The organism is Streptomyces sp. NPDC057486 (assembly GCF_042802415.1).
Lineage (GTDB): Bacteria > Actinomycetota > Actinomycetes > Streptomycetales > Streptomycetaceae > Streptomyces > Streptomyces yanii.
This window is the reverse complement of the sequence record NZ_JBHVEE010000022.1, coordinates 55863-96720: the sequence shown is the minus strand read 5'-3', so window position 1 is coordinate 96720 and position 40858 is coordinate 55863. Positions and strand designations below refer to the sequence as shown.

The 40858-nt window shown below is 70.6% G+C and carries 39 protein-coding genes and 1 pseudogene (1 of these 40 running past the window's edge); 23 read left to right on the top strand and 17 right to left on the bottom strand.

The window, feature by feature from the left end:
• The 5 genes and pseudogenes from ACFU6I_RS13680 to ACFU6I_RS13660 form a co-directional block, all read left to right on the top strand.
• A pseudogene (locus ACFU6I_RS13680) lies at positions 1-264 on the top strand (ABC transporter); the annotation flags it as partial.
• A complete protein-coding gene (locus tag ACFU6I_RS13675; protein WP_384365033.1) occupies positions 261-1052 on the top strand; it encodes an ABC transporter permease in 792 nt (263 codons plus the stop codon). The pseudogene ACFU6I_RS13680 and the gene ACFU6I_RS13675, both read left to right, overlap by 4 nt.
• 713 nt (positions 1053-1765) lie before the next feature.
• Positions 1766-2713: an ABC transporter ATP-binding protein gene (locus ACFU6I_RS13670; protein ID WP_384365030.1), complete on the top strand. Its 948-nt coding sequence runs from the start codon at positions 1766-1768 to the stop codon at positions 2711-2713.
• Positions 2710-3693: an ABC transporter permease gene (locus tag ACFU6I_RS13665; protein WP_384365027.1), complete on the top strand. Its 984-nt coding sequence runs from the start codon at positions 2710-2712 to the stop codon at positions 3691-3693. The genes ACFU6I_RS13670 and ACFU6I_RS13665 overlap by 4 nt, the downstream gene beginning before the upstream one ends.
• 168 nt (positions 3694-3861) lie before the next feature.
• Positions 3862-4248, top strand: coding sequence for a GntR family transcriptional regulator (locus ACFU6I_RS13660; protein WP_384365039.1), 387 nt, complete (start codon positions 3862-3864; stop codon positions 4246-4248).
• A 117-nt stretch (positions 4249-4365) separates the two neighbouring features.
• Here ACFU6I_RS13660 and ACFU6I_RS13655 read toward each other — a convergent pair whose 3' ends face one another.
• Both ACFU6I_RS13655 and ACFU6I_RS13650 read right to left on the bottom strand, forming a co-directional pair.
• Positions 4366-5046 carry a phosphotransferase gene (locus ACFU6I_RS13655; RefSeq protein WP_384365024.1) on the bottom strand — a complete coding sequence of 227 codons (681 nt, stop codon included), beginning with the start codon at positions 5044-5046 and terminating at the stop codon, positions 4366-4368.
• Between the two features lie 37 nt (positions 5047-5083).
• Positions 5084-6151: a DUF2804 domain-containing protein gene (locus tag ACFU6I_RS13650; protein ID WP_384365021.1), complete on the bottom strand. Its 1068-nt coding sequence runs from the start codon at positions 6149-6151 to the stop codon at positions 5084-5086.
• A gap of 508 nt (positions 6152-6659) precedes the next feature.
• On the opposite strand from ACFU6I_RS13650, the gene ACFU6I_RS13645 reads away from it, so the two are divergent.
• Positions 6660-6938, top strand: coding sequence for a hypothetical protein (locus tag ACFU6I_RS13645; RefSeq protein ID WP_384365018.1), 279 nt, complete (start codon positions 6660-6662; stop codon positions 6936-6938).
• A gap of 6 nt (positions 6939-6944) precedes the next feature.
• On the opposite strand, the gene ACFU6I_RS13640 is transcribed toward ACFU6I_RS13645, so the two are convergent.
• The 3 genes from ACFU6I_RS13640 to ACFU6I_RS13630 form a co-directional block, all read right to left on the bottom strand.
• Entirely contained in the window at positions 6945-8639 is a 1695-nt protein-coding gene (locus tag ACFU6I_RS13640) for a bifunctional 3'-5' exonuclease/DNA polymerase (protein WP_384365015.1), read from the bottom strand.
• 483 nt (positions 8640-9122) lie between these two features.
• Entirely contained in the window at positions 9123-11255 is a 2133-nt protein-coding gene (locus ACFU6I_RS13635; RefSeq protein ID WP_384365012.1) for an FtsX-like permease family protein, read from the bottom strand.
• Positions 11249-12031: an ABC transporter ATP-binding protein gene (locus ACFU6I_RS13630; protein WP_384365009.1), complete on the bottom strand. Its 783-nt coding sequence runs from the start codon at positions 12029-12031 to the stop codon at positions 11249-11251. Before ACFU6I_RS13630 ends, ACFU6I_RS13635 begins: the two co-directional genes overlap by 7 nt.
• A 106-nt stretch (positions 12032-12137) precedes the next feature.
• Between ACFU6I_RS13630 and ACFU6I_RS13625 the strand changes: the two genes are divergently transcribed.
• Positions 12138-13304, top strand: coding sequence for a DUF2786 domain-containing protein (locus tag ACFU6I_RS13625; RefSeq protein ID WP_384365006.1), 1167 nt, complete (start codon positions 12138-12140; stop codon positions 13302-13304).
• A 165-nt stretch (positions 13305-13469) separates the two neighbouring features.
• On the top strand, positions 13470-15602 hold the full coding sequence (locus ACFU6I_RS13620; protein ID WP_384365003.1) for an FUSC family protein: 2133 nt from the start codon (positions 13470-13472) through the stop codon (positions 15600-15602).
• Positions 15603-15624: 22 nt separating this feature from the next.
• On the opposite strand, the gene ACFU6I_RS13615 is transcribed toward ACFU6I_RS13620, so the two are convergent.
• Entirely contained in the window at positions 15625-16095 is a 471-nt protein-coding gene (locus ACFU6I_RS13615) for a hypothetical protein (RefSeq protein ID WP_384365000.1), read from the bottom strand.
• A 259-nt stretch (positions 16096-16354) separates the two neighbouring features.
• Here ACFU6I_RS13615 and ACFU6I_RS13610 point away from each other — a divergent pair, with 259 nt between their 5' ends.
• Positions 16355-16597, top strand: a complete 243-nt coding sequence (locus ACFU6I_RS13610) for a DUF397 domain-containing protein (RefSeq protein ID WP_384364997.1) — start codon at positions 16355-16357, stop codon at positions 16595-16597.
• Between the two features lie 60 nt (positions 16598-16657).
• On the opposite strand, the gene ACFU6I_RS13605 is transcribed toward ACFU6I_RS13610, so the two are convergent.
• A complete protein-coding gene (locus ACFU6I_RS13605) occupies positions 16658-17182 on the bottom strand; it encodes an ATP-binding protein (RefSeq protein ID WP_384364994.1) in 525 nt (174 codons plus the stop codon).
• Positions 17183-17488: 306 nt separating this feature from the next.
• Between ACFU6I_RS13605 and ACFU6I_RS13600 the strand changes: the two genes are divergently transcribed.
• The 6 genes from ACFU6I_RS13600 to ACFU6I_RS13575 all read left to right on the top strand — a co-directional run bounded on the left by ACFU6I_RS13600 (position 17489) and on the right by ACFU6I_RS13575 (position 23040).
• Positions 17489-18370, top strand: a complete 882-nt coding sequence (locus ACFU6I_RS13600) for a helix-turn-helix domain-containing protein (protein WP_384364991.1) — start codon at positions 17489-17491, stop codon at positions 18368-18370.
• Positions 18371-18424: 54 nt separating this feature from the next.
• The gene (locus ACFU6I_RS13595; protein WP_384364988.1) at positions 18425-19882 is read left to right on the top strand and encodes an aldehyde dehydrogenase family protein; all 1458 of its coding nucleotides are present in this window, start codon (positions 18425-18427) and stop codon (positions 19880-19882) included.
• Positions 19883-19985: 103 nt separating this feature from the next.
• Complete coding sequence (locus ACFU6I_RS13590) at positions 19986-20537, top strand: DinB family protein (protein ID WP_384364985.1); 552 nt, start codon at positions 19986-19988, stop codon at positions 20535-20537.
• A gap of 18 nt (positions 20538-20555) precedes the next feature.
• Complete coding sequence (locus ACFU6I_RS13585) at positions 20556-21197, top strand: PadR family transcriptional regulator (RefSeq protein WP_384364982.1); 642 nt, start codon at positions 20556-20558, stop codon at positions 21195-21197.
• A gap of 95 nt (positions 21198-21292) precedes the next feature.
• Positions 21293-22231 carry an ATP-binding cassette domain-containing protein gene (locus ACFU6I_RS13580; RefSeq protein WP_384364978.1) on the top strand — a complete coding sequence of 313 codons (939 nt, stop codon included), beginning with the start codon at positions 21293-21295 and terminating at the stop codon, positions 22229-22231.
• A complete protein-coding gene (locus ACFU6I_RS13575) occupies positions 22228-23040 on the top strand; it encodes an ABC transporter permease (protein ID WP_384364975.1) in 813 nt (270 codons plus the stop codon). Before ACFU6I_RS13580 ends, ACFU6I_RS13575 begins: the two co-directional genes overlap by 4 nt.
• 325 nt (positions 23041-23365) lie before the next feature.
• On the opposite strand, the gene ACFU6I_RS13570 is transcribed toward ACFU6I_RS13575, so the two are convergent.
• Both ACFU6I_RS13570 and ACFU6I_RS13565 read right to left on the bottom strand, forming a co-directional pair.
• Positions 23366-24790, bottom strand: coding sequence for a glutamate decarboxylase (locus ACFU6I_RS13570; RefSeq protein ID WP_384364972.1), 1425 nt, complete (start codon positions 24788-24790; stop codon positions 23366-23368).
• A 178-nt stretch (positions 24791-24968) separates the two neighbouring features.
• Positions 24969-26246: an ion channel protein gene (locus tag ACFU6I_RS13565; protein ID WP_384364969.1), complete on the bottom strand. Its 1278-nt coding sequence runs from the start codon at positions 26244-26246 to the stop codon at positions 24969-24971.
• A 157-nt stretch (positions 26247-26403) separates the two neighbouring features.
• Here ACFU6I_RS13565 and ACFU6I_RS13560 point away from each other — a divergent pair, with 157 nt between their 5' ends.
• Complete coding sequence (locus ACFU6I_RS13560; RefSeq protein WP_384364966.1) at positions 26404-27162, top strand: MerR family transcriptional regulator; 759 nt, start codon at positions 26404-26406, stop codon at positions 27160-27162.
• A gap of 54 nt (positions 27163-27216) precedes the next feature.
• Here the strand turns inward: ACFU6I_RS13560 and ACFU6I_RS13555 are convergent, their stop codons facing one another.
• Positions 27217-27582: a YbjQ family protein gene (locus ACFU6I_RS13555; RefSeq protein ID WP_345517468.1), complete on the bottom strand. Its 366-nt coding sequence runs from the start codon at positions 27580-27582 to the stop codon at positions 27217-27219.
• Positions 27583-27728: 146 nt separating this feature from the next.
• Here ACFU6I_RS13555 and ACFU6I_RS13550 point away from each other — a divergent pair, with 146 nt between their 5' ends.
• Entirely contained in the window at positions 27729-28445 is a 717-nt protein-coding gene (locus ACFU6I_RS13550) for a DedA family protein (RefSeq protein WP_384364963.1), read from the top strand.
• A gap of 30 nt (positions 28446-28475) precedes the next feature.
• Here the strand turns inward: ACFU6I_RS13550 and ACFU6I_RS13545 are convergent, their stop codons facing one another.
• Positions 28476-30191, bottom strand: a complete 1716-nt coding sequence (locus tag ACFU6I_RS13545) for a threonine/serine exporter ThrE family protein (RefSeq protein WP_384364959.1) — start codon at positions 30189-30191, stop codon at positions 28476-28478.
• Between the two features lie 204 nt (positions 30192-30395).
• Positions 30396-30890: an inorganic diphosphatase gene (locus tag ACFU6I_RS13540; RefSeq protein WP_037691000.1), complete on the bottom strand. Its 495-nt coding sequence runs from the start codon at positions 30888-30890 to the stop codon at positions 30396-30398.
• Between the two features lie 86 nt (positions 30891-30976).
• On the opposite strand from ACFU6I_RS13540, the gene dacB reads away from it, so the two are divergent.
• The 6 genes from dacB (at position 30977) to folE (ending at position 38570) form a co-directional block, all read left to right on the top strand.
• Positions 30977-32482 (top strand): D-alanyl-D-alanine carboxypeptidase/D-alanyl-D-alanine-endopeptidase, encoded by a 1506-nt coding sequence (dacB, locus tag ACFU6I_RS13535; RefSeq protein WP_384364956.1) that lies wholly within the window; start codon positions 30977-30979, stop codon positions 32480-32482.
• A gap of 49 nt (positions 32483-32531) precedes the next feature.
• The gene (locus ACFU6I_RS13530; protein WP_384364953.1) at positions 32532-33665 is read left to right on the top strand and encodes a zinc-dependent metalloprotease; all 1134 of its coding nucleotides are present in this window, start codon (positions 32532-32534) and stop codon (positions 33663-33665) included.
• 198 nt (positions 33666-33863) lie between these two features.
• On the top strand, positions 33864-34946 hold the full coding sequence (gene tilS / locus ACFU6I_RS13525; RefSeq protein ID WP_384364950.1) for a tRNA lysidine(34) synthetase TilS: 1083 nt from the start codon (positions 33864-33866) through the stop codon (positions 34944-34946).
• 99 nt (positions 34947-35045) lie between these two features.
• Positions 35046-35585 carry a hypoxanthine phosphoribosyltransferase gene (hpt, locus tag ACFU6I_RS13520; protein ID WP_072487175.1) on the top strand — a complete coding sequence of 180 codons (540 nt, stop codon included), beginning with the start codon at positions 35046-35048 and terminating at the stop codon, positions 35583-35585.
• A 217-nt stretch (positions 35586-35802) separates the two neighbouring features.
• Positions 35803-37830 (top strand): ATP-dependent zinc metalloprotease FtsH, encoded by a 2028-nt coding sequence (gene ftsH / locus ACFU6I_RS13515; protein WP_384364947.1) that lies wholly within the window; start codon positions 35803-35805, stop codon positions 37828-37830.
• Between the two features lie 134 nt (positions 37831-37964).
• On the top strand, positions 37965-38570 hold the full coding sequence (folE, locus tag ACFU6I_RS13510) for a GTP cyclohydrolase I FolE (RefSeq protein ID WP_266984337.1): 606 nt from the start codon (positions 37965-37967) through the stop codon (positions 38568-38570).
• A 41-nt stretch (positions 38571-38611) separates the two neighbouring features.
• On the opposite strand, the gene ACFU6I_RS13505 is transcribed toward folE, so the two are convergent.
• From ACFU6I_RS13505 to folP, 5 genes are all read right to left on the bottom strand, one after another.
• Entirely contained in the window at positions 38612-39094 is a 483-nt protein-coding gene (locus ACFU6I_RS13505) for a DUF3180 domain-containing protein (protein WP_345517474.1), read from the bottom strand.
• 98 nt (positions 39095-39192) lie between these two features.
• Positions 39193-39804 carry a 2-amino-4-hydroxy-6-hydroxymethyldihydropteridine diphosphokinase gene (folK, locus tag ACFU6I_RS13500; RefSeq protein WP_345517475.1) on the bottom strand — a complete coding sequence of 204 codons (612 nt, stop codon included), beginning with the start codon at positions 39802-39804 and terminating at the stop codon, positions 39193-39195.
• Positions 39801-40160: a dihydroneopterin aldolase gene (gene folB / locus ACFU6I_RS13495; protein WP_266984344.1), complete on the bottom strand. Its 360-nt coding sequence runs from the start codon at positions 40158-40160 to the stop codon at positions 39801-39803. Before folB ends, folK begins: the two co-directional genes overlap by 4 nt.
• A gap of 217 nt (positions 40161-40377) precedes the next feature.
• Positions 40378-40851: a nuclear transport factor 2 family protein gene (locus ACFU6I_RS13490; protein WP_384364943.1), complete on the bottom strand. Its 474-nt coding sequence runs from the start codon at positions 40849-40851 to the stop codon at positions 40378-40380.
• Positions 40848-40858, bottom strand: the final stretch of a protein-coding gene (folP, locus tag ACFU6I_RS13485) for a dihydropteroate synthase (protein WP_384032964.1). Its footprint extends 787 nt past the window's final position; only the last 11 of its 798 coding nucleotides appear in the window; its start codon lies off the right edge, out of view — the gene reads right to left on this strand; it ends in the stop codon at positions 40848-40850. Before folP ends, ACFU6I_RS13490 begins: the two co-directional genes overlap by 4 nt.

Genomic DNA, 40858 nt, shown 5'->3' with positions numbered 1-40858 from the left:
GTGCGGCTGCGGTTCTCCGACCCGGCCGCGTACCAGTCGGCCGCCTCCGCGCTGCGCGAGGCCTCCCGGGACGACGAGGCGCTGTCGTTGCAGATCCCCAGCGACGGCAGTCAGCGCGAGCTGCGTTCCATCCTCGACTGGCTGGACTCCGCCGGCATCGAGGCCGACGAGCTGACCGTGCACACCCCCGACCTCGACGACGTCTTCTTCGCCCTGACCGGCGGAACCGACGTCCCCAACCAGCCCAAGGAGGACGTCCGATGAGCTCCCTCTCCCTCGCCGTACGCGACTCGTCCACGATGCTGCGCCGCAACCTGCTGCACGCACGGCGCTACCCGTCCATGACGCTGAACCTGCTGCTCACCCCGGTCATGCTGCTGCTGCTCTTCGTCTACATCTTCGGCGATGTGATGAGCGCGGGCATCGGCGACGGCGGTGCCGACCGGTCCGAGTACATCGCGTACCTCGTCCCGGGGATCCTGCTGATGACCATCGGCGGCACCACGATCGGCAGCGCGGTGTCCGTCGCCACGGATATGACCGAGGGCATCATCGCCCGATTCCGCACGATGGCGATCCACCGCGAGTCGGTGCTCATCGGGCACGTCGTCGGCAGCGTGCTGCAGTGCGTGATGAGCGTGGTCCTCGTCGGAGCCGTCGCCGTGGCGATCGGGTTCCGGGCCACGGATGCCACCGTCCTGGAGTGGGTCGCGGCGGTCGGCCTGCTCACACTGTTCGCCCTGGCGCTCACCTGGATCGCGGTCGGGATGGGTCTGTCCAGCCCGAACGCCGAGGCGGCCAGCAACAACGCCCTGCCGCTGATCTTCCTGCCGCTCATCTCCAGCGCGTTCGTGCCGGTCGACGCGATGCCGGGCTGGTTCCAGCCGATCGCCGAGTACCAGCCGTTCACCCCGGCCATCGAGACGCTGCGCGGGCTGCTGCTCGGCACCGAGATCGGCCACAACGGGTGGCTGGCCGTGGCCTGGTGCGTGGGGCTGGCCGTGCTCGGCCACGTCTGGTCCAAGTCGCTGTTCAATCGCGACCCGAAGTAGGGGTCGGCAGCTCACGGGCCGCGGCGCGCAGCTCGTCCCACTCCGGGGCGGCGTACTCCGACACCGCGTCGGCGTACGCCGCCCCATCCGTGGTGAATCTTTTTCGCTTCTGCTCTTGACTATGGACAAATAAGGAGGAAGCTAACTAATACACCAGACAACCGGTGAGAGCCACACCGCCGGTGGAGACGTCCATCGACCCGAGTGACACCCATCTCGGCAACTGGCTAGGCTCCCGGCAGAGCAACGTATCGACATCGGAGTCGTCAGCGACGACTGACGCTTGCGGGTCGATATGGGGCACCGGGAGCCACCGTATGTGCGCTCCGGGTCTGTGCGAGCAGCCGATGAAGCGCCGCACGACGTCCTGAACCGGCTGCTGGGGAACCTCTTGCACGTCTCCGATCCGGAGGCGACGGACCGGGCGTACTTCTCAGAGGCAGTGGCGACTGATCGCTGACGAACCCGTCATGCGGAGGGTCGCGGGTTCGAATCCCGGAGGCGGTTCGGGGAAACCCCAGGTCACTCAACGTGACCTGGGGTTCTTTCATGTCCGGACGAGGCCGGCACCCGCCTCGGGCGCCGGGGCCGAGACGTCCGTGGCCGTGGGCGCATGCGGAGTCGGGCGCGGGGTCCGGCCCGGCGGCGGTTGACAGTCGCGAACGGCCAAGACCATGATTCCACTAGTTGACTAGTTGAATCTGAGGGAGGGTGTGCCCGACATGACCACTCCGGACACCGCCGGGAGCCCGTGGGCCCTTGAGGCGCAGGGGCTGGGGAAGAAGTACCGGCGCGGATGGGCGCTTCAGGACTGCTCGTTCAGGCTGCCCGCCGGACGGATCTGTGGACTGGTGGGGCCCAATGGGGCGGGAAAGAGCACCTTGTTGGGCATTGCAACCCGGCTGGTGCAGGGCACGACGGGCGAACTGCGCATGTTCGGGGTGCCGGTGGACTCTCCCGGCGTCATGCCGCGATACGCCTTCCTCGGCCAGGAGAAGGCGCTGTTCAAGCGCTTCACCGTCGCCGAGACGCTCAGGACGGGGCAGGAACTCAACCCTCGCTGGGACCAGGCGGCGGCCGAGCGGATCGTGCGGGCCGGCGATGTTCCGCTGCATGCCCGGATCGGCACCCTGTCCGGCGGGCAGCGCACCCGGGTGGCGTTCGCGCTCGCCTTCGGCAAGCGGCCCGACCTGCTGCTGCTGGACGAGCCGATGGCCGATCTCGATCCGCTCGCCAGGGACGAGATGAGCGCGTTGCTGATGGCCGAGGCCGCCGAGCGCGGCACGAGCGTACTGATGTCGTCCCACATGCTCACCGAAGTTGAGGACATGTGCGACTACCTGCTGGTCGTCTCCGGCGGGCGGATCCGGATGGCCGGTGAGACGGACGAGCTGATGGCGCGCCACAAGCTGGTCACCGGAGCGGTGGGGGAGTCCGGGGAGCTTCCCGCCGGGCCGGCGCTCCACACCGTGGTCGAGACCCGTACGACGGGTCGCCAGTTCAACGCCCTGATACGGACCGAGGGTCCCGTGCGCGGCGACTGGCGGTCGATGGAACCAAGTCTGGAAGAGATCTTGCTCGCCTATCTCCGTTCGCCCGAAGCGCCGCCGTTGCTCACCCCCACCGCCCAGCCCGACCGGCGAGCGGAGCGTGCGGCATGAGCACTCTCACCCACACCCCGGCCGGTACCACCGGCAGCAGGAGGGGCCCGCTGCGGATGCGCGGACTTGCCTGGCTGATGTTCCGTCAGCATCGCGCCATGTTCCTGATGGTGGCGGCGCTCACCGTCCTGGGCGCCGTCTGGCTCGTCTACCAGCGTGCCGCCTCGCTGGACGCCGTGCGCGGCGCCGGCTGGCCGGGCAGGTCCGCCGACAAGGTCGACAGCGGCGTGGTCCTGGCGATCCACTCGAAGCTTGAGAAGACCGTGCCCATTCTGAGTGCGCTGCCCGTGGTCCTCGGGGTCTTCTGCGGCGCCCCGTTGATCGCCTCCGATCAGGAGCAGGGCACGGCGCAGCTGGCCACCACGCAGTCCGTGCCACGCAAGCGGTGGCTGAGCTACAAGCTGGGCACCGGTCTGATTCTGGTTCTGCTGCCCACGATCGTCCTCGGCTCCTTGTTCACGTGGTGGCGGGCGGTCCGTGTGTTCGGCGAGGGGGACTGGATGCAGGGCACGGTGTTCGACAGCACCGGGCCGATGCTCGCCGCGCTCACCCTGTTCACCGCCGTCGGCGGGATCGCGATCGGACTGATGGCACGCCGGGTCCTGGCCGCCATGGTCGGCACGTTCCTCTTCGCCGTCGTGACGCAGGTCGCCTGGTCGTTCGTCCGGCCCGAGCTGGCCACCCCGCGCCGGATCTCCTACCCGATCGACGCCGAGTTCCCGGCGACGCTCTCGGACGCGGTCCAGGTGGACAATTGGGTCAGCACCGCCTCCGGGGAGCTCTTCGGCTACGGCACCTGTGTCCAGGAGGAGAAGTACGAGGCGTGCCTCGCCGACAAGGGCATCGTCAACGCCACGGTCGAGTACTTCGGCTACGACCAGATGCCGGCCATGCAGTGGACCGGGGCCGGAATCCTGGGAGGCCTCAGCGCGCTGCTGATCGCCTTCATCGTGGTCCGGGTGGGCCGACGTCCGTTGTGAACCGCGAGGCAGAGAGCATGCCGGGCCTTCTCCCGGCACCGGTTCGCGGACCGTCGTCCGTACCCGGCGGCGGCATAGGCTGGAAGGGCGCTGCACGCGGAGGACGCCGTCCGCCGCGGTGCGGGAGGACAGGAACGGCAGGAAGGGGGGAGCGAAGTGAGCGAAGTGATGGCGTTCCGCATTGATCGCCGTTGCGGCGTCCCCACCTACCTGCAGATCGTTCGGCAGGTCGAACAGGCCTTGCGCATGGGCGTGTTGGCCGTGGGCGACCGCTTGCCCACCGCGGCACAGGTGGCCGCGGCCACCAAAGTGAACCCGAACACCACGCTGAAGGCGTACCGGGAACTGGAACGGGCCGGTCTCGTCGAGGTCCGCCAGGGCGCGGGAACGTTCATCACGCACTCCCTGGCCGAGCCCCGGACCGGCGCCGACTCCCCGTTGCGTGCCGGGCTCGCGGACTGGATGCGCCGGGCGCACGAGGAGGGGATGAGCGGTGAGGACGTCCGCAGTCTGATCACCGCGGTCTTCGAGGAGACATTCGCGCGACCGCTGTAGGACGAGGAGGGCCTGCTGCGGCCCTTGAGAGGGGCTCACCCGTGGCCTTGGGTACTCCGGCGTCCGGCACATCGAGACCGCCGTCCCCCTCGCGGCGACCGGTCGCCGGACCGATGCTCATCCGGCCCACGCGCTGATCAGGCCGGCCGCTTCGTCGATGAACTCCCGTTCGTCCTGCGTCAGGTTCGGGTCCGCCGCGCGGCGGCAGACCGCCTGGGCCAGCTGGGCGTCCGGGATGCCGCCCTGGTCGGCGAGGTGGGGAAGCAGTGCGGTGAGCAGGGAGCGGGCGCCCGTGGCCAGCGGGGAGGCGCGGTCGACCGCCACCTGGGCCAGGACCAGCGACGACATCGCCCGGTCGAGGGCGGGTGGCCCCTCCGTGGCGGTCCGCCAGTCGATCACCACCGGGCCGTCGGGCGTCAGCATCACGTTGTCCGGGTGCAGGTCCAGGTGGAGGATCCGGTCCTCGGGCTCCGAGGAGAGCCTGGCCGGGATCGTGTGAAGGTCGGTGAGGAGACCGGCGAGGATCGCTGCTCCCTCGTCCCCGGTGAGTGCGCCGGAGAGCAGGGACTCGAGCATGGTCGGGCCGGTCAGGCGTTGCAGTACGAGGTCGGAGGGGGTGGCGGCGGCCGGGCTCGGGCCGAGGCGGGGGACCGGGTAGCCGAAGGCCGAGAGGTACGACATCACGGCCAACTCCGGTCTGGCGTCACTGCTGTCGCGGTAGCGGCGCAGGACCCACGCCTCGTCCATCGCATACACATCGGCAGATCGTCCCGTGCCCAGCAGGTGGCCTATTCGCATGAGGGGAACCTACTGCCGTGGCCGGACGCCGGGGAGATCACCAGCGCATATGGACGTCCTCCGTCCAGCCGAGGAGCTGCTCGACGACGATGTCCTGGCCCCGGTCGTCCCTGATCCGGCCGTTGTAGTGGCCGAAGCACTGATCGGTGCGGTTGGCGAGCAGGCCGGCGTCGGTGCGGGTGGAGCGGTTGTGGAACGGGGTGAAGGCCAGGTCGACCTGGGAGCTCCCGGGGGTACGGAGCGTCCACGGGGCCAGGTGGTCCGTGGGGCTCCAGCGCCATTCCAGCTCCTCGCCGATCTTGCTGAGCCGGCCGTCCACGCAGAGCGCGTTCTCAGTGGAACCGGTGCCCTGTGTCCAGCGCCCGCCGAACTGGAGGCCGACGGTCCGGCCGTCCGTACGGCCCGAGGCGGCACCCCAGTTCCAGTCGACCGAGCGCGGCCAGCGGCCCCGGCCGTGGTCGAGGGTGGCCCAGGCGTCGCCGTCGGCGCCGAACTCCAGGACCCGCGTGCCGATCCGGACCGTGCCGGAGGCGGGGCGTGCGGTGTGCTTGGACGTGTACTGGAAGCGGCGCTCGCTCCAGGGCACGACGACGGAGAGCGTTTCGTGGCCGGTGGGCAGGGCGGCGAAGAGGTCGACCTCGACGGGTTCCTTCTGCCGGGTCAGGCAGCGCGCCCGGAGGCGGGTGCCGCCGGGTTCCTCGCGGATCTCGATCCTGACCGCGGCGCCGGTGGGGCGTTCCGGGCCGACCACGGTGTCCGTGGACCCTCCGCCGGTGGGTGCGGGAGCCCCGGCGATCGTCTGCGGGAGGTGGACGCCGCGGCCTCCCGGGACGATCGCGGTGCGTTCGGTCTCGCGGCCGCCCGCCCCGTACTCGAGCACGTACACCGTGTTCAGCGCCAGGAAGTCGAGATCGCTCACGGTCAGCGCGACGAGATGGGTGGGCGTGGTCACGCACCAGTACTCCCACCGCTTGGTCCGGCCCCAGCCGCGCAGATTCGCCCGGTGCAGGGGGCGCCGGGACCACCCGACGGCCGCCGGGTTCAGCCTCCCGTCGGGGCGGCAGAGGTCGACGGGCTCGGTGATCTCGCGCTCGGTCGTGGCCATGCGCGGAGCCTATCGCCGCCGGTCACAGGGGCCCATGACGCGAAGTGGAGGGGAGCGGGATCTCCGGAAGGCGGCATGTGCGCGGCCACGGTTTCGGCAATGGCCCCGCAGCCGAGGAGAGTTCCGCAGGCGAGCGAGAAGACGCGGACGTTCACCGATCCGCGGGGCGGCGACGCGTACCGCACGAGCGGCTCCGGGAGCTGCTTCATCGGCTTCCCCATCAGGCGCGGCAGCAGCCGGTCCGGGTTCGTCGGCGCCGGGCATCGCGGAACCCCCGGGGTCGGCACCAGCGACCACGACCGGAGCATCAGCCGTGCACCACCACTGCGCGGGCATGCCCCCGGTGCCCGGGCGATGCACCGGGACGCGGGGCGCGCCCCGGTCCGGGCCGGAAGGGAAACGTTCCTGGTCCGGGGCGTTTTCCCCGTTCGGTCGGCGCCCTGCGCAGGCGGCTCGCGGAGTAGCCTGAAGAAGTCTCGGCCTGCGCGCGCGAAGGGGGCCGTCTCTCATGGACACCTTGATCACCGTGGCGGTCGTCCTGGCGATGATCGCGCTGGCGGCGTACGTCATCCATCTGCTCAATGCCCGGCACCGGCATCAGCATCTGCGGGCCGTGCATTACGACCACGGGCTGGCCGGGTTCGGCGGGTTCGGCGGGCCGGGTGCGGGTACAGGGCGTGTCGTTCCGCCCGTGGAGACAGTGCAGCCCACGCAGCCGACGCGGCCCACGCACCCCTTGGGGAAGGGCGAGCCCGGGACGGACGAGGCCGAGCACCCCGACGGGTGAGCTCTGCTACTTGGCGTCGGAGTAGCGTTCCACGATCGCCGTCGTAAAAGGGAAGCGCACCGGCGTCCTGCCGAAGGCGGTCCGCCCCGCCAGGTCACCGGCGGCCCGGATCGCCTTCACGACTGCCTCGGCCTCCTCCTCGGGGCAGTGCACCATCACCTCGTCGTGCTGGAAGAAGACCAGTTCGGCCCGGAGACCGGCGGCGGCCAGGGACCGGCGCAGCGCGGCCAGGAACAACAGCGCCCAGTCGGCGGCGCTGCCCTGCACCACGAAGTTACGGGTGAAGCGGCCGCGCGCCCGGGCGTTCGTCGAGGCGTAGCCCGGCGTGAACTCGCCCTCCACGGAGGGCTGCTCGTCGCTCTCCTGCGGGATGCCGGCCTCGTCGTCGTCGCCGCTCCCGGCCGCCGGCGGACTGGTCCGGCCCAGCCAGGTCCGTACGAGACGGCCCTCCTCGCCCGCCTTCGCCGCGTCGTCGACATACGCCACGGCGAGCGGGAAGCGTCGTCGCAGCGCCGCGAGGTTCTTCAGGCCGTCGCCCGAGGTCTGGCCGTAGATCGCTCCCAGCAGCGCCAGCTTGGCGTGGTCGCGGTCGCCGTGGAAGGCGCGGTCCGACAGCGCCGTGTAGAGGTCGCCGTCATGGCCGGCGACCTCCATCAGGCCGGGATCGCGGGAGATCGCGGCCAGAACTCTCGGCTCCATCTGGTCGGCGTCGGCGACGACCAGCCGCCAGCCCTCGTCGGCGACGACCGCCTGCCGTATCACCTTGGGGATCTGCAGCGCCCCGCCGCCGTTGGTGGTCCAGCGGCCGCTGACGGTGCCGCCCGGCTGGTACTCGGGGCGGAACCTGCCGTCGCGCACCCAGTCCTGGAGCCAGCTCCAGCCGTGCGCCGTCCAGATCCGGTACAGCTTCTTGTACTCGATCAGCGGCTTCACCGCCGGGTGGTCCAGTTCCTGCAGCTCCCAGCGGCGGGTCGACTTCACCTTGATCCCGGCCTGCGCGAACGCCCTGACCACATCGGCGGGGAGGTCCGGGCGGACCCGACGGCCGAACGCCGTGGACACCTCTTCGGCCAGCTCGGCGAGCCGGCGGGGTTCGCCGCCACCGGCGTACCGCTCGCCCAGCAGGTCGTGCAGGACATCCCGGTGCACGTCGGCCCGCCAGGGCAGGCCGGCCCGGTTCATCTCGGCGGCGACCAGCATTCCGGCCGACTCGGCGGCCGTCAGCAGACGCATGCGGCCGGGGTGGGCGGTGGCGTCGTGGCGGCGGAGCTGCTCCGCGTACACCTGGAGGAGCGCATCGAAGGGGACGTCCGTGCCGGACTGCGGCTCGAAGAGGGAGGACTGCGAGCCGGGCTCCGCGGCGCGGGAGGGGGGATCGGGGGGTACGGGGGCGTTACGGAGGCGGGCGTGGGCGGCCGCGGCGGAGCGGGGTTCGCCGAGCCGGCCCTCGTGTGCGAGGAGGAGGGACTCGGCTGCCTCGATGTCGTAGCAGCGGTCGATCAGTACGCCCGCGTCGAGCAGGCGGGGATAGATCTCGGCGGTCGACCGCCAGACCCAGCGGATGACGTCCGGGCGGGAACGGACTGCCTCCACGAGGTCGGGTTCGGTCAGAACCGGGGCGGCGGGGAGGCCGCCGGCAGTCAGAGGGGTGAGGCGGGCGCCGCCGGTCTCTGTGGTGGCCAGAGCCCAGCGTTCGGTCATGTGCGTGAGTCTGGCAGGTGGGACTGACAGCGGGGCGGGGCCGGCTGGAGGGCGGTTCCGACGCCCGGGTTCGTTCACGGCGCCGCCGGGGCCGACCCGGTCGACCGCAGGCTCCGGTCGGCTGGACGGGACAGGTATTCCGGGCCCACGAGGTGAGCGAGGCGGGTCGCGTACGGGGATCTCGTGCTTCTGCCCTGAGCTGCCCGCGAACTCGCCCGGACACAGAGGCGGTTCGCAGGCCGGGGCGCTTCGGCAGCGCTGTTGATCAGTAGCCGCGACAGGCACGGCAGGGACACCGATTGCGACTGCGGGCCCGTCTCCGGCCACAGCAGGTGGGGCACCAGCAGGCGGGGGCACCAACCGCTGTGTACGGCCACCGCAACCCGGTCGGACCGGCGCTCACCGTGATCGTGCCGATCGTCGTGATCACCGCGATGGCCGTGATGTTCAGCAGTCACAGCCCGCGCCGACCCGCGCTCCGGTTCACCGGCGCCGTACGGCCCGCGGGAGCATCGCCACCGCCACCGCCACCACCGCGCACACCTCGGCCGCAGCTCCCACCACCGGCCACTCCACCGACACCGTCACCGGTGCGGACAGTGAGGCGAGTGCGGCGCCCAGTCCTGCCAGGTTGACCGCGGTCACGGCCATGCCGAGCGCCGCCCCCAGTGCCACCGCGAGCAGCGTCTCCCCGGCGACGATCCCGAGGACCCGCGTGCGGGTCGCCCCGGCCAGCCGCAGTGCGCCCAGCTCCGCGGACCGTACGGATCCCGCCATCAGCAGTGTGTTGGCGAGCGCGATCGCCGTGTAGACGAGGGCGATGCCCAGCACCACCAGCAGGCCGAGCCGCGTCTGTGGGCTCGAGCGCGGATGTGTGGCGGCCAGCCACTGCTGCGTCGACCGCACTGTGCCACCGGTGCCGTGCAGTGCGGCGGCGACCGCCGCCCTGTCCGCGCCGGGGGTGAGGCGTACGTCGATGCGGTCCACCGGAGCCGTCGGTGCGTTCACCGCCGTGACGTACGCGCCGTTGTTCCCCGTACCGATGGCCAGCACCGCCGCGATCCGCAGCGACACCGGGCGGCCGTCGCCGAGCCATACCCGTACCGTCGCGCCCACCGTGTGCTGTTCCCATTCCTCGTTCACGACGATCGAACGGTCGTCGAGGTCACGGACATCGCCCGCCACCACCGGCAGCCGCTCGACGGCCGCGAGCGTCTTCGCGTCGTCGACGGCCCGCGCCTCCGACTCGATGAGCGCGGTGTCCTCCTCCCGTACGAAGACCGCGGTCGACGCGGACGCGGACAGCAACGCCCCGGGGATCCGCCGCACCTCGAGGTCCGCGCCCGTCACGACCAGATCGGCCCGGGTGTGCTCGCGCGCCTCGGCGCCCCTCGCCCGGGCCACCGTCATCGCGGAACCCGGCACCGAGCCGGCCAGCGCCACCGCGATCAGTACCGGAGCGGCCACGGCGGCCGTACGGCGCAGGGACGCCGCCGCATTGGCCCGTACGAGCATTCCGGTCGCCCCGGGAAGCCGGAGCAGCCGGGTCACAGGGCGTACGAGCAGCGGCGCGAGCAGGGCGACACCGGTGATCAGCACCATCGGCTGTGTCATGTACGTTTTCCGCTTCAGCAGCCCGGACGGGTCTGTGACCAGCGACTTCGTCATCAGGAACCCGGCCCCCGCGAGCAGCGCGAAGCCCAGTAGCCGACGCACGGGTGGCAGCACGCCCGCATCGATGTCGGCCTCGCGCAGCGCCTCGGCCGGACCGGTCCTGCCTGCCCGTCGAGACGCCGCCCAGACGCCGGTCAGTGCCACGGTCAGGCCGGTCCAGAACGCCGCGTGGAGCGGCCACGCCGTGGGGCGGATGGTGAACCAGGAGGGCGCCATCCCGCCGTCCACCAGCAGCCGGGCGAGGTGCGGTGCGCCCCGGTCGCCCAGTGCGCATCCGGCCGCCGAGGCGAGGGTGCCGACCAGGGTCGCCTCCACCAGCAGCAGTCGCCGCAGCTGGCCGGGGGTGGCGCCCGCCGTGCGCAGCAGACCGAACTCACGTCGGCGCAGTGCCACCGCGAAGGCGAACGTCGACGCGACGACGAAGACCGAGACGAACGCGGCGACGGAGCCCGCCGTGCCGAGCAGGGCGTTCACGGCCGACAGGGCCTCGGCGTCCCGCGCGGTCACCGGGTCGGCGCGGCGGCGTTCGTCGCCGGTGAGGACCTCCGCTCGGTCGCCCACGACGCGGCGGACCTCGGCGACGGGGGCGTCCACGCCCACGGCGTCCGGGCCGCCGCCGACGTCCTGTCCGTCGCGGGCCACCGGTCCGAGCGCCGCCAGGTCGCGCAGGAGTTTGATATCCACAGGGTGTGGATGAGCGAGTCTCCTGGTGACGTGAGCGGTGGACGGTCCGCGTCGGACCCGCACGGTCAGCGTGTCGATGCCCTTCACCACCACCGGCGACGCGGCGAATCGCTGCGGCTTCCGGTCCGGCGCGTCGAAGGTCGAGGCGAGTCCCAGCCCCATGGTCGCGGTCAGCCCCGCGCCGAGCGCGAGCGCGACGAAGGTGCCGATGAGAGCGGTCCAGCGGGTCCGCAGCGCGGCCAGGGCGAGGGTCAGCACGATGCCGCCTCCGCGCGATCCCCGATCGCAGTGTCCGTACGGGCCGCGCTCGGGCGCGCTGCGGTCGTCCGGGCCGCGATCCGTTCCACGGAGAGTCCGGTCAGGTCGTCCGCGACATGTCCGTCGACCAGGAAGACCACCCGGTCCGCGTACGCCGCCGCCACCGGATCATGCGTGACCATCACGATCGTCTGTCCCTCCCGGTCCACCAGTTCCCGCAGCATCACCAGCACCTCCTGGCTCGTCGCGGTGTCCAGTGCGCCGGTCGGTTCGTCCCCGAAGAGCACCGCGGGCCGGGTGATCAGGGCCCGCGCCAGTGCCACCCGTTGCTGCTGGCCACCGGAGAGTTCGGTGGGCCGGTGGTCCGCCCGGTCGGCGAGTCCGACCCGCGCGAGTGAGGCGCGCACCTCGGTACGGGACGGCCGGCGTCCCGCGAGCCGCAGCGGCAGCGCCACGTTCTGGGCGGCGGTCAGCGAGGGGACCAGGTTGAACGACTGGAAGACGAAACCGATCCGGTCCCGGCGCAGCAGTGTCAGCCGGCGCTCACTGAGCCCGGTCAGCGCCGTCCCGCCTACCTCGACCGTGCCGGACGTCGGCCGGTCGAGCCCGGCCGCGCAGTGCAGGAGCGTCGACTTGCCGGAGCCGGAGGGCCCCATGACGGCGGTGAAGGTGCCGGGGCGGACGGTGAGGTCGACGCCGCCGAGGGCATCGAGGTTCCCGTACGAGCGTCGTACGGAGCGGAGCCGTACCGCGTCGGCGGCAGCAGTGGAGGTCATGTCTTCGATCGAACCGCGTGCGGAACCTCCGGACACGACCACCAGAACCCGTCTCCGGGGTAGGGCCAGGCCTACCCCGCCGCGCCGCCCTGCCTACCCTGACCTCATGGAACCGGTGATCGACCAGGCATTCGCGGCAGCCCTCTACTCGGACGGCGACGCCGGTCTCGACACCGGTGCCTCCCTCCTCGCCGCCGATCCGGCCGCCGACGCGGAACTGGTCCGGCGCGGAGAGGAATTCGTCCGCCGCGCCTGGGAGCGTGGCTGGCAGCCCGCCGATGTCGTACGGATCGTCCGCCGCGAACTCGACGAGACGGGGGCCGGGCTCGCCGCCGGGCTGATCACCGCGGAGACCGGCCGGTACGAGCAGCTGCCGCCCCGCTGGCGGTCCCAGCTGGCCGAGCTGCCCGCGCCGCCGCCGCGGAACCGGCCCGACCGGTTCTCGTACGCCTCCGCCCTCCTCGGTCTCTACCGGCTGTTCCTCCGGCTGCCCTCGATCGAGCCGGTCGGACCGCCGCCCGGCGCCCCGGGCCGCCTGCTCGATCTGCCGCCCGCGCACGACGAACCCCGCATGCTGACCCGGATCCGCGCGCTGCTCGCGAAGGCGGAGGCGACCGGGTTCCCGGAGGAGGCGGAGGCCCTCACCACCAAGGCACAGGAGCTGATGGCCCGGCACTCCATCGACGAGGCCCTCCTCGCCGCCCGTACGCACAGCAAGGAGGCGCCGGGCGCCTGCCGGATCGGGGTCGATGCCCCGTACGAGACGGCGAAGGCGATCCTGCTCGACGCCGTCGCCTCCGCGAACCGCTGCCGTGCCGTGTGGAACAGCGAGTTCGGCTTCTCGACGGTCGTCGGCTTCGAGCCGGACCTGGAGGCGGTGGAGCTGCTGTACACCTCCCTGCTGGTCCAGGGCACGGCGGCGATGGCGAAGGCGGAGGCGGGCCAGCGGGCCGGCGGACGCAAGCGGACCAAGACGTTCCGGCAGTCCTTCCTGATGGCGTACGTCCAGCGGCTGGGTGCGCGCCTGGCGTCCGACACCGCCCGGGTGACCGCGGCCTCGGTCTCGGAGGGAGTTGCCGACGACGACGATCTGCTGCCGGTCCTGGCGGCGCGGGATGTGGCGGTCACGGACGCCGCGGACCGGATGTTCCCTCGGACGACCAGTACCCGGGTGCGCGGAGTGACGGACGGCGAGGGCTGGGCGCACGGCACGGCCGCCGCCGACCGGGCCCGGATGGGCGAGCGGCGGCCGGGCATCGACGGTCCCCGCTAGGGCGTGTGTCGGCAGTCCCGCCTGCCCCGCGACGCCTGGCACGCACGCACCGGACGCCGCCGGGCCCACCCTTCGGGCGGACGGCGGGACTTCCGACACACGCCCCAGTGCTGCGACCGGATGGCCGGAAATCCCCATAAGGGGCATTCCGGCTAGGCTCGGTCCATGAGCTGGCTCCGGGCACTGAGAGAGACCGCCCGCTCGGGGCTGACGATCGAGCGGCGGCGCCTCGAACCGCTCATCGCGATCCGTGGTGCGGCCGGACTCGCCCTGGTCATCGGGGTCGGCCTCGCCTTCTTCGGGCCGGTGGTCGCCGCCAGTTCCGCGTTCGGCGCGTTCCAGGCGGCCATCGCCACCTTCCAGCGCAGCTGGCGCCCCCGGCCCGTCCTGGCCCTGGTCTCCGGTGCGAGTCTCGCGGTATCGACGTTCCTCGGCTATCTCACCGGCGCCCATCTTCCGCTGTTCCTGGCCCTGCTGGTCCTCTGGACGTTCCTGGCCGGGCTGACCTGGGCGGCCGGGCCGACGGGCGGCATCATCGCCGCGTCCAACGTCGGCATCATGCTGGTCACGATCACCCTCCCCACCTCCGTCGCCCAGGCGGCCGTACACGCCGTGATGATCGCGTTCGGCGGGGTCGTCCAGGCGGCGCTGATCGTCCTGTTTCCGGTACGCAGATGGGGCGCCCAGCGCGACGCCCTCGCCGACGCACTGGCGGCGGAGGCCGACTACGCGCGCAGGCTGCGCCACGACCCGGTCGCCGAGTTCGACCCGGTCCCGCTGATGACCGCCCGCAGCGCCGCCGCCGTCACCCCGCGCCAGGCCCGCCACCGCCCCGCCGAGCTGCACGGCTCCCGCGGCCTCGCCGAACGGATCAGGCCGGTGCTCGCCTCGCTCGCGGACCCGGCGGTGGGCGCAACCGTCGAAGGTCCGGAACGCGACCGGGTCCGGGAGCTTCTCGCCGCCGCAGCCTCCGTACTGGACGCCGCGGCCCGCGCCATCCGGCACGGCACCCCGATGCACCTCCCCGCCCCCGCCGTCGCCGCCTTGAGGACCCCCGACACCAGGACGATCCTCACCGGAGCCGCGCGCCGTGCCGCAAGCCGCCTCAGCGCGCTCCTCGCCGATGTCATCGAGACCGCCGAGGGCGACGGGACGAAGGAGGACCGGGCGGAGGCCGACGAAGCGGCCGACACGATCGCCCCGCACCGCCGCCGGCCCACCCTGCTGCGGCTGGTGCCCGTCGTCCTGCGGGCGATGCGCGCCGAACTGCGCCCCGGTTCGCCGATCCTGCGGCACGCCGTCCGGGTCACCGTCGTCGTCGCCGTCGGCTATCTCATCGGCGCCGCCCTGCCGTTCGGTCACGGCTACTGGGCGCCGATGGCCGCCGTCATGGTGATGCGGCCGGAGTTCTCCCAGACGTACGCCCGAGCCGCGGGCCGGTTCGGCGGCACGATCGTCGGGGTCTTCGTCGCCACCGCCATCGTCCAGGCCACCCACCCCGGTGCGGGTCCCGCCGCCGCGCTCGCCATCGTCTGCGCCCTGCTGATGTACCTCCTGATGCGCACCGGGTACGTGGTCGGCCAGGCGTGCGTCTCCGCGTACGTCGTCTTCCTGCTCGGCATGGCGGGCGAAGCCTGGTCGCAGACCGTGGGCGAACGCGTCGTCCTCACCCTGGTGGGCGGGCTCCTCGCGATGATCTCGTATGCCGTCTACCCGGCCTGGGAAACCCCTCGGCTGCGCAACCGGCTCGGCGACTGGCTGGCGGCCGACGGGCGGTACGCCGCCAGCGCCGTCGACCAGTACGCGGATCCGGCGGAGCGCGGCCCCGAGGACGTCCGCGCCGCGCTGCTCGTCTCCCGCGAAGCCCGTGTGGCCTGGCAGGAGGCGGTCGCGAGGGCCCAGCACGAACCCGTGCGCCACCGCGGCCTCTCCCGCACGGCCGCCGAGGACGCCCAGCACGCCCTCGCCCAGCTGGGCCGGGCCGCGATGCTGATGGAGGCGCATCTGCCGGAGGGTGATGCCACCCCCGTCCCCGCCGCCGCGCAGCTCGCCGACGCACTGCGCCGGGCCACCGAGCAGGGCGCGAAGGACGTGCGGGAGCGCCGCGCACCGCGCTGGGAGGCGGTCCGTGAGGCGCTGGAGCGGTGGGACGAGGAGGACGAGCGGCGCGGGCGAACATCCGATCCGGTCGTACGGAACGGAGCCGATCTGCTGCTGGAGTCCCTGGAGGAGTTCTCCCGGGCGCTGGACACCGGCGCGGGCGACCGGCCCGGGACGAGCGGTGCCGGACGGAGCTGACCGGCCCGGCACCGCTCCCGCGTCAGGGGGTGGGCAGGCCCGGCAGTCCCGTCGGCAGTGCACCCGGCTCCGTCTTGGCCAGCGTGTCCTTGCTGCCGGCGTCCCACTCCACGACGATCGTCCTGCCGTCGTTGGACGCGATGGTTCCCATGGTGCGGGCGGTGTCGCCGTCGGTGCACTTCAGTGCCAGCATCACCTTGCCCATGTCCTTCACCTCGCCCGAGCAGACGTGGGCGTCGGCGACGAGCGCGGCCTTGCCGGCGGTGACGGACAGGGCGACGGCCTTGCCGTCGGTCACCCCGGCCCACGTCCCGTCGAGCGCCGCGGCGTCTCCCGCGGAACCGCTGTCGCCGCCGGCGGCGGGTGCCGAGGTGGGCCCGTCGGCAGCGCCGGTGTCCGAGTCGCTCTTCCCGCTGTCACTGCCGCAACCCGTCAGTGCGACCGCGACGGCCAGACCCGCGACGACGGCGCCGGTTCGTACGAGTGGGTGCACCTGGAATTCCCCCTTGTTGATGAAAGACCGCCCAAAGTTACCAGGGTGTGCGGATCGATTTGCGGGGCAACTCCTGCTGCCGGGAGCCAAATAGACGCTCCGACCGTCTATCTCTCCGGAGAGCGGGCAGACGGGCGAAGGTAAAGCTGTAATCAAGAGAACACCCCGCGTGCACGTGCATCTGCTCATGCATCGGCATATGAACACAGCTATGATCCGAACCAGTTGACACTTGCACCTTGCAACTCGGGAGCGTCCTGTGCACCACGTGTACAACGGCATGGCCGCCACAGAGCTTCGCGGAGTCGTCTGGCAGAAGAGCAGGCACAGCAACTCCCAGGGATCCTGCGTGGAGTTCGCCAAGTTGCCCGACGGGGGTGTGGCGATGCGGAATTCACGCCACCCCGACGGGCCCGCCCTGGTCTATACGCCGGCCGAGATAGAGGCGCTGCTGCTCGGCGTGAAGGACGGGGAGTTCGATCACCTGATAGCGGGCGGCTGACCGCCGTACGGGCGGAAAACGCAGGCCTTGCGCGCGGAACGCCGCGCCGGGATTCGTGCGTCAGACGGTGTCGGAGAGCCGGAACAGAGCCCAGACCACCTTGCCGCGCAGGGCCTGCGAGCCCGCGGGCGGATGCTCCGGTCCCGGTGCGGGGGACGGGTGCCAGCCCCAGCCGTCACTGAACGACTCGACCAGGAACAGGCCGCGGCCCGACTCCGCCGAGTCCGGCGCCTCGGACGCCACCGGACTCGCCTGACTGGGGTCGCGCACCGCGCACACCAGGCGTGAGGACCAGCGCATCAAGTGCAGCTTCACCGGAGCCTCCTGAGGGTCCCTCGGGGCGTCCTCGGGCAGTGCGTGCCGCAGTGCGTTGGTGACGAGTTCGGAGACGACCAGGGCGACGTCGTCGAAACGGTCGCTCAGCTCCCACCGGGCCAGCGTCGCCTTGGTGAACTGGCGGGCCCCACCGACGGCTTCGTACCGGGCCGGCAGGGTGCAGGTGGCTGATCCGGAGGCGGCTGAGGGATCGATGGGGGGAAGCCCCTGCCGTAACGGCCCGAGCATCGTCGATCCATTCGTCCCCATGCGAGGCACTCCCGGGATTCGCGGCTGTAGCGGTACTGCGGTGGTACAGCGGCACAACACGAACGAACACGCACGTGCGCGGGGCCCATGGTTCCGAATGCGCTGAGCAGATGCAAGGGCAGATGCACGTGCACGCGCCGGACCTGTCCGACCCCGTGCCGGTTCTTGCTCATTTCTTCCTGCCGGTAGTTTCATGGCTTTCTGTAAGTCTTCTCATTTCTGTAATCGAATGAGTACGGGCTGAAGCGTTTTGATGGCAGAATCCGGCACTTGGGGTTCAGGGGGTGCCCCGATGCCCGGGAAGCGATGGGGAGGGTTGGATCAGTGGTGGCAGGCGAGTCGAGTGGATCCGTGGTGCGGCGCATCCTGCTGGGCTCTCAGCTCAGGCGGCTGCGCGACTCGCGCGGCATCACCCGCGAGGCGGCCGGCTACTCCATCCGCGCTTCCGAATCGAAGATCAGCCGCATGGAGTTGGGACGGGTGAGCTTCAAGGCCAGGGACGTCGAGGACCTGCTCACGCTCTACGGGGTCACGGACGAGGTGGAGCGCGACTCGCTCCTCGGCCTGGCGCGCGAGGCCAACGTGGCGGGCTGGTGGCACAGTTACGGAGACGTGCTGCCAGGATGGTTCCAGACATACATCGGTCTGGAGGGGGCGGCCTCGCTCATCCGGATCTACGAAGTCCAGTTCGTCCACGGCCTGTTGCAGACCGAGGCGTATGCGCACGCCGTCGTCTCCCGCGGCATGTCCGGCGCCCCCGCCGCCGAGATCGACCGCCGGGTCGCGCTCCGGCTCGAGCGACAGAAGGTCCTCGTCTCCGAACGTGCCCCGAGCTTCCATGCCGTACTGGACGAAGCGGCACTGCGCCGCCCGTACGGCGAACGCGAGGTGATGCGCGAGCAATTGAGGCATCTGATCGAGATGTCGGAACAGCCGAACATCACGCTTCAAGTGATGCCCTTCAGTTTTGGCGGGCATGCCGGAGAGAGCGGCTCCTTCACGATGCTGCGATTCCCGGAATCCGATCTGTCGGACATTGTCTATTTGGAGCAGCTGACAAGTGCGCTCTATCTGGACAAGGCCGAGGAAGTCGCCCAGTACGAAAAGGCGATGACGCGACTCCACCACGACAGTCCGGGTCCCGAGGAGAGTCGTGATCTGCTCCGCGGCCTTCTCCAACTCTCCTGATTCATCAGTACGATGACGTATCAACGGGAGTCTGCACCTGCAGTAAGGGATCGCATGTCCTTCTTCAACGAGCTGGCCAACCAGTACATCGACGGTGAGTGGCGGACCGGCACGGGCTCGTGGGACATCATCGATTTCAATCCGTTCAACGGGGAAAAGCTCGCCGCCATCACCGTCGCCACCGCGCAGGAGGTCGACGAGGCCTACCGAGCCGCCGAGCGCGCCCAGCGGGTCTGGGCCACCACCAACCCCTACGAACGCCGCCTCGTCCTCGAACGCGCCCTGCGTATAACCGAGGAGCGCACCGAGGACATCATCGGGGCGATCAACGACGAACTGGGCGGCACCCGGCTCAAGGCGGAGTTCGAGATCGGCTGCGCCAAGGACTTCCTGCGCGAGGCGATCCAGCAGGCGGTGCGCCCCGAGGGGCGGATCCTGCCGTCCCCGGTGGACGGCAAGGAGAACCGTGTCTACCGGCTGCCCGTCGGCGTCATAGGCGTGATCAGCCCGTTCAACTTTCCCTTCCTGGTGTCGATGAAGTCGGTCGCACCGGCCCTGGCGCTCGGCAACGCGGTCGTCATCAAGCCCAACCAGAACGCTCCCGTCGTCGGTGGCGGCCTGATCGCCAAGATCTTCGAGGACGCCGGGCTGCCCGCCGGACTCCTCAACGTCCTGGTCACCGACATCGCCGAGATCGGCGACGCGCTGATAGCGCACCCCGTGCCCAAGGTGATCTCCTTCGCCGGCTCGGACCGGGTCGGCCGCCATGTCGGTGCGACCGCGGGCGGACTCTTCAAGCGGACCATCCTCGAACTCAGCGGCAACAGCGCCCTGGTGGTGCTGGACGACGCGGACATCGACTACGCGGTCGACGCGGCCGTCTTCAGCCGCTTCGTCTACCAGGGGCAGGTCTGCATGGCCGCCAACCGCATCCTGGTGGACCGTTCCCTCGCGCCCGAGTTCACCGAGAAGTTCATCGCCAAGGTGGCGGCGCTCAGGACCGGCGACCCGCGCGACCCCGAAACCCAGATCGGCCCGGTCATCAACACCTTCCAGGCCGACGCGCTGACCGCGCTGGTCGACCAGGCGGTCGCCGAAGGTGCCACGGCGCTCGTTCGGGGCGGTACCCGCGGCAATCTCGTCGAGCCGACCGTCCTCGCGGGGCTCCCGGACGACTCGCCGCTGCTCGCCCAGGAGATCTTCGGTCCGGTGGCGCTGCTGATGACGTTCGACGGCGAGGAGGAGGCCGTACGGATCGCCAATGACACTCCGTACGGGCTGAGTGGCGCCGTGCACACCGGGAACGCCGAGCGCGGGGTGCGGTTCGCGCAGCGCATCGTCACCGGAATGTTCCACGTCAACGACTCCACGATCGCGGACGACCCGATGGTGGCGTTCGGCGGCGAGAAGTTCTCCGGGACCGGGCGGCTGAACGGCGACGCCACCGTGGAGGCGTTCACCACCCAGAAGTGGATCTCGATCCAGCACGGCCGGACGGAATTCTCTCTCTGACACCCGCCTGTTGAGGACGGAAGTTGTCCGCAAGGGTCCGTAGCTTGGTCGGTGTCAGGAAGACACCGAGCGCAGGCTCGAACGGCCCCGAAGGGCGGACATCATGGTCACTCACGTTCCCGCAGAGGCGCACGGCGACGAGCGCGGTGCGCTCCTCTCCTTCGTCGAGGCCCAGCGCGGCGCGATCCGGCGCTCGCTGCTCGGACTCACCGAGGAACAGGCGGCGAGCCGGCCCAGCGTCAGTGAACTCTCCCTCTCCGGGCTGCTCAAGCATGTCGCGGAGACCGAGCTGAACTGGCTGCGCCTCGCCCAGCAGCGCCCCAACGAGAAGGCCCGCACCGAGGAGACCTGGGCGGACAGCTTCCGGCTGGTCGGGGACGAGACGGTCCCGCAGTTGCTGGAGTTCTGGGCGAAGGTCGCGGCGGAGACCGAGGGGTTCATCCACTCGGTGGAGAGCATGAACGACACGTTCCCGCTGCCCGAGGCGCCCTGGTTCCCGAAGGGCCAGCGCTGCTCGATGCGCTGGCTGCTGATCCATCTCGTCGAGGAGATCGCCCGGCACTCCGGGCACGCGGACATCATCCGGGAGTCCCTGGACGGCCGGACCGCGTTCGAACTGGTCGCCGAGGAGGCGGGCTATTCTAGTCAAAGTTGAATAGGAAGGGTGGGTGGGATGTCCGCGATCCGGCTGCTGGTCCTCGGTGCCGTGCGCCAGCACGGCCGGGCGCACGGCTATCAGGTCCGCAACGACCTGGAGTACTGGGGCGCCCACGAGTGGTCCAACGCCAAGCCGGGGTCGGTCTACCACGCCCTGAAGCAGATGGCGAAGCAAGGGCTGCTGATCGCCCATGAGGTCGCCCCGAGCACCGCGGGCGGCCCGCCCCGTACCGAGTACGAGATCACCGAGAAGGGCGCCGAGGAGTACCTCGCCCTGCTGCGTGCGGCGCTGACCTCGTACGACCAGAAGATGGACGTGCTGTCGGCGGGAATCGGCTTCATCGTCGACCTGGAACGGTCCGAAGCGGTCGCGCTGCTCAAGGAGCGGGTGGCGGGGCTGGCGGCCTGGCGGGCCTCGGTCACCGAGTACTACACGCCCGAGGACGGGCCCGAGTCGCTCGGTCACATCGGCGAGATCATGAACATGTGGGTCCACTCGGCGGATGCGGGGGCCGAGTGGACCCGGGGGCTGATCGAGCGGATCGAGGGCGGCGCCTACACCTTCGCGGGGGAGGGTGATCCGTTCGTCGGGGTACTCGCCGAGGGTGAGGAGAACCCGTACGCGACCGGTGTCCCGGATCCCGGGGATCTCGACTGATTAAGTTTGACGAATGGGTTGGATCCAGTTACCTTTCCCCATCTAGTCAAGTTTGACTAGATGGCCTTCGGCGGAAACGAGAGGGTGTGGCGAGGGTGGCGGACGCGATCGTTCTCGACGATGTGCACAAGAGGTACAAGGGCAGACGCGCCCTGGACGGCCTCGATCTCACGGTCGGCCGAGGCACGGTGCACGCCGTGCTGGGGCCCAACGGTGCGGGCAAGACCACGGCCGTACGCATCCTGTCCACGCTGCTCCGCCCCGACAGGGGCCGGGCCGAGGTGGTCGGGTTCGACGTACGGAGCGAAGCCGGTGAGGTCCGGCGGCGGATCGGACTGCTCGGGCAGCACGCCGCCCTCGACGAGCAGCTCGACGGGCGGCAGAACCTGGAGATGTTCGGCCGGCTGTACCATCTGGGCGCACGCCGGGCGGGCATACGGGCCGACGGACTGCTGGCCCGCTTCGGGCTCGCGGACACCGGCCGCAAGCCGGTCGAGAAGTACAGCGGCGGTATGCGCCGACGGCTCGATCTGGCCGCGTCCCTCATCACCGACCCCGAGGTGCTCTTCCTGGACGAGCCGACGACCGGACTCGACCCGCGCGGCCGCGCCGAGGTGTGGTCGTCGGTGCGCTCCCTGGTCGGAGGGGGCACGACGGTCCTGTTGACGACGCAGTACCTGGAGGAGGCCGACCAACTGGCGGACCGGATCTCGCTGATCGACGGCGGCCGGGTGGTCGCGGACGGCACCGCCGACACATTGAAGGCGCGGGTGGGCGGGGACCGTATCGATGTCGTCGTCCGTGACGCATCCCAACTGGAGTCCGCTGCGGCGCTCCTGACGGACGGCGCGGTTCTCGACGCCGACCGGCGGCTGATCGGGGCGCCCGCCGGGGACCGGATGGCGACACTCACCCGTGCGGTGCGGGCGCTGCAGGAGGCGGGGATCGAGGCGGACGACATCGCGGTGCGCCGCCCCACTCTCGACGAGGTCTTCATGGCGCTCACGGGCGCGGACACGGAGGTTGCCGCATGAGTGCTATCGGTGCGCGCGCCGGCACGAGCGCGGCCGGCTGGGTGCTGGCCGATTCGTGGACGATGACCCGGCGCGAACTCGCCCACTGGGTGCGGCAGCCGGTGCGGATCGTCGTCGGTCTGGCCTTTCCCGTGATGCTGCTGCTGATGTTCACGTATCTGGTCGGCGGCGGCCGAGGCGTCGACGGTGACCACGCCGAGTTCCTCGTGCCCGGCATGCTCGCGCTGACCATGGCGTTCGGCCTGGAGGCGACCATGCTCGCGGTCACCCAGGACCTCACCAAGGGCGTCATCGACCGGTTCCGCGCCATGCCGATGTTCTCCGGCTCGGTGCTGGTCGGCAGGAGCGTCGCGGACATGCTCCAGTCGGTGGCGGCGCTCGCGGTGATGATCGGCGTCGGGTACGCGGTCGGCTGGCGCTGGCACAACGGGCTCACCGCGGCTCTGGGCGCGGTCGGGCTGCTCCTGCTGCTGCGGTTCGCGATGCTGTGGACCGGCATCCAGCTGGCGATGGTGGCGGGGAGGCCCGAGATGGTGCAGGCGGTGCAGATTCTGGTCTGGCCGATCGGCTTCCTCTCCAACGTCTTCGCGGTACCGGAGTCGATGCCGGGCGGGCTGGGCGCGGTCGTCGAGTGGAACCCGATGTCGGCGACGGCCACGGCGGTCCGCGGGCTGTTCGGCAACCCCGGCGGCTCCGGAGGTTCATGGGCGGCCGCCCATGCCGAACTTCTCGCGGTGGCCTGGCCGGTGGCGCTGATCGCGGTGTTCTTCCCGCTGGCGGTGCGGAGGTTCGCCCGACTCGGCGGCTAAGGGCTGTCCCGTAATCCCTGGCGGGCGCACGACGACAGTTACGGCACCTCGCTGCGTTGTCGGAACGCCCGAATACGCCCAGTATGAGGACGGCCCTCCGCCTTGCGATCGCACGCACCGGACGCTGCCGGGCCCACCCTTCGGGCGGACGGCGGGACTTCCGACACACGCCCCAGTGCTGCGACCGGAAAGGTTTGCCGGGAAGCTCGTTGCGTCCGGCACGGGAGACCCCATCCGAGGGCGTCCGGCCGCCGTGCGATCGCACGCACCGGACGATATGGGGCAGACATTGCCGGTCACGGCACCGGAACCGCCGGGCCCTGCCTCAGTGGTGGAACGCCGTCGGCACGTTCCGGTCGTGGCTCAGCGGATGCCGCTGGGAGCGGAGGTCGGGCAGCAGCAGGCGCAGGTCCTCCATGAGCAGTTCCGCGAGGTCCGAGGAGAAACCGTTGCGGCACACCACCCGGAGCACCGACAGGTCCTGTCGGTTGGCGGGGAAGGTGTATGCGGGCACCAGCCAGCCGTGCTCGCGCAGCCGGCGCGACACGTCGAAGACGTCGTACGCCCGCACATCGGGCGTGGTCGTCAGCGCGAAGACGGGCAACTCCTCGCCCCGGGTGAGGAGGTGGAAGTCGCCCAGCTTCTCGATCTGGGCGGCGAGTGTGCTCGCCACATCGCGGGACGCCTGCTGAACGGCCCGGTAGCCCTCCCGCCCCAGCCGCAGGAAGGTGTAGTACTGAGCCGCCACCTGGGCTCCGGGCCGGGAGAAGTTCAGTGCGAAGGTCGGCATGTCGCCGCCCAGGTAGTTGACCCGGAAGACGAGATCCTCGGGAAGTTCGGCGGGCGAGCGCCACAGCGCCCAGCCGACACCCGGATAGACCAGGCCGTACTTGTGCCCGGAGGTGTTGATGGACGACACCCGGGGAAGCCGGAAGTCCCACACCAGCTCCTCGTCCAGGAACGGCGCCACCATCGCCCCGGACGCACCGTCGACATGGACGGGGATGTCGAGCCCGGTGCGCTCCTGCAGCGCGTCCAGGGCGGCGCAGAGATCAGCGATGGGCTCGTACGAACCGTCGAAGGTGGAGCCCAGGATTCCGACGACACCGATGGTGTTCTCGTCGCAGAGTTCGGCGGCGGCCTGCGGGTCGAGATGGAAGCGGCCGCCCTCCATCGGGACCTGCCGGGCCTCGACCTCCCAGAAGTTGCAGAACTTGTCCCAGCAGACCTGCACATTGATGCCCATGACCAGATTGGGCCGGGCGGTCGCCGGGTAGCGGTCGGCGTTCCTGGCCGCCCAGCGTCGTTTGAGCGCCAGGCCGGCGAGCATGCAGGCCTCGCTGGATCCGGTGGTCGAACAGCCCACGGCCGTCGACGGGTCGGGGGCGTTCCACAGGTCGGCGAGCATCGCCACACAGCGCCGCTCCAGCTCGGCGGTGCGCGGGTACTCGTCCTTGTCGATCATGTTCTTGTCCCGGCACTCGCCCATCAGCACCCCGGCCTCGGGCTCCATCCAGGTGGTGACGAAAGTGGCGAGATTGAGCCGGGAGTTGCCGTCGAGCATCAGCTCGTCATGGACGAGTCCGTACGCGGTGGAGGGCGGCAGCGGACCGTCGGGCAGCTGGTGCCTGGGCGGCGCGGACGTCATGCCCGCGGTCGGGTCCGCCTCCCCGAAAAAGGGGTTGAGGGCGAGCCTGCGGCGCTCCGCGGACTGTTCCCTGCCGTGGTTCGAACCCTGATGGAGAGGCATCGGCGGACAGCCCTTCTCGGCTGGTGGTGGTTCCGGCGGGTGGTCTGCTCCGTGCCCGGGGTCGGTTCCCGGCCGCGAGGCCGTCGTCCGTGGGGCAAGCGAGGCATGACCATATGAATGCGACGATACGGACAACTGCTGTGACCGGCGCGTCGGACGGGGCCGGGAGGGGCCCGGCTCACCGCAGCGGTGTGCCGTCCGCGTGCAGCTGCATCTGTGGCCGTCCGGTCACCAGAAGCCAGGTCGGCAGTGAGGCGAAGGCGAGCAGCGGCATTACGGCCGAGTCGCTGACCAGCACCGCCGCCGTGAACAGGCTCAGCCAGCCCTGCCGGGTGACGGCCAGCAGGACCCCCAGCACCGCGCTCGGCACCGCGAGGGCCAACGGCACCGTGTCGACCAGTGCATGGGCGCACATGCCGAGAGCGACGCCCACGAAGACGGCCGGGAAGATCCGCCCGCCCCGGAAGCCGCAGGTCGCGGCGATCACCAGGGCGGCCGTCTTCACCGCGGCCATGGTGGCGAACTCCCCGGCCGACCAGCCGCTCGGATCGGCGCTGAGCTCCTTCACCTCGTCCAGCCCCTTGAAGAGGGTGAGATGGCCGCCGAGGGTGCCGAGCAGCCCGAGCAGCAGACCGCCGGCGGTCAGCATCAGGACCGGATGCCGCAGTGCGCGGAACGCCCGGTGCGTGTACGGCACCGCGTACACCGCCGCCAGACCGAGCGCCGCCCCCGCCGAGGCGATCACGGTCGACGCGAGCAGGTCGACCCAGTGGGCTCCCGGGTACGGCGGAAGCGAGAGGTCGAAGCTGGGATGGGCCAGCAGTGTCATGGTGAGCGCCCCCGCGACACCCGCCGCGAGCGGGGCGAAGAGCCGGTCCCAGAGCGCGCCCGGTTCGCGGCCGCCCGCGCTGAGCGACTCGGTGAGGATCAGGGCCGCGGCGACCGGGTTGCCGAAGAGGGCGCCGATCGTCCCGGCCGAGGCGAGCGTGATCCAGAGGTCGGCCCTACTGTCCGGGGCGGCCCGGCGGCCCAGCCAGAAGGCGAGCGCGACGTTGGCGGCGGTGATCGGGTTCTCGGGCCCCAGGCTGACCCCGCCCGCCAGCGCCAGCACCGTCACGACCAGCAGTCCGGGGAGGACGTCCGGAGGCAGAGGCGGGTCGACCAGCCCGGTGGTGGCCGGATCGGGGCCCGCGTGGCCGTGCACCGTGCGGACGACCAGCCCGACGGCGAGGCCGGTCGCGGTGAGCATCACGATCATCCACAGCGAGGAGTACCGGCCGATGGAGAGCGCGTCGGGAAGCGTCTTCCAGAGCACGTCCTGGAGTTGCTCGGCGAGCAGGCTGACGGCGAGCAGGATCAGGGCCGAGGCCGTCCCGACGACCAGGGCGGGCACGATGAGGGGCAGCAGCCGGCGCGCCGGGGTGGGCTGGGCGAGAGCGACGGAGTCGGAGGCCATCGGGTCACCATAACGATGCAAAAGCCGTATAACTCAGCCATTGCATCGGGGTGTGAGGGCCATTTCGTGCTTGCACCTCACGTCGCGTCAGGGCTCAGGCTCGGGTCCGTACAGAAGCACCGGCGTACGGAGCGGAAGCAGAAGGGAGTGGAGAGCCGTGGACTTTTCCGTGGGACAGGTCGCCGGGTTCGCCGGAGTCACGGTGCGCACCCTGCACCACTACGACGGGATCGGACTGCTCTCGCCCGGCGGGCGCAGCCACGCGGGCCACCGGCGTTACAGCGATGCCGACCTCGACCGGCTGCAGCAGATCCTGTTCTACCGGGAACTCGGCTTCCCGCTCGAAGAGATCGCGGTGCTGCTCGACGACCCGGACGCGGATCCGCAGGACCACCTGCGCCGCCAGCACGCGTTGCTGTCCGGCCGGATCGCCGAACTCCAGAAGATGGCCGCCGCCGTCGAAACAGCCATGGAGGCACGGAAGATGGGTATCAATCTCACGCCCGAGGAGAAGTTCGAGATCTTCGGGGCCAAGGACCCGGAGGAGCACGCGGAGGAGGCGGAGCGCCGTTGGGGCTCCACCGCCACGTACGCGGAGTCGCAGCGCCGGGTGGCCGGCTACACCAAGGACGACTGGAAGCGGATGCAGGCCGAGGTCGCCGAGTGGAGCGAGGCGTACACCGCGGTGATGGAGGCGGGCGAACCCGCCACGGGGGAGCGGGCGACGGAGCTCGCCGAGGCGCACCGGCTCCACATCTCCACGTGGTTCTACGAGTGCACCTACGAGATCCACCGCGGGCTCGGCGAGATGTACGTCAGCGATCCGCAGTTCCGCGCCTACTACGAGTCGATCGGACCCGGCCTGGCCGAACACCTGCGGGATGCGATCAACGCCAACGCGGAGCGCCGGGCGTAACGCCGGGTACGGGGGCCGAGAGCGCCTCGGCCCCCGTCGGTGCCCGTCGGGACGTCAGGCCTTCTCGACGACGGCCGCCGTGCCGTACGCGCAGACCTCCGTGCCGACGTCGGCCGCCTCCGTCACATCGAACCGCATCATCAGCACCGCGTTGGCGCCGCGCGCCTTCGCCTGCTCGACAAGCCGCTCCATGGCCTGATTGCGGGTCTGGACGAGGGTCTTGGTCAGCCCCTTCAGCTCGCCGCCGATCATCGACTTCAGCCCGGCGCCGATCTGGCTGCCGAGGTGACGCGAGCGCACGGTCAGGCCGAACACCTCACCGATCACCCGGGTCACCCGGTACCCGGGGACGTCGTTCGTGGTGACGATCAGGACATCGGACTGTGCCGTCTGCCCGCCGCCGTAATCCTCAATGCCCATCGTGTGGCACCTCCTGGGGACAGCTTTGTCCCGGTTCGCCCTGTGTGCATCCCCGCGCGGTGCACTGGAACCCGGAGCTGTCTTCCGGCGTTGATAGCTTTGGGCGGCCACGCAGCTGCCATCGACCGATCCTGGAGCCCGGACCCTTGAATACGCTTGCGCTCGGACCGAGCTGGCTGGACCCGGACTATCTCATCGGGCAGTTCGGACTGCTCGGTGTGCTGGTCATCGTCTTCGCCGAGTCCGGGCTGTTGATCGGCTTCTTCCTGCCCGGCGACTCCCTGCTGTTCACCACGGGTCTGCTGGTGACGACGGACAAGCTGCACACCCCGCTGTGGCTGGTCTGCGTCCTGGTGGCGCTGGCGGCGATCATCGGCGACCAGGTGGGCTATCTCTTCGGCCGCAAGGTCGGACCTTCGCTCTTCAAGCGCCCCGACTCCCGCCTCTTCAAGCAGGAGAACGTCGAGAAGGCCCACGAGTTCTTCGAGAAGTACGGGCCGAAGTCGCTGATCCTGGCCCGCTTCGTGCCCGTCGTGCGTACGTTCACGCCGATCATCGCCGGTGTGAGCCGGATGAACTACCGCTCGTTCATCACGTTCAACATCATCGGCGGTGTGCTCTGGGGCGTCGGGGTCACACTGCTCGGCGCCGCGCTCGGGCAGATCGAGTTCGTCCGCAAGAACATCGAGGCGATGCTCATCCTGATCGTGCTGATCTCGGTGGTGCCGATCGCGATCGAGTTCCTGCGCGCCCGCAGCAGGTCGAAGAAGGAAGCGGCCGCCGGGGGCGGCGATGACCGGGGCCCGATCGCCGGCGGTGGCGCCCCGTCCACGGGTCAGCGCGGCCGCCACGCCAGGCGCTGACCGCTGCTCGATACGGGGCCCGTACCCGGGTCAGAAGCCGCGCGTCCGCTTGGCCGCGCGGCGGTTCGCCCCGCCGACCGCCCCGGGCACCCGCATGAACAGCCGGGAGATCTCGCTTCCCAGATTCACCCCGATCGCGATGGCCAGCGCCGTCGCCACCGCGGTCGACAGCGAGGCGAGCCCGGCGTTCACATTGCCCTGTGCCATGCCCAGCAGACCGAAATACGTGGCCGAGCCGGGCAGCAGCGGGCCGATCGCCGCCGTGATGAACGGCAGCGACGACATGTACCGGTAGCGCGAGAGCAGCTGCCCGAACAGGCCCACCAGACCGGCCGCCGTCGCTGTCGCCGCCACCGGCGAGATGTTGCCGGTCCTGGCCATGGCGCCGTAGATCACCCAGGCCACGGCGCCGTTGAGGGTCACCGCCAGCACGGTGGACCGCTCCTGCTGGAGCAGGATCGCGAAGGCGAAACAGAGCGCCATCGATGCCAGGATCTGCACCACCGGACGGTCGTGGGCGACGAACCTGGCTTCGGGGTTCAGTTGGGCGCCCAGCTGAAGTCCCAGATACAGGACCAGCAGCACACCGACGACGATGCCGATGAACAGGTACATGACTTCGAGCAGGCGGGCGGCGGCGGTGATGTAGAAACCGGTCAGCCCGTCCTGCACACCCGCCACCAGGGCCCGTCCCGGCAGCAGAGCGAACAGCCCACCGGTGATGACGGCGGACGGCCGGATGTCCGTCGAGTGGGTCAGGGTCAGCGCGACCCCTATCGCGGCCGGGGGCATCGCCGCCACCACGAACTGGTAGAACTCCGGCAGACCGCGCCCGGCGCAGAGCCAGGCGAGCCGGTCGCCGAGCATCGCGCCGACCGCCGCCACCACGAAGACCAGTGCGTTGCCGCCGACCAGCACCGATGCCGCACCCGCCAGCCCGCCACCGGCCAGTGTCAGCACCCAGCCGGGGTAGGGATGCCGGTTGCGGCGGATCTCAGCGAGCCGCCGATAGGCCTCCTCCAGGGAGACCTCGACGTCCTCGTGGGTGATGTCGTCGATGAGCCGGAAGACGGCGGCCAGCCGCGTGTAGTCGGTGGCGCGGCGTCGTACGGTACGGCTCGCCGTCACCGGGTCGTCGACCAGTGACGGCTGGTGCGAGATCGACAGCAGGGTGAAGGTGACCGTCGGCTCGCACCGGTCGAGGCCGTAGGAGCGGGTCACCGCGAACATCGCGGCCTCGACGTCCTCCGCGCCCTCCCCACCCGCGAGCAGCAACTCCCCGATACGCAGCGTCAGGTCGAGCACGCGCGGCACCGCTGGGCCCGCTTCGTCGGGCTTCTGCATCGGCTCGGGCGCCGGCCGCTCGGCGACCGGCATCCGCAGCATCGTGCGCATCCGGTCCTGCCAAGGAGCTTCCTTGGTCAGCCGGATCATCGGGATGCCGTGCGCGGGAGTGAAGGCGGGCGGCGACTGGCTGGCGTTGTACGTGCGCGGCGGGGCGAAGGCCGATCCGATCGTGTCCGAACCCGAGCCGGAACCCGGTCCGGAAGCGGAACCCGATCCCGGGCCGGCTCCGGACCCCTGCGGCTCGGTCGTCAGACCGGCCGGGAGGGCGAACTCCGACGTGGGGTGGTCGTCCTCGGACGGCGCAGCGGGGCGCCCCACACCGGCCGGCGGGACAAAGGCGCTGCGCGCCTCGTCGGACTGGGGCTTCTGATCCTCGGGACCGCCCGGTTCCGCCACCACTGGACCTCGCTCCTTCTTGGCTGCGCGTCTTGGGTTGCGCTCCTGCCCAGTATGGGCACGGACATGGGCACACATGCGAAACGGGCGGCACACCGCTGAGGGATGTGCCGCCCGTTCCTTGCGCCGAACTCATTACGGAACCACAGCGGGAACCGTAAGCGGAACCGGGATCACGCCTGCGCGGCGGTCACGGACACCGCTGTGTCAGTGCTTGCCGCCCTGCGCCTCGAGGCGCTTGTAGGAGGCCTCGATCTCGGCCTCGGCCTCGGCGCGGCCGACCCAGTCGGCACCCTCGACGGACTTGCCGGGCTCCAGGTCCTTGTAGACCTCGAAGAAGTGCTGGATCTCCAGGCGGTCGAACTCCGACACGTGGTGGATGTCGCGCAGGTGCTCCACCCGCGGGTCGGAGGCCGGGACGCACAGCAGCTTGTCGTCGCCGCCGGCCTCGTCCGTCATGCGGAACATGCCGATGGCGCGACACTTGATGAGGCAGCCGGGGAAGGTCGGCTCGTCCAGGATGACCAGCGCGTCCAGCGGGTCGCCGTCCTCGCCGAGGGTGTTCTCGACGAAGCCGTAGTCCGCCGGGTAGCTGGTCGAGGTGAAGAGTCGACGGTCCAGGCGGATCCGACCGGTCTCGTGGTCCACCTCGTACTTGTTCCGCGAACCCTTCGGGATCTCGATGGTGACGTCGAACTCCACGGGTGGCTCCTCCATGATCAACACATACGACTGGTGATTAAGTGTCCCCCACGGAGATGTGTGCTCGCGAAAGGGGCTGGTCAACGGTGGCCGAGCCGGTGAAAAGACCGTCGATCAACCCGTTGAACGCGTTGCGCAGGCCGGCCGTGGCGGGTTGCCTGAACAAGGTGAACGGATGGAGCAACTGGCAGTTCACGGCAGGCTCCGCCGTCCTCGGCCTGGCGCTCGCAGCCGGCGCCGTCCTCGCCGCCGGTCCCTGGGACTCGGGTCAGCGTAAGGCCGAGCAGCAGTGGGCCGCCGCCCAGGACCGTACAGGTGGCGCACATCACGAACCCGCCGCGCCCGACGCACCGGCCCCCGCCCCGAGTGCCCCGGCCGTCCTCGCGGCCCTCGGCACCCGGGTCGACAAGGCCGCCCCCGACGAGCCGGACACTCCGGACGGAGCGGCGGCCGCCCTCCGCGCCACCCTCGACAAGCTGCTGGACTCCTCCGCGCTCGGCACCGTCCGTACCGCTGTCGTCATCGACACGGCCACCGGCAGGCGGCTGTACGGGAAGGGTGCCGACACCGCGATGACGCCCGCCTCCACCATCAAGATCGCCACTGCCGTCGCCGCACTCTCCGCCCTCGGCCCCGACCACCGCATCGCCACGACCGTCCGGGCATCCCCGGACTCCCGCACCCTCACCCTCGTGGGCGGCGGCGACCCCACCCTCGACAAGGCGGCGCTGCGCGAACTGGCCGCCGGCACCGTGCGAACCCTGCGCGACCGGGGCGTCGACACCGTCCGGCTCCGGTACGACACCTCCCGGTACTCCGGCCCCGCCCTGCACCCGATCGGCCCCAACGAGAACATCGCCCCGGTCAGCGCCCTGATGCTGGACGAGGGGCGGCTCGACCGGACGGACAGCGGACCCGCCCCGCGCAGCGGCGACCCGGCCCGTGACGCCGCCCGCACCTTCGCCGGACTCCTGAAGGACGCCGGTATCGGCACCGCGGCCGCGCCCACGCCGGGGCGCGCCGCCGCCACGTCCAGGCCGGTCGCCAAGCATCTCTCCGTCCCGCTGTCCGCGCTGGTCGAACGGACGCTGACCAACAGCGACAACGACATCGCCGAGGCGCTGGCCCGGCAGACCGCCCTGGCCGCCGGTGAACCGGCCGACTTCGACGGAGGCCGACGGGCCGTCACCGCCCGCCTGAAGAAGCTGCACCTGCCGCTGGCCGGCGCGAACTTCGCCGACGGCAGCGGACTGAATCGCAAGGACAAGGTCACCGCCGGGCTGCTGGCGGGCCTCCTCGCCCGCGCCGCGGAACCCGGCCACCCCGAGCTGCGCCCCGTCCTGACCGGCCTCCCGGTGGCCGGATTCACCGGCACGCTCAGCAACCGGTACACCCCGACCTCGCGCGGCACCGGACTGGTCCGTGCCAAGACCGGCACCCTCACCGGGGTGAACACCCTCGCCGGGACGGTCGTGGACGCACAGGGCCGGCTGCTCGCCTTCGCCTTCCTGGCGTCCGGCACGACGTCACCGGCCGAGGCCCAGTCCGCCCTCGACGCCCTCGCCACGAGCCTCGCCGTCCGTACCCGATGAGCGGGTCAACAGCACACCGCGGACGGACCCGAGCACGTACGGTTGACGCATGACGAGCATCGGTGGTGCCGAGATGGTCGACTGGAATCTCGCGGTCGCGACCGCGACCCGGCTCGTGCGGCCGGGACCCGACATCAGCCGCGAGGAGGCCCGAGAGGTCGTCGCGGAGCTCCGCAGGCATGCCAAGGCGTCGGAGGAGCACGTCCGTTCCTTCACCCGGATGATCCCGGAGGGGACCGAACCCGAGGACACCCCGGTCCTGGTCGTCGACCGGGCCGGCTGGATCAGGGCGAACGTCGCGGGCTTCCGCGAACTGCTCCGCCCACTCCTGACGAAAATGGAGAACCGGCGCTCCAGCAGCCCCGGCGGAGCCGTGCTCGGTGCGGTCGGCTCCAAGGTGACCGGCGTCGAGTTGGGCATGCTGCTGTCGTTCCTGGCCTCCCGGGTCCTCGGACAGTACGAGACGTTCGCCCCCGCGAGCCGTGAGCTCCCGGCCCCCCTCAGCGGCGGCGGCAGACTGCTGCTCGTCGCCCCGAACGTCGTTCACGTCGAGCGCGAACTCGACGTCGACCCGCACGACTTCCGGCTCTGGGTCGCGCTCCACGAGGAGACCCACCGCACCCAGTTCACCGGTGTCCCCTGGCTCCGCGACCATCTGCAGGGCGAAATCCAGTCGTTCCTCGACGAGACTGACGTCGACCCGATGACTGTGCTGGAACGGCTCCGTGAGGCCGCCCAGTCGCTCGCCGGCAGCACGCCCGAGGGCGAGGAGGGCGAGGACGGCGGCCGCAGCCTCGTCGAGATCGTCCAGACCCCCGCCCAGCGCGAGATCCTCGGCCGGCTCACCGCCGTGATGTCCCTGCTCGAAGGACACGCCGACTACGTGATGGACGGTGTCGGCCCCGAGGTCGTCTCCTCCGTCGGAGAGATCCGGGAGAAGTTCCAGCAGCGTCGGGCGCGCGGTGCCAGCCGCCTCGACCAGGCGTTGCGCAAGCTCCTCGGCCTCGACGCCAAGCTGCGTCAGTACCGGGACGGCGAGCGGTTCGTGCGTGCCGTCGTCGACGAGGTCGGCATGGACGGCTTCAACCGGGTCTGGACGTCCCCGAACACGCTGCCCACCAAGGCCGAGATCGCCAAGCCGGCGGACTGGATCGCGAGGGTGCACCGTAAGGCAGAGTCGTGATCATGGGGCGGTCGACGGGGAAAGCCGGAAGAAGTACGCCCCGGTAATCACCCATCCGAGGGACCGTAGGGGCATGGGAGGGCGTGCAATGCTCGATCAACGGCTTGACTCTGTCACCATCGACGCACTCTGGGTGACGGCACTCTTCCCGTCCCGACGCTCCGAGGTACCCCCAAAACTTCACGAAGGGCACCGGACATGGGTCCCCATCCTGCGGTCGCGGCGATACGCCTGGCGGTCCGCCGCGTACTCCACGACGTACTGAACGAATTCGCCGAACGCACCGAACGCTCCGAACGCGCCCCGCGCCCCGAGCTCGCCGAAGCCGGGCCGGGCAGGCGGCGCCCCGTGCTCCCCGAACGCCCCGACGCCCCGCTGGTGCTGGTGGCCTGCTCCGGCGGCGCCGACTCCATGGCGCTCGCCTCCGCCCTCGCCTTCGAGGCCCGCAAACTCGCCGTCCGGGCCGGCGGCATCACCGTCGACCACAACCTCCAGGACGGGTCCGACGTCCGCGCCGCCGAGGTCGTCGCCCGCCTCGCCGCCATGGACCTCGACCCGGTGGAGGCCGTCTCCGTGCACGTCGGCCGCGACGGCGGGCCCGAGGCTGCCGCCCGCGACGCCCGCTACGCCGCACTGGACGCCGCGGCCGAGCGCCACGGCGCCGCCGCCGTCCTGCTCGGTCACACCCGTGACGACCAGGCGGAGACCGTCCTGCTCGGCCTCGCCCGCGGCTCCGGCATCCGCTCGCTCTCCGGCATGGCCGCCGCCTCCGGCCCGGCCGGCCGCTACCGACGCCCCTTCCTGCAGCTCGACCGGCAGACCGCCCGCAAGGCGTGCCTGGTCCAGTCCCTGCCCGTCTGGGACGACCCGCACAACGTCGACCCCGCCTACACCCGCTCCCGGCTGCGCCACGAGGGCCTGCCCGCCCTGGAGAAGGCCCTCGGCAAAGGCGTGGTCGAAGCCCTGGCCCGTACCGCGCAGCTCTCCCGCGACGACGCCGACGCACTGGACACCTGGGCCGCCGAGGCCGACACCGCCGTACGGGACGACGCCGGGCAGCTGGACTGCGCCAAGCTGTACGCGCTGCCCCCCGCCGTGCGCCGTCGGGTGCTGCGCCGGGCGGCCGTGGAGGCAGGCGCTCCGGCCGGTTCCCTCTTCGCCCGCCACATCGAGGAAGTCGACCGTCTGATCACCGGCTGGCGCGGCCAGCAGGCCATCAACCTGCCCGGCCGCGTCGAAGCCCGGCGTCAGGGTGGCAGACTGGTGATTCGGCAGAGCTGAAGCACGAGCGGCTGACATGCAGGCGAGCGGCCGCGCACGGCCGGGGCACCACCCCGGACGGGGCAGGCAGAGAAAGAGACGCGGGTGAACGAGAAGGACATGGGCACCGACCTTCAGTCGGTGCTCCTCACCAAGGAAGAGATCGACGCGAAGCTCGTCGAGCTGGCCGCGAAGATCGACGCGGAGTACGCGGGCAAGGACCTGCTCATCGTCGGCGTCCTCAAGGGCGCCGTGATGGTGATGGCGGACCTGGCGCGCGCGCTGTCCACCCCCGTCACGATGGACTGGATGGCCGTCTCCTCGTACGGCGCGGGCACCCAGTCCTCCGGTGTCGTCCGGATCCTCAAGGACCTGGACACCGACATCAAGGGCAAGCACGTCCTGATCGTCGAGGACATCATCGACTCGGGCCTGACCCTGTCCTGGCTGATGTCGAACCTGGGCTCGCGTGAACCCGCCAGCCTGGAGATCTGCACCCTGCTGCGCAAGCCGGACGCGGCGAAGGTCGCGCTCGACTGCAAGTGGGTCGGGTTCGACATCCCCAACGAGTTCGTCGTCGGCTACGGGCTGGACTACGCGGAGAAGTACCGCAACCTGCCCTTCGTCGGCACGCTCGCCCCGCACGTCTACGGCGGCTGAGCGCCCCCGCAGCCCTCCTCCGGCCCGCGCACCCGACCCGGGTGCACCCTCGGGAACCACTGACGGGTCCCCGGCGTTGGAGCCTTTGAAGGCGGGTTTGACAGACGGCCCAGGCGGTCTCAGGCGACAATGCTGGGGTACCGTCCGAAGAACAGTCTTTTCTCACAGCAGCATTTACCTACGGGCAGGAGGGACGGGGCGACTTCGCTCCGTATGGATGGACGTGAAGCGATACTTCCGTGGGCCGGTCATGTGGATCGTGCTGGCCGTCCTCGCCGTGGTCGTGTTGATGCAGGTCGTCGGCTCGTCGGGCGGCTACAAGACGGTGGACACCGGCAAGGTGATCCAGGCGATCAGCAAGAACCAGGTGGAGCAGGCCAAGCTGACCACCGGCGACGAACAAATCCTCAAGATCGAGCTGAAGGACGGCCAGAAACTCTCGGGCGAGTCCGGCAGCAAGTTCCAGGCGAGCTACATCGGTGACCAGGGTGTCCAGCTCGCCGACACGCTGCAGAAGAAGTTCGAGAGCGGTGACATCGAGAAGGGTTACACCGTCTCGCCGTCGAAGCAGTCCCCGTTCCTCTCGATCCTTCTCTCGCTGCTGCCCTTCGTCCTGATCGTGGTCGTCTTCCTGTTCCTGATGAATCAGATGCAGGGCGGCGGCTCCAAGGTCATGCAGTTCGGCAAGTCCAAGGCCAAGCTGATCACCAAGGACACCCCGAAGACGACCTTCGCCGATGTGGCCGGGTCCGACGAGGCCGTCGAGGAACTCCACGAGATCAAGGAGTTCCTCCAGGAGCCGGCGAAGTTCCAGGCCGTCGGAGCGAAGATCCCCAAGGGCGTCCTGCTGTACGGGCCTCCCGGTACGGGCAAGACGCTGCTCGCACGCGCCGTCGCGGGCGAGGCCGGCGTCCCGTTCTACTCGATCTCCGGTTCCGACTTTGTCGAGATGTTCGTCGGTGTCGGTGCCTCGCGGGTCCGTGACCTGTTCGAGCAGGCCAAGGCGAACGCCCCGGCGATCGTCTTCGTCGACGAGATCGACGCCGTCGGCCGGCACCGTGGTGCGGGTCTCGGCGGTGGTCACGACGAGCGTGAGCAGACCCTGAACCAGCTGCTCGTCGAGATGGACGGCTTCGACGTGAAGGGCGGCGTCATCCTGATCGCCGCCACGAACCGGCCCGACATCCTCGACCCGGCGCTGCTGCGCCCGGGCCGTTTCGACCGGCAGATCGCGGTCGACCGGCCGGACATGCAGGGCCGTCTCGAAATCCTCAAGGTGCACCAGAAGGGCAAGCCGGTCGCCCCGGACGTCGATCTCGGCGCTGTGGCCCGTCGTACGCCCGGTTTCACCGGTGCCGACCTGTCGAACGTGCTGAACGAAGCGGCGCTCCTCACAGCGCGCAGCAACAAGAAGCTGATCGACAACGAGATGCTGGACGAGGCGATCGACCGCGTCGTGGCGGGCCCGCAGAAGCGGACCCGGATCATGTCCGACAAGGAGAAGAAGATCACCGCGTACCACGAGGGCGGACACGCCCTGGTTGCGGCGGCTTCCCCCAACTCGGACCCGGTGCACAAGATCACGATCCTCTCCCGCGGCCGCGCCCTCGGTTACACGATGGTGCTGCCGGAGGAGGACAAGTACTCCACGACGCGCAACGAGATGCTCGACCAGCTGGCCTACATGCTGGGCGGGCGCGCGGCCGAGGAGCTGGTCTTCCACGACCCGACCACCGGCGCTGCGAACGACATCGAGAAGGCCAGTGCCACGGCCCGCGCGATGGTCACGCAGTACGGCATGACGGAGCGGCTCGGCGCGATCAAGTTCGGCGGCGACAACACCGAGCCCTTCCTGGGCCGGGAGATGGGCCACCAGCGTGACTACTCGGAAGAGGTCGCGGCGCTCGTCGACGAAGAGGTCAAGAAGCTCATCGAGACCGCGCACAACGAGGCGTGGGAGATCCTCGTCGAGAACCGCGACGTTCTCGACAACCTGGTTCTCCAGCTGCTGGAGAAGGAGACCCTCGGCAAGGAGCAGATCGCCGAGATCTTCGCCGGAATCGTGAAGCGTCCGGCCCGCCCGGCGTGGACCGGCTCCGCACGGCGTACGCCGTCGACGCGGCCGCCGGTACTGTCGCCGAAGGAACTCGCCCTCACCAACGGGGTCACCACGGCCAACGGGTCGACCCCGACGGACACCGCCCCGGCCACCGAGGCGATCCCCGAGGACCGTCCCGAGAGCTAGTGCGGAGCCCGGTGTGGCCCCTGTCACGGGGCTCCACCGACCCGGAATGGATGCCGTGCCCCCCAGGTTTTAGCCTGTGGGGGCGCGGCTTTCTGTATGTCCGCGCAGGTGACAGCTCAAGGAACGAGGCACAGATGACCGACCCGGTGACGCTGGACGGCCAGGGTTCGATCGGTGAGTTCGACGAGAAGCGGGCCGAGGCCGCAGTGCGCGAGCTTCTCCTCGCCGTCGGGGAGGACCCGGACCGGGAGGGGCTGCGTGAGACGCCGGGACGGGTGGCGCGGGCGTACAAGGAGATATTCGCGGGTCTGAGCCAGCAGCCCGAGGACGTCCTGACGACCACGTTCGACCTCGGCCACGACGAGATGGTGCTGGTCAAGGACATCGAGGTGTTCTCGACCTGCGAGCACCACCTCGTGCCGTTCCGTGGTGTCGCGCATGTCGGGTACATCCCCGCCACCACCGGCAAGATCACCGGCCTGTCGAAGCTGGCCCGGCTGGTCGACGTCTACGCGCGGCGCCCGCAGGTCCAGGAGCGGCTGACCACGCAGATCGCCGACTCACTGATGAGGATCCTGGAGCCGCGCGGAGCCATCGTCGTCGTCGAGTGCGAGCACATGTGCATGTCGATGCGCGGCATCCGCAAGCCCGGGGCGAAGACGCTGACCTCGGCGGTACGCGGCCAGCTCCGCGACCCCGCGACGCGCGCCGAGGCGATGAGCCTGATCATGGCCCGCTGAGGGCCGGAGGCGGTGCCGGTGGGCCGGGCGAGGTCGGAGCGTCAGGCGGAGGCGGCGCTCTTGTCGTCGTCCTTGTCCTCCGGGAGCTTGCAGACGCGCTCCAGGAACAAGGCGGCGGCGACCACCCCGATCCCGGCCAGCACCGCGAAACCGGCGTAGATCGCCTGGTCGCGGCGGGCCGGGATGTCGAGCGAGCCGAGCAGGAAGACCCCGGTACCGCCGTACAGGCCGGCGACCAGCGACACGACCAGGGCGCTGGCCTGGCCGAAGACCACGGCGCGGGCGGCCATCAGCGGCTCGACACCCTTCGCGCCCGGGCGGCGCTCGCGCTGCGCGCGCAGCCGGGAGCGGATGGAGAGCGCCGTCGCGAGCAGGATGACGGCGATCACCGCGAGCACGATGGGCGCGGCGAGGGGCACGCTCGGCAGGGTCCCGAGGGAGTCCCAGAGGCGGGCACCGCCCCAGGACAGCACGCCGGCCGCGGCGAAGAGTCCGGCCAGTACCCCGAGCCGTAGTTGCTTCACCGAGAAAGCCGCCCTTCGCCGCCGGCCGGCCGGGCTGTCCGCCCGTCTGTCCGGCTGTCTGTTCTGTGTCCTGTGCTGACCTGCCCTGAGCCTAACGACTACTCGGGCAGGCGGAGTTCCAGGTCGGCCCGGGGGTGTACGCCGCCGCGGCCGATCGTGCCGAGCAGCTCCGCCACCGGGCCGTGGCCGGGCAGCTGCGCCTCGGGGTCGATGTCGTGCCATGGGGCGAGCACGAAGGCCCGCTCGTGGGCCCGGGGGTGGGGAAGGGTCAGCGCCGGGTCGTCGGAGACCACATCCGCGTACGCCACGATGTCCACGTCGATGGTGCGCGGGCCCCAGCGCTCCTCGCGGACGCGGTCGAAGGCCTCCTCGATGGCCTGGCCGCGTTCCAGGAGGGAGGACGGGGGCAGCGTCGTCTTCACGACGATCACCGCGTTGAAGTACGACGGCTGGGAGCCGGGGGCGACACCCCACGGCTCCGTCTCGTACACCGGGGACACCGCCTTGACCCGGAGGCCGGGGGTGTCCTCCAGGGCGTCGATGGCGCCCTGGAGGGTCTCCAGGCGGTTGCCGAGGTTGGAGCCGAGCGAGATCACGGCCGGTTTGGGGTTGGAGAGGGTGACGTCCGCCGCGTCGACCTGCTCGACCACGGAGGCGGGCACCGGCTGTACGGTCGGGTCGCTCTGCCCCTCGGTAGAAAATGCAGTCATGCTCGGCTCCGGGTGATGGTGATGGTCACATCGTCGAACGGGACGGTGATCGGCGCATCCGGCTTGTGCACGACGACCTCGACCTCCTCGACGCCTTCGTGTCCCAGGCACTTCTGGGCGATGCGCTCCGCCAGTGTCTCGATCAGATCGACCGGCTCTCCCTGCACGATGTCGACGACCTCCTCGGCGACCACGCCGTAGTGCACCGTCTTGGTCAGGTCGTCGGCGGCTGCCGCGGGGCGGGTGTCGAGGCCGAGAACCAGGTCGACGATGAAGGTCTGGCCCTCTTCCCGTTCCCGGGGAAAGACGCCATGGTTCCCACGGGCCTTGAGGCCGCGCAGCGCGACACGATCCACGCGAATCACTCCTGCTGTTGTTGGTCGTGGAGACACGGGGCCGCGTGCGGACGGCGAGGTGCCCTGTTTCGAATCTACCTGCGAGCGCGGACAGTGTTCGCCCGCGGGGGCCATGGACGGGACCGTGCGGGGCTGGTAGGCGCGTCCCCTACCCCGTAGCCCGGAGTCCAATCCCCTCGGGGGCGTATCCGTCCGGGAGCGCGCCCCCGCAAGGCGGTCAGGAGGGCGACTCGTCCTCGTCCTCGTCCTCGGACTCGGTCAGCACCGGCGACCCGTGATGGGACCAGAGCTTCCAGCCGTCCTCGGTGCGGCGGAACACATTGGTGGCGACGACGAGTTGGCCGACCAGCGGTCCGAGTTCGCCGCCGTCCTCCGCGGGGCCGCCGCTGAGGATGTTCTCGGTGCAGGTGACCAGGGCCGTGTTCCCGGTCATCGAGACCCCGACATCGGTCAGGAAGAACTGGATGTACTCGGTGTTCGCCATGATCAGGGCGTAACTGCGCAGTACCTCGCCGCGTCCGCTGAGCACCGGCCAGCCGGGGTGGACGCAGGAGATCGTGAGGCTCTCGCCGGGCAGCCAGAGCCCGGAGAGCGTGTCCAGATCGCCGCGTTCCATCGCCTCGTAGAAGGCGGTGTTGGCCTGTTCGACCGCCGCGATGTCGGCGGCCACCTGTTCCTGGTCGTCGCTCACGCGGCTC

Bases quoted from the DNA above. Each gene is read 5' to 3' on its own strand.
- ACFU6I_RS13675 (WP_384365033.1), top strand. From the start codon at position 261: ATGAGCTCCCTCTCCCTCGCCGTACGCGACTCGTCCACGATGCTGCGC.
- ACFU6I_RS13665 (WP_384365027.1), top strand. From the start codon at position 2,710: ATGAGCACTCTCACCCACACCCCGGCCGGTACCACCGGCAGCAGGAGG.
- ACFU6I_RS13660 (WP_384365039.1), top strand. From the start codon at position 3,862: ATGGCGTTCCGCATTGATCGCCGTTGCGGCGTCCCCACCTACCTGCAG.
- ACFU6I_RS13655 (WP_384365024.1), bottom strand. From the start codon at position 5,046: ATGCGAATAGGCCACCTGCTGGGCACGGGACGATCTGCCGATGTGTAT.
- ACFU6I_RS13650 (WP_384365021.1), bottom strand. From the start codon at position 6,151: ATGGCCACGACCGAGCGCGAGATCACCGAGCCCGTCGACCTCTGCCGC.
- ACFU6I_RS13645 (WP_384365018.1), top strand. From the start codon at position 6,660: ATGGACACCTTGATCACCGTGGCGGTCGTCCTGGCGATGATCGCGCTG.
- ACFU6I_RS13640 (WP_384365015.1), bottom strand. From the start codon at position 8,639: ATGACCGAACGCTGGGCTCTGGCCACCACAGAGACCGGCGGCGCCCGC.
- ACFU6I_RS13630 (WP_384365009.1), bottom strand. From the start codon at position 12,031: ATGACCTCCACTGCTGCCGCCGACGCGGTACGGCTCCGCTCCGTACGA.
- ACFU6I_RS13625 (WP_384365006.1), top strand. From the start codon at position 12,138: ATGGAACCGGTGATCGACCAGGCATTCGCGGCAGCCCTCTACTCGGAC.
- ACFU6I_RS13620 (WP_384365003.1), top strand. From the start codon at position 13,470: ATGAGCTGGCTCCGGGCACTGAGAGAGACCGCCCGCTCGGGGCTGACG.
- ACFU6I_RS13605 (WP_384364994.1), bottom strand. From the start codon at position 17,182: ATGGGGACGAATGGATCGACGATGCTCGGGCCGTTACGGCAGGGGCTT.
- ACFU6I_RS13600 (WP_384364991.1), top strand. From the start codon at position 17,489: ATGGGGAGGGTTGGATCAGTGGTGGCAGGCGAGTCGAGTGGATCCGTG.
- ACFU6I_RS13595 (WP_384364988.1), top strand. From the start codon at position 18,425: ATGTCCTTCTTCAACGAGCTGGCCAACCAGTACATCGACGGTGAGTGG.
- ACFU6I_RS13590 (WP_384364985.1), top strand. From the start codon at position 19,986: ATGGTCACTCACGTTCCCGCAGAGGCGCACGGCGACGAGCGCGGTGCG.
- ACFU6I_RS13585 (WP_384364982.1), top strand. From the start codon at position 20,556: ATGTCCGCGATCCGGCTGCTGGTCCTCGGTGCCGTGCGCCAGCACGGC.
- ACFU6I_RS13575 (WP_384364975.1), top strand. From the start codon at position 22,228: ATGAGTGCTATCGGTGCGCGCGCCGGCACGAGCGCGGCCGGCTGGGTG.
- ACFU6I_RS13570 (WP_384364972.1), bottom strand. From the start codon at position 24,790: ATGCCTCTCCATCAGGGTTCGAACCACGGCAGGGAACAGTCCGCGGAG.
- ACFU6I_RS13565 (WP_384364969.1), bottom strand. From the start codon at position 26,246: ATGGCCTCCGACTCCGTCGCTCTCGCCCAGCCCACCCCGGCGCGCCGG.
- ACFU6I_RS13555 (WP_345517468.1), bottom strand. From the start codon at position 27,582: ATGGGCATTGAGGATTACGGCGGCGGGCAGACGGCACAGTCCGATGTC.
- ACFU6I_RS13530 (WP_384364953.1), top strand. From the start codon at position 32,532: ATGACGAGCATCGGTGGTGCCGAGATGGTCGACTGGAATCTCGCGGTC.
- tilS (WP_384364950.1), top strand. From the start codon at position 33,864: ATGGGTCCCCATCCTGCGGTCGCGGCGATACGCCTGGCGGTCCGCCGC.
- hpt (WP_072487175.1), top strand. From the start codon at position 35,046: ATGGGCACCGACCTTCAGTCGGTGCTCCTCACCAAGGAAGAGATCGAC.
- ftsH (WP_384364947.1), top strand. From the start codon at position 35,803: ATGGACGTGAAGCGATACTTCCGTGGGCCGGTCATGTGGATCGTGCTG.
- folE (WP_266984337.1), top strand. From the start codon at position 37,965: ATGACCGACCCGGTGACGCTGGACGGCCAGGGTTCGATCGGTGAGTTC.
- folK (WP_345517475.1), bottom strand. From the start codon at position 39,804: ATGACTGCATTTTCTACCGAGGGGCAGAGCGACCCGACCGTACAGCCG.